This is a genomic window from Labilibaculum manganireducens (genome assembly GCF_002843385.1).
Lineage (GTDB): Bacteria > Bacteroidota > Bacteroidia > Bacteroidales > Marinifilaceae > Labilibaculum > Labilibaculum manganireducens.
The window spans coordinates 57,672-115,342 of the sequence record NZ_MVDE01000006.1 but is presented as its reverse complement, the minus strand read 5'-3'; the positions used below and the strand labels follow the sequence as shown (position 1 = coordinate 115,342).

Annotated in this window: 33 protein-coding genes (2 of these 33 cut by a window edge); 4 read left to right on the top strand and 29 right to left on the bottom strand. The window is 36.5% G+C overall.

The window, feature by feature from the left end:
* On the top strand, positions 1-2,496 hold the 3' portion of the coding sequence (locus BZG01_RS06060) for a fibronectin type III domain-containing protein (RefSeq protein ID WP_101308936.1). It extends 1,401 nt beyond the left edge of the window; 2,496 of the gene's 3,897 nt are visible here — the last part of the coding sequence; the start codon falls outside the window, past its left edge; its stop codon occupies positions 2,494-2,496.
* A 173-nt stretch (positions 2,497-2,669) separates the two neighbouring features.
* Entirely contained in the window at positions 2,670-3,068 is a 399-nt protein-coding gene (locus BZG01_RS06055; protein ID WP_101308935.1) for a DUF6146 family protein, read from the top strand.
* 78 nt (positions 3,069-3,146) lie between these two features.
* Here the strand turns inward: BZG01_RS06055 and BZG01_RS06050 are convergent, their stop codons facing one another.
* Positions 3,147-4,031, bottom strand: a complete 885-nt coding sequence (locus BZG01_RS06050) for a DUF3078 domain-containing protein (protein WP_101308934.1) — start codon at positions 4,029-4,031, stop codon at positions 3,147-3,149.
* A gap of 205 nt (positions 4,032-4,236) precedes the next feature.
* Between BZG01_RS06050 and mnmA the strand changes: the two genes are divergently transcribed.
* A complete protein-coding gene (gene mnmA / locus BZG01_RS06045; protein ID WP_101308933.1) occupies positions 4,237-5,409 on the top strand; it encodes a tRNA 2-thiouridine(34) synthase MnmA in 1,173 nt (390 codons plus the stop codon).
* Between the two features lie 208 nt (positions 5,410-5,617).
* Here the strand turns inward: mnmA and BZG01_RS06040 are convergent, their stop codons facing one another.
* From BZG01_RS06040 to BZG01_RS05990, 11 genes are all read right to left on the bottom strand, one after another.
* On the bottom strand, positions 5,618-5,881 hold the full coding sequence (locus BZG01_RS06040; protein WP_143470846.1) for a hypothetical protein: 264 nt from the start codon (positions 5,879-5,881) through the stop codon (positions 5,618-5,620).
* Positions 5,882-5,896: 15 nt separating this feature from the next.
* Positions 5,897-6,367, bottom strand: coding sequence for a hypothetical protein (locus tag BZG01_RS06035; protein ID WP_101308931.1), 471 nt, complete (start codon positions 6,365-6,367; stop codon positions 5,897-5,899).
* Between the two features lie 207 nt (positions 6,368-6,574).
* Positions 6,575-9,112, bottom strand: a complete 2,538-nt coding sequence (locus BZG01_RS06030; RefSeq protein WP_101308930.1) for a S8 family peptidase — start codon at positions 9,110-9,112, stop codon at positions 6,575-6,577.
* 23 nt (positions 9,113-9,135) lie between these two features.
* Positions 9,136-9,597, bottom strand: a complete 462-nt coding sequence (locus BZG01_RS06025) for a hypothetical protein (protein ID WP_101308929.1) — start codon at positions 9,595-9,597, stop codon at positions 9,136-9,138.
* 418 nt (positions 9,598-10,015) lie between these two features.
* Positions 10,016-10,681 (bottom strand): hypothetical protein, encoded by a 666-nt coding sequence (locus BZG01_RS06020; protein WP_101308928.1) that lies wholly within the window; start codon positions 10,679-10,681, stop codon positions 10,016-10,018.
* Between the two features lie 505 nt (positions 10,682-11,186).
* Positions 11,187-13,019, bottom strand: coding sequence for an LTA synthase family protein (locus BZG01_RS06015; RefSeq protein ID WP_101308927.1), 1,833 nt, complete (start codon positions 13,017-13,019; stop codon positions 11,187-11,189).
* Positions 13,020-13,059: 40 nt separating this feature from the next.
* On the bottom strand, positions 13,060-13,734 hold the full coding sequence (locus BZG01_RS06010) for a phosphatase PAP2 family protein (protein ID WP_101308926.1): 675 nt from the start codon (positions 13,732-13,734) through the stop codon (positions 13,060-13,062).
* Positions 13,735-13,753: 19 nt separating this feature from the next.
* Entirely contained in the window at positions 13,754-14,626 is an 873-nt protein-coding gene (locus BZG01_RS06005; protein WP_101308925.1) for a diacylglycerol/lipid kinase family protein, read from the bottom strand.
* A gap of 91 nt (positions 14,627-14,717) precedes the next feature.
* On the bottom strand, positions 14,718-15,440 hold the full coding sequence (locus BZG01_RS06000) for a nucleotidyltransferase family protein (RefSeq protein ID WP_218973021.1): 723 nt from the start codon (positions 15,438-15,440) through the stop codon (positions 14,718-14,720).
* Positions 15,441-15,625: 185 nt separating this feature from the next.
* Entirely contained in the window at positions 15,626-17,065 is a 1,440-nt protein-coding gene (locus BZG01_RS05995; protein ID WP_101308924.1) for a RapZ C-terminal domain-containing protein, read from the bottom strand.
* 107 nt (positions 17,066-17,172) lie between these two features.
* The gene (locus tag BZG01_RS05990) at positions 17,173-17,853 is read right to left on the bottom strand and encodes a DUF554 domain-containing protein (RefSeq protein ID WP_101308923.1); all 681 of its coding nucleotides are present in this window, start codon (positions 17,851-17,853) and stop codon (positions 17,173-17,175) included.
* A gap of 200 nt (positions 17,854-18,053) precedes the next feature.
* On the opposite strand from BZG01_RS05990, the gene BZG01_RS05985 reads away from it, so the two are divergent.
* Entirely contained in the window at positions 18,054-19,583 is a 1,530-nt protein-coding gene (locus tag BZG01_RS05985; RefSeq protein ID WP_180327236.1) for a M64 family metallopeptidase, read from the top strand.
* Positions 19,584-19,843: 260 nt separating this feature from the next.
* On the opposite strand, the gene BZG01_RS05980 is transcribed toward BZG01_RS05985, so the two are convergent.
* The 17 genes from BZG01_RS05980 to BZG01_RS05900 form a co-directional block, all read right to left on the bottom strand.
* The gene (locus tag BZG01_RS05980; protein WP_101308921.1) at positions 19,844-23,866 is read right to left on the bottom strand and encodes a hybrid sensor histidine kinase/response regulator transcription factor; all 4,023 of its coding nucleotides are present in this window, start codon (positions 23,864-23,866) and stop codon (positions 19,844-19,846) included.
* Between the two features lie 184 nt (positions 23,867-24,050).
* The gene (locus tag BZG01_RS05975; RefSeq protein ID WP_101308920.1) at positions 24,051-25,193 is read right to left on the bottom strand and encodes an acyltransferase family protein; all 1,143 of its coding nucleotides are present in this window, start codon (positions 25,191-25,193) and stop codon (positions 24,051-24,053) included.
* 1 nt (position 25,194) lies between these two features.
* The gene (locus tag BZG01_RS05970) at positions 25,195-27,429 is read right to left on the bottom strand and encodes an alpha-N-acetylglucosaminidase (RefSeq protein WP_101308919.1); all 2,235 of its coding nucleotides are present in this window, start codon (positions 27,427-27,429) and stop codon (positions 25,195-25,197) included.
* Positions 27,430-27,474: 45 nt separating this feature from the next.
* Complete coding sequence (locus tag BZG01_RS05965) at positions 27,475-29,757, bottom strand: GH92 family glycosyl hydrolase (RefSeq protein ID WP_218973020.1); 2,283 nt, start codon at positions 29,755-29,757, stop codon at positions 27,475-27,477.
* 114 nt (positions 29,758-29,871) lie between these two features.
* Positions 29,872-32,187, bottom strand: a complete 2,316-nt coding sequence (locus BZG01_RS05960; RefSeq protein ID WP_101308917.1) for a GH92 family glycosyl hydrolase — start codon at positions 32,185-32,187, stop codon at positions 29,872-29,874.
* Positions 32,188-32,288: 101 nt separating this feature from the next.
* Positions 32,289-33,869, bottom strand: coding sequence for a glycoside hydrolase family 28 protein (locus BZG01_RS05955; protein WP_101308916.1), 1,581 nt, complete (start codon positions 33,867-33,869; stop codon positions 32,289-32,291).
* Positions 33,870-34,238: 369 nt separating this feature from the next.
* Positions 34,239-35,870, bottom strand: a complete 1,632-nt coding sequence (locus BZG01_RS05950) for a RagB/SusD family nutrient uptake outer membrane protein (RefSeq protein WP_101308915.1) — start codon at positions 35,868-35,870, stop codon at positions 34,239-34,241.
* Positions 35,871-35,896: 26 nt separating this feature from the next.
* Complete coding sequence (locus BZG01_RS05945) at positions 35,897-38,962, bottom strand: SusC/RagA family TonB-linked outer membrane protein (RefSeq protein ID WP_218973019.1); 3,066 nt, start codon at positions 38,960-38,962, stop codon at positions 35,897-35,899.
* A gap of 917 nt (positions 38,963-39,879) precedes the next feature.
* Positions 39,880-41,718: a metallophosphoesterase family protein gene (locus tag BZG01_RS05940; protein ID WP_101308914.1), complete on the bottom strand. Its 1,839-nt coding sequence runs from the start codon at positions 41,716-41,718 to the stop codon at positions 39,880-39,882.
* 21 nt (positions 41,719-41,739) lie between these two features.
* A complete protein-coding gene (locus BZG01_RS05935) occupies positions 41,740-44,712 on the bottom strand; it encodes a glycosyl hydrolase 115 family protein (RefSeq protein WP_101308913.1) in 2,973 nt (990 codons plus the stop codon).
* Positions 44,713-45,032: 320 nt separating this feature from the next.
* Complete coding sequence (locus BZG01_RS05930; protein WP_101308912.1) at positions 45,033-46,382, bottom strand: BNR repeat-containing protein; 1,350 nt, start codon at positions 46,380-46,382, stop codon at positions 45,033-45,035.
* 104 nt (positions 46,383-46,486) lie between these two features.
* Positions 46,487-47,653 carry a glycoside hydrolase family 88/105 protein gene (locus BZG01_RS05925; RefSeq protein ID WP_101308911.1) on the bottom strand — a complete coding sequence of 389 codons (1,167 nt, stop codon included), beginning with the start codon at positions 47,651-47,653 and terminating at the stop codon, positions 46,487-46,489.
* Positions 47,654-47,881: 228 nt separating this feature from the next.
* Positions 47,882-51,007 (bottom strand): beta-galactosidase, LacZ type, encoded by a 3,126-nt coding sequence (gene lacZ, locus BZG01_RS05920; protein ID WP_101308910.1) that lies wholly within the window; start codon positions 51,005-51,007, stop codon positions 47,882-47,884.
* 254 nt (positions 51,008-51,261) lie between these two features.
* Complete coding sequence (locus BZG01_RS05915) at positions 51,262-52,137, bottom strand: discoidin domain-containing protein (RefSeq protein ID WP_101308909.1); 876 nt, start codon at positions 52,135-52,137, stop codon at positions 51,262-51,264.
* A 128-nt stretch (positions 52,138-52,265) separates the two neighbouring features.
* A complete protein-coding gene (locus tag BZG01_RS05910) occupies positions 52,266-53,948 on the bottom strand; it encodes a RagB/SusD family nutrient uptake outer membrane protein (protein ID WP_101308908.1) in 1,683 nt (560 codons plus the stop codon).
* A gap of 28 nt (positions 53,949-53,976) precedes the next feature.
* The gene (locus BZG01_RS05905) at positions 53,977-56,976 is read right to left on the bottom strand and encodes a SusC/RagA family TonB-linked outer membrane protein (protein ID WP_101308989.1); all 3,000 of its coding nucleotides are present in this window, start codon (positions 56,974-56,976) and stop codon (positions 53,977-53,979) included.
* A gap of 32 nt (positions 56,977-57,008) precedes the next feature.
* Positions 57,009-57,671, bottom strand: partial view of a RagB/SusD family nutrient uptake outer membrane protein gene (locus BZG01_RS05900; RefSeq protein ID WP_101308907.1) — the end only. 1,221 nt of this gene lie beyond the right edge of the window; the window shows 663 of its 1,884 coding nt (coding positions 1,222-1,884); its start codon lies off the right edge, out of view — the gene reads right to left on this strand; its stop codon occupies positions 57,009-57,011.

The window sequence follows — 57,671 nt, the reverse complement described above, 5'->3', positions numbered from 1 at the left end:
CCTGCCGAATTACGTGCCAAATTAGTGGACAACACTGACCCCATTGACGATTTAAATACTAGTTACGCCGGTAAACTTGGCAGTGGCAGACTAAATGCCTACAAGGCACTTACCGATGATAATTTACCATCTGTTCCTTCTGGTTTAGCCGCCTCGAACGTAACTCAAACCAGCTTTACTATTGGATGGAATGCCGTTAGTGGTGCTGTTAGTTACGATGTTCAAATAAGAGAACAAGGCGGTACATGGCAAACTATTAATACATCACAAATTACCTATGACTATTCCGGGGCTGTTGCCGAAACTACTTACGAATTTCAAGTAAGAGCGAACAATGACGCAGGATCAAGCGGTTATTCTGCAATTGCTTCTGTAGTAACCGAAGCTGCACCAACTGTACCCGTGGCTCCGGTAAATCTTACTGCAACTAATATTACCTATAATTCATTTACCATTAGCTGGGATCTTGTAACAGATGCAACAGATTACGATCTTGATGTAAGACCTGTTGGCGGAACGTGGACTACGGTAAATTTAAACAACCCAAATTACGATTATACCGGACTTAATCCAGAAACAACTTATGAATTTCAGGTGAGAGCAAATAATTCCATTGGTTCAAGTGTTAATTCAAATTTGGTATCTGCAACTACCCTTGCTGCACCAACTGCTCCAAATGTTCCAATGAATTTAACTGCCTCAGACATTTCATATAATTCATTCACCATTACATGGGATGTTACTGTTGGTGCTGTTGATTACGATTTAAATGTAAGACCTGCGGGTGGAACATGGAGTACAATAAACTTAAGTACAACAAGCTATAATTACTCAGGTCTGGATGCTGAAACAAACTACGAGTTTCAAGTGAGAGCAAACAATTCTGTTGGTTCCAGTGATTATTCAAACATAGAAACCGCAACTACTCTTGCTGCTCCTTCGGCACCAGCAACACCAATTAATTTGGCAGCTTCAAACATTACCTATGATTCTTTCACCATTACCTGGGATGTTACTGCTGAAGCTGTTGATTATGATTTAAATGTAAGACCTGCCGGCGGAACATGGAGTACGATAAATTTAAGCACAACCACTTACAATTATACCGGACTAAATGCTGAAACCAACTATGAGTTTCAGGTAAGAGCAAACAATTCGATTGGATCAAGTGATTATTCAGGTATTGAGAATGCAACTACTTTGGCTGCGCCAACTGCCCCCACAGCTCCGGAAAATGTGACTGCATCAAACATTACCTACAGCTCATTTACAATTAGTTGGGATGCAGTTACCGATGCTGATGATTACGATTTGGATATTCGTGAAACAGGTGGTACATGGTCAAGCTTCAATACAAGCTTAACCACATATAATTACACCTCTGCCCTGGCTTCAACCAGCTACGAATTTCGGATTCGATCGAATAATGAAATCGGCTCTGGTGATTATTCCAGTATTGAATCATTAACAACGGATCAGATTCCGGTACCGGAAATACCAACAGGATTAGTGGCATCGAATATTACGTCTAATTCCTTTAATTTAAGCTGGAACAGCATCGAATTTGCAGACAATTACGATCTTCAAATAAGAGAACAAGGTGGTAACTGGGAGCTTTTCACCACATCGGCAACAAGTTTCGACTATTCAAGCGCAATGGCCGAAACGACCTACGAATATCAGGTTCTTGCCAGTAACAGTTCCGGATCAAGTGCTTATACTTCAATACAATCATTAACTACACTTGCCGAATCAACCACGCCTGATTATTGCGAATCCTACGGGCAAGCTACCCGCTATGAATACATCGATTTGGTAGAACTGGCAAATATGAACAATCCATCAGGTGATGACGGCGGTTACGGTAACTATACCAATATGACTGCAAGTGTAAAGCCAGGAAACAGCTATACCCTAAATTTCTCTCTGGGATACAAATCGAGGTCTTATACTGCAAACTGGAGAATATATATTGATTTTAACCGTGATGGTGAGTTTACCAGTAATGAAATAGTAGTTTCAGGCTATACTGCCAGTGCAGGAATTTCATCTTCCAACATAACAATTCCTGCGAATGCCGCAATTGGAAAAACCAGGATGAGAGTTATGCTAAAACACAGAAGAGCTGCGAAATCCGGATGTGAAATATTCAGTCAGGGAGAAGTTGAGGATTATACCGTAGACATAAGCAACACGGCTCCTGCCCTGGCAACTAAATCTTCTGGTTTAGCCTTTGGCAATCTGCTAAGTGAAACTCCTCCTGTCGAAGAATTGAAGCTGTATCCAAATCCCGCTAAGGATTTTGTAACCCTTTACATTCAAGGCAATATTCAATCAAAAGTCAGAATAAGCTCCTTAACAGGAAAAACGATTCAAATTCTAAGTCTTGATCAGGAAAGCAATACAATTGATATTTCAAATTTACCTTCAGGAATGTATTTTATCTCTGTTGAAGATGGTGATGAAATTATCTCTAAAAAATTAATCAAACTATAAATCCACTTATATTTTCATTTTCGAGGACAGGTTTAAAAGCCTGTCCTTTTTTTTTACCCACAAAACAATGTAACAAATTAATTATCATACACGTAACAGCTATTACATCTTCTAAATAACTGACTCTCTCATTACTGTGATTTTATCTGTTTGATCTCTTAATTAGTTTCGTCATGAAAAAAATCATCTGTTTATTATTCATTCTTAGCATTGTTTATGGGTGTTCAACATATTCCGCATTCAAAACTCCTGTTCCTGTTCAGGATAACGAAAATGAAATTGCCGTAACGGATAGTGTAGAGTACGAATTACTTATTTTAGATACAGGATTTGAATCGTGGTTTGCAACCAGAAACATGATGGCAACTGCACATACAAATAACTATTACAAAAACTGGAATCAGATTTACGTTTTGGAATGGAATCAGCAATACATGCAAGGAAATCCTCGTATAGATAATTATATAGAGTATGATCCTTTGGAAGATTATGGTTTGGAAATTAATTACAAGCTGTACAATTACTTTCAGTTTGTAGAAGAAAAAACCGGCATATCATTAGTTCGCCGATAAGAAAAGCGGAAGAATCCAAATAATGATTCTTCCGCTTTTTACTCATTTAAGAAATGTACTCCCTAATAATAGTTCTGCTTAAAATTTGTAGGCCAATCCGATTCCAATAATTTCCTTGAACTGAATTTTTGGACCTTTGTTTACGCCATCCTTATTCACATATTCAACATCATCATCGTAAACCAAAGAAGTATTAACTGTTGCTGTTAAAAAATCATTCACCTTCATGTTAATCATCACATCCCATAAAACATCAACATTTCCAAAGTCTTGAGAATAATTTGTAAATAAACCCAAGGTACTCTTCAAATTTACATTTTCAACCAAATCCTTATTCAATGCCAACTTGGTAAACGCACCAAACTCTCCTCTGAATTTATCGCCCGGGTCAACACCAAAAGCCCCGGCAGCAGATAATTCATCATCATTAACAATTGTCATTTTACCAGTAACAGGAGAAATATAAGCCGAAAAAACATCACTTGGTTTGTAATCCATACCTAAAGAAAGAGTAATATATGCCGGAGCCAAAAAGTTGGATACTTTCACATCTGGTTCTCCTTCGGTATTCGAATAATTGTAGCCCTTTGCAAATTGAGTTTTAAAATCCAACAAGGCACTGTAATACCATTCACCGCCATTCTTATGACCGTATTTGGTTGTGAAATCAATTTTATCAATGCTTTTGCGCATACCTTGGTCGCCTTGCTTAACCATACCGTATTCAAGGTTTAATGTATTTTCCCAACTGTTCTTTCCTTTATTGTAATTTGAGAATAAGTTTAACTGAGCATTCGTTGAGATTGCATTATCTCCACCTCCTGACCAATTTGTTAGCGATGTTTGAGAAAATGTTAGTGATGCCATACCTCCCTTTTTCCAATATGAGGTATCTTGTTTTTCCTGTGCGGAAACAAATATAGCCATGCAAAGCAATAGCATTAAAACTCCTGATTTTTTCATTTTTTATAAATTTTTAATATTTCAATAGTCATGGATCATTTATTTAATCCAACTCAAAACTAAATCGAAGTTAATTCATTTTTACTTTCAAAAAAAATACATAACAAAATTTAGGTGTTAAATTACAGGCAATTCGTCAGGCACAATTGGCACTAAGCCAAAAATTGAATACTTTTACATCTTGAAAAACAAGGATTTATTAGTGATGAAGAAAAAAGTTGTTATCGGATTATCGGGTGGAGTGGATTCCAGTGTTGCTGCGCATTTATTAATTGAGCAGGGATATGAGGTGGAAGCACTTTTTATGCAGAACTGGAACGATACGGTTGGATTAAAATCCGAAGAATGCCCATTTGAGGAAGATGTACTGTTTGCTCAAATGGTAGCCAAAAAATTGGGAATCCCATTTCATTTTGTGGATTTAAGTGTAGAATACCGTGCAAAAGTTATCGATTACATGTTTTCGGAATATGAAAAGGGACGTACTCCCAATCCGGATGTACTTTGTAATCGTGAAATAAAATTTGATGTATTCCTGAAAAAAGCATTGGAGCTGGGAGCTGATTATGTGGCTACCGGACACTACTGCCAAAAGGAAACCATTATAAAGGATGGCAAAGAGATTCATCGGTTAATTGCCGGAGCTGATAACAATAAAGATCAGTCTTATTTCCTTTGCCAGTTATCGCAGGAACAGCTATCCAAAGCGATGTTTCCTATCGGACATATTATAAAACCTGAGGTTCGGGAAATTGCCCGTCGTGAAAAAATGGCCTCTGCCGAGAAAAAAGATTCTCAGGGCATTTGCTTTGTTGGGAAAGTTGACCTTCCGGTTTTTTTGCAGCAAAAGCTGAAAGCCATGAAGGGACAGATCATTGAAATTATGCCTGACAAAGCTGATGAGATCATCCCAAAATCAGATGCTTTGGCAGCTATTTCGGCACCATATCAGTTTAAACCTGAACACGGAACTGTTGTAGGGGAACACAATGGCGCCCATTTCTTTACTGTGGGACAGCGAAAAGGTTTAAATGTTGGCGGAAAGAAAGAGCCATTATTTGTGATTGGAACCGATGTGGTGAAAAATATTGTTTACGTAGGCATGGGGCACGGGCATCCGCTATTGGCAAGAAAAGCTCTGTTCATTCCTAAAAATGAAGTGCATTGGATTCGTGAAGATTTAAGGCCAACTGAGGAATGTGAAAGAAGATATGATATCAGAATTAGATACCGACAGCCTTTGCAAAAGGGAACAATCTACTTCAAACAAGAAGGTTTGTACATACTTTTTGATGAGCCACAACGCGCGGTTGTTTCAGGACAATTTGCTGCCTGGTACGATGAAGGGGAACTGATTGGTTCGGGAGTGATTGATTAAGGAATCAAGCTTATATATTTGTAAAGCCATTCATTTTGAGTGGCTTTTTTTCATTTCATAATATAGATAATAAGCATCTTCGAGATGCTATTCAACGGGGCATTTAGTTTGTGAGTGATTTAAAATTACTATTATAGGCACATCGTAAGGCCCATATAGCCACTGACAAACCTCATCAGATTCAAACAGGTGTTGATCCTTATCTTTATCATACTCTCTGTAAGTAAATTTCACCCTTAGGAAAACTTCCAGGAGCTTGAACTACATTTTCATATTCTACACCTTTATAAGTTAATGGATCACCTAAATCTGATTGATCTTTAATTTGAATCAGAGCTCCTTCTCCACATTCTAGAAAGGCAAAAACATTGCCCTCAATACAAGAATCTGAAGGTTCGCGGTCATCATCGCAACTATACAAAAACAGAGTTACAGTAATGACTATACTTAGTAATTTTACTATTGTTTTCATGATTTCCATTGATTATTATTTAATTGCAGATTTAATGATTACTTGTTTTGCATTGTTAAAATCTGAATAATTGAAATCTGTACTACATAAATTAAATTTTTTTTCTTCATTAGTCGCATAAGCATATGTTATCTTGATTTTAAATTCATAGCGAACTGCTTTAGGTAGATACGCAGAATTCCTATAATTTTGAAAATATGATTCAGGAATTTTATAGAGTGTATCTGATGGATTAAGTAATACCGAAGCTGGCATTTTATAACTAGGATCCGATAAATTATAGGTTACCAATGTATCTTGCAGATCTGTTGAAATAAATATATATCCAATTCTGTATTGATGATTAATTGTGCATGGATCAAACCCCACAATATACCCCTCGGCGTAGTTACTTTTCTCATCATCTTTTTCACACCCTACTCCAATAATCAAAAACAGGCAGAACAAAATGAGCAAGCATTTAAATTGGTTTACTTTTGTTTTCATAGTTTCAATTCATTAGTTACTAATCCTTATAATATACTGATGCTCACATCTTAAAATGGTTGTCTCTATTTTAATTAAATCTCTCAAGCAAGTACTTTCGCCATTCTGATTCTTATTAATATGCTCTGGAACCAGACAATACACATTAGTTATTGAAAAAACTGAGAGCCCCACCCCTGTAAGACTCTCAGCTATTAAAAGAGTAATTTACCGCTGCACTTTCAGTTGTTGTTTGTGCACTTTCCCGTTTACAATCACATGAAGAAAATAAGTTCCTTCCTCCAAATTGTTGGTTGGTATTTGTAGTTTTTTGCTTTTCGATTTCATTTGCTTTACCAAGCCTTTGCGTTCGTTCCAAATTTGAATTTCATACTCTCCTAACTCCTGTGTTTTTTCACCCATAGGAACACTTACCATTACAGGTGAAGACTTTTGATATTCAGAGATTTCGTCGCCCCCATAAAAGTTAAGTTCGGTATATTCATTAGCTGGGTTAGGAGATACAAGCATAAAAAATGGCTCTTCTACCTCAAAAAACAATCTATTTTCACTAGAACCACATTGATTTGTTTGTGTTGCATAAATAAACCCGACACCTCCCTCTCTCCTACCAGCTCTATAATGTGCTTTCATTGCATCACCATTCACATAATCAAGAGGGCCAGTAAAAGACCAATCAGAATTTTGAATTCCCTGTGAAAAATGATCCCCATTCGAGTAATTTACAATGGCAATACCTGGCATTCCAATATCTAAAATAGTTGTTCCAGATAAAGTAAAAGAGGGTGGCCCAACCCAAACATCTTTCCGTGGCAAAGTCACATTACCACAAGCACCGCTAATTGCAGCCTCAATCCAACCAGCGCCACTACTTGTTGAAGAATATGCTTTTGCCACAACCGTACTTCCGGTATTGCCCGATGGAAAACTAATATTCGAACTGGAAGTCCAGGTTACAGGTACTTCAGCTGATAAAGCATCCAAACCAAATGTAGAGCCTGAGGTGCATACCAAATTAGGCCCATCTATCAAAGTAGTTGAAATAGCTTCTGTTACTGCTCCACAAGCATTTAATCTACCAAATCCTAGTTCATTACTCCTACCATTAATGTAAGCATAGCCACCAACTTCATCTGAGGTTTCTGTTAATATTTCAAAAACCTCCTCTTGAGTAAGATTTGGATTTACAGATAATATTAAAGCTGCAACACCAGCAACCTGAGGGCAAGAATATGAAGTGCCACCAAATCTCCCCGTATATGATAGATTATTTAAACCTGTGCCTGGCAATATGGAACCAATTACAGGTAAATTTCCACCATCGCTACTTTTAACAGGATTATAACCGGCATTTCCTGGTGTATCAATAGACCAAGCTTCAAATGTTTCGGTTGCTATTTGATTTGAATAGGCTCTATGCGAAGGTGCAACAAGATCGATAACTTGATTGTTCTGGCTTGCAGGATTTGCGAGTGGGCTATAAAAGGATTTCTGATCAAATCTATCAGATGCTCCAACCGTCAGTACTCCTGTGACGTTTACATTGCTTGGGAAATGAACAAAGCCATCATTTTCAAAATTATTACCTCCCGAAAAGACAACAACGCACCCTAGATTATTCCGACCTTCGGTTGTTGCGGCAATTATTGCATCTCTTATTACGGGGTGCAAATTAGGATCGTCGGAATTGTATCCCCAACTATTCGATATGATATCCGCACCATTTTGACTTGCAAAACCTATGGCATCCGCTAACCCTTGGGGCGTAATACCAGAATTGTCTGCATTAAATATTCGAATAGGCATAATCCTGCAATTGGAAGCTATTCCTGCAATCCCCTCGTTATTATTTTGAGTCGCACCTATAATACCTGCACAAGCATTGCCATGATTGCTATTAAAGGTTGGCGATGGGTTATTCGGATCTCCATCAGCAAAATTACTCCCATTTAGACGGATTTGACGTGTATTAGGTAAATCTGGATGATCAGATGTTAAACCTTGATCTAATACTGCAATAACTATATTGTTATTCCCTTTGGTAATAGCCCATGCTTCAGGAGCATCAATATCTGAATCATTAGTTCCAGAATGTCCATCTGCAAATACTTGTCCCGTGTTGTTTAATGAAAACTGATTTATAAAATAGGGATCATTGGGAATTGTTTGGTGCAACTCCACATCACAAATAAAATTGGGATGACTGAAACGTGTCAATCCACTCTCATGATATTTATTCGCAATCTCCAGTCCATCTGCTCCATTTGGGACTTTTAACAATTGGTAAATTTTAGTTGTCTTTACTAATTCTACATTATATTCTTTATGTAGTTTATCAATTTCTTTTTGTGAAACACCTTTATTAAACCTTACAAGAATTTCATCGGTCACCCCCATTTCCAGACCCATATTAGTGGCATATACTGGATTAATAGTCTTTACATCTACTTGTTTTAGAATTTTATTTTTTATACTACTCATTTTAGATGGTTCAGAGATAATTACACAAGTACTTTCATCTTTCCATTTTATGTATTCGTCTCTAAGTCCTAAATAAGAACGTATTTGTTTTTTATCATGTTTTTTGTTTTGCTTATATCTTACAATAAGCTTATTATCAAGCTTGTTTAAATATATTTTTTCAGCATAGGCATAATAAAACTTTGATTGTTTCGACATCGAAAAACTCATCAAAACTAAAACGGTAATAAATAGAATAATACAAGCAGTATAATTATTTTTCATTGCATTAGGGATTAGATTAGTATTTATTTAATTGCAGATTTAATGATTACTTGAGTAAAATTAAAAGAAAGGATATCCGTTGTACATACATTAAAAATCATTTCATCCTCATTAGCAATAGAATATGTGAACTTAAGGGGATATTCGTACCGCAAAGATTTTGGAAAAAACAGAGTACTTCTATAATTATCAAAATATGCTTCAGGAATTTTATAAAGCGTATCTGATAAATTAAGTAATACCGACGCAGGCATTTTATAACTAAGATCTGATAAATTATAGGTCACCAATGTATCTTGCAGATCTGTTGAGATAAATATATATCCTATTCTGTAGTGATGATTAACGGTGCATGGATCGAACCCCACAATATACCCCTCAGTATAATTACTTTTCTCTTCATCTTTTTCACACCCTGCACCAATAATCAAGAACAGGCAGAACAAAATGAACAAACATTTAAATTGTGTTACTATTGTTTTCATGATTTCAATTTTTTAGTTAATATTCCTTTTTAATCTACTGATGCTCACTTGTTAGAATGGTTGTCTTGATTTTAATTAAAACTCTCAAGCAAGTACTTTTACCATTCAAATTTTATCAAACACCTTCCGCAAGCTTACAAAGCACATTTTTGTTTTGGAAAGTATGCTGTGTAAACTTACACAGTCTGTTTTCGTTTTGAAAAGTATGCCATGTTATCTTACACAGCCTGTTTTTATTTTTAGAAATAGGCTATGTTATCTTACATGGACTATTTTTCGTTTTAGAAATGAGCTATGTAATGTTGCACATGCTATTTTTGTTTTTGAAAACAGGCTGTGTAAGCTTGCAAGGAGTGTTTTGATTTTGGAAAGTATGCCATGTTATCTTACACAGCATACTTTTCTTTTTTTGGAGAGATTATGCTTCGGTAGGAAGCAATTCTGCCTCAATTTTTTTCTTCGAAACAGTTTGCGGGAACAAGCGGTTGGCGAAAGTTTTGCCAAACATCTTTATGGCATCCAGGTAATTGAATTCGTATTGCCTGCGCAAGTTTGCCTGGGTAACCTCTTCGTTGGCAACAGCCGTCCGCACTTTGGTTTTGGCTTGCTGCAAATCTGCCAATGAAGTTCGAACTTTGCCAATGCTTTCTTCCAATGGAGTAATTTGAGCAGACAGGCTGTGCTCTTGGCCCAACGATTTAATTCGCTCTTTTATTTCTTCGGCTGCATCGGCCTTTTTTAAGATAGAAAAGCGCAGAATAATGGAATATCCTCCATTGGGAAATAATAGCTTATGAACCGGAAGACCGGGATTTTCTCTGTCGTATTGCTTTGCCCCATCGGATATGGTTCTGATACGATCATCCAATCCGCCTTCGTTAAATATTAAGTCGTCGTAAGCATTATCCTGCAACAGCCTTTCCTTTTTGGTTGCCGTATTTTTCACTTCCAAGTCGGTAATTAAGGGATTAATGTTGGTCACAAATATTTCTGCACCTTTTGTTTGTTTGCATCTGCGGGTGTGACGAATGGAATAGTTAATGTGTACTTCGGATGACATAGCATCGTTTAATTTTCCTGCCATTGTTTTTTGATTTAAATTATGAATAAAATCTCACCAAGGTGAGTGAATTGTAATCCCAATCTCTTAATCCGATCCATCTCACGCCTCTTAACTCTTACAAATAATCTTTATCCTCCTTCCCCCCTACTTATCTACTAATTATTTTTATGATCAGCCATAAACTTAACACATCTTTATTTAACATGCAAATATGCAGATCAAATATTAATTCCAAATTATCCGCTTAAGAAAAATAAAAATCGATTCATCACCAATTAAAATACATTCAACACGCATCAACATTAGGAAGACAAGCTATATACAATACCAAATCCACATCAAAATTTATCTTGTAAAATAATTTCTTTAGATTTATTAATCACGTCATACCCTGACATGGCCGGCTTGTTTATAGTCAGAGCATGACAGGCTTAAGACTGTAAACAGATTTTTTGAAATTAAGCTGGTATAAGACACAAAAAAAACCGTTCGAATTGAACGGCTTTTTTGTTTGCTGTATGGCTTACTACCGAGCCCGAAAATCCTCATTCAGATACTGCAGTAAGGCTTTCCAGTTTTCTCTGTTATTGGCACTTTCACCTTCTTCATGAACGTATTTATTCGAAGTTAAATCGAATACACTTCTTTCCTTTTCGTCGATGTAACCAAAACCGTTGTTGTAATCAAAATAGGCATATCCTTTCTGATCTGCCGCCAGTAAATCTTTTCCAAAAATAAACTCATCGGCATTTATATCCAACTGAGACAAAAGAGTATTTGCCATATCCGGCTGACATCCAAACTTGTCAACAACAAGATTCTTTTGATTTAAAGCACCACCCAACCACAACATGGGGATCTGATACTTTATAAAATCACTTGGCACACTTTTATCAATATACCTGGTGCCATGATCGGCAACCAATATCAGTATTGTATTCTCCCAAGCTTCTGTTTTCTTAAAATCAGCAATGAATTTACCCAAACATCTATCGGTATAATTAACCGAATTTAAGAACCGCTCATCTTCGCTGTTTCCTTTAATCACCTTTTCCATAGGAACATCAAATGGCTCATGACTGCTTAAGGTGAAATATACTTTAAAGAATGGTTTCGTTTCCGATTTAATATCTTTTAGCAATCTTTCAAATACATATTCATCATGCACGCCCCATTTTGAATTGTATAAATCCTCCGAAAAATCGAACATGGTAACCAATCGATCAAAGCCGGTATTCATGAGATATGAATTTATATTCGCAAAACGAATATCGCCGCCATAATAGAATGCTGAAGAGTAATTTTGTTTCGTAAACTTCCGGCATAAACTTGGAATGCTTTGAGTTTTCTTGGTATAGGAAATAACGCTGCGCTGCGGCAAGGATGGATATCCGCTCAGTAATCCAACAATTCCGATTTTTGAACGATCGCCAATTGCATAAAAATTAGAAAACAAAACGCCTTCTTTGGTCAATTCATCGAAATTAGGCGTTGCTCCCTGATATCCTCCCAATGAACCAATTGCCTTACTGGTAAAACTCTCGAGCATCACCACAACAACATTAGGTTTCTTCGCTTTTATCACCTGCAGCCGATCAGAATTGGGATTGCATTTTAAGCCGGCAATCGCACTTTTCAACTGATCTTCTTTCAGGAACTTAAACTGTTTCCCATCTTTTCCAATCTTCTTTAATGAGTAAGAAAAGTTCCATACCGGATTTACTGCTGCATGATTCGCAAAAGTACTCTGAGAGAAATATACAAATCCTACATTCATAGGAGCAATACCAAAACCTCCCCTTATCGGGATAATCATACCGGCGGTAATGAATAATAGAACGGGAATCCATTTGTAGTTGATCGGTTTGATCTTTTCAAGCTTTACAATTACAAACTTCCTTAAACAGATGTATGAGGCTGTTGATGTAAGAATGAATAGAACAAACAGCAGTAAATGGGTTGAAAGCGTGGTTGAAGCCATCGCTTCTTTTGGAGTTTTCAGATAACTTAACACTGTTGCATCCAAATGAAAGCCCCAATTGCGGTACAACTCCAAATTAGGAATCAAAATCATGATGAAAATAAGACCAACTACCGAATAGATAACAGTAAACAGACCTTTTAATTTTTTCGCCGGCAACCAGAATGTTACAGTCAAAATCAGTCCGCTCAAAAGAAGAATATATCCCATTAAGGATAAGTCGTGACGTGCACCTGAAACGAAAGCCTTTGCTATTTCGAAAAAAGACTGCCCCTCCAGCAAATCCCATTGATACAATACAAACAGCAATCGGAAAACAAAGAAAAACGCCAGCCAAAACAATCCGGCTGACAGTAAATAAAACAATCTGTTTTTCATGAAATCATTCAATTAATCAATTTAAAAATATGCTTATCGGTTATTTTAGGATATAAAAAACCGACAAAAGCATTACTATAATTTGCAGACTGCCTAACAGTGCAATTTGATGAATTCCCGCAATAGGATGAGTTTGCTGCTCCGGTTTGCAAATTAAACTTGGCTTAGAGTATTTTTGCAGTAATGAATACACAAAACAGGCTGATAAAGTTCCTATTAATGCGCCAACAATTATATCTCCGGGATAATGAACCCCCAAATAAATTCGCGAATAGGATACCAAAACTGCCCAGAAAATTACAAATACACTTGTTACCCGATTCTTAAACAACAAGGAAACAAACACCGCCAAGCCAAATGAATTTGATGCATGCGATGATGCAAAACCATATTTTCCGCCCGTATATCCTTTTACAATATGCACTAAATGACTAAATGACGGATCTCTGGAAGGTCTGAATCGTTTAAAAACAGGTTTAAACACTCCCGAAGCAATTTGATCACTTAAAACAATTACCAGAAGTATGCTTAGGATGATTAAAGTTCCTTTTCTCCAGCCAAATGTGTTGATTACAGCAGCAACTATCACAAAATAGAATACAAACCAAATTACTTTCCCCGATGTCAACATCATGAATGTATCCCAAAAAGGATTGTGCCGGCCATTGAAAAACAACAGCAATTCTTTGTCTAAACTAAGCAACCAATCTAACATGCTTCTTTATTTTATAGTGTTACATTTTCATTTTCACCACTTCAATCTGCTTCAAAATTTCAATACTTAAAGTCTCTTCCAATTTTTTAGGCTCGCCATCTACATGATAAGTTTCAGAATTTGAATCAATTACCAAACTACTGGCTTTTACAAACTGCACATATTTTGAGTTCTTCAACTTTCCTAAAAACAAACGAACTACGAAGTTTGGCACTACATAAAAAGGAATTTTTTTTATCAAAACCAAATCGAACAAGCCGTCGTTGCAGACAGCCTTTGGAGCAATCAAAGCATTGTTCCCGAATTGCCGGGTATTTGCAATGTTGATCATATGATATTTACCCTCAATAACAGAACCATTAACATTGACTTTGGCTTGTATGGGTTTGTATTTTAAAAGCGCTTGAATGGTGCAATACACATAGGTCTTTAGTCCTCGTGCCGGCATCTTTTCAAATTCGGTTGCCACATAACTATCAAAGCCTAAACCTGCCATATTGCCGCATAGTTCATTGTTTATCTTTATGACATCAACTTTTTCAGTTCCACCTTTTAAAATCTGATCCAGTAATTTTTTAATATCGCCATCAAAACCTAACTCGCGGGCGAAACCATTGCCTGAGCCATTAGGTAAAACAGCTAATTTTAGCGTGGAATATTTAATCAAATATTTCAGTGTCGTATTTATGGTACCATCGCCTCCACAAATAATAAGTACTTTGTATTTTTCCGCTTTAGCGGTCAAAAAAACATCAAATTCCTCCAAAGAATTACTGACAAAATAATCAACTTTAGGAGCAAGTTCTTTAAATTTCTCAAGGATTTTACCCGAATTGGTACCGGAGTGAGGATTGATAACAAAAATGATATCCTGTAAGTTTATTTTTTCCATATAAATTATTGGTGCACGGCTCTAGTATCTTCTGTTAAGAAGTGATATCGATATTCCGGTTTTTATTAAATTGAGCCCAAAAATAAACAAATTATTTCAGATGATCTTCTGCCCAAGCCAAATCTTCAGGTTTACCAAGGTCTGTCCAGATTTTTGAGCTGTCTTTAAAAGCCAGAATCTTTTCATTCTTTGCCAAGCGTAAATACAAATCGATAATGGAAAATTTACCTTTCTCTGTAATTAAGGGAAATAGTTTCGGACTAATTAAATGAATTCCGCTAAAAGCCATTGGTTCAGATTCATTCATCTCTTCTCTGGCAACTTTAACCTCACCGGTTTTACAGTTCTTCCAACCTGTTAACTGATTATCTTTACTGAAATACAAGTATCTGCTGCTGGTTCTTTCGCGCATAACCATACTTACCAATGCCCCGGTCAGTTTATGAAAATTGATTAATTCAGATAAATCCAAGGAAGAAAAAACATCTACATTATAGATTAAAACGGGTGCGTCAGTAATAAATAAATCAGCGGCTTTCTTTAATCCACCTCCTGTATCCAGTAGTTCTTCCCGTTCGTCTGAAATACGAATATCAGCACCAAAATTGTTATTCTTTTGAAGAAAATCCTCAATCATATCTGCATAATGATGCACGTTAATAACGATACGATCAACCTTAAGTTCAATTAATTTTAATATTGCTCTTTCCAAAAGAGGTGCTCCTGCCAACTCAACCAATGCTTTTGGTTTCGAATCGGTATAAGGTTTTAGGCGGGTTCCCAAACCTGCCGCAAAAATCATTGCATTCAACATCTTTTCAATTATCAGTGAACAGTTATCAGATTACCGGATTGTATTAATCCTTTTTCTTCTTGGAATCGCACAAGCTCTTGGCTTTTTTAGCCACCCGATTGCATTTTTTGCAAACAAAATTTTCCGAATTACATACTTTTTCTGCGTATTCCTTCGGTGATAATTTACAACGTTTATTGCCCATATTAACTTCCTTCTATTTCCCGTTCAATGTGCCTTAAACTGATATTCACATCAAACTTTTCCCGTAAATGCTTTGCCAAACTCTCTGCCGAAAAAACGGAACGATGTCTTCCTCCGGTACAGCCAAAGTTCACCTGTAAATTGGCAAAATTTCGACTGATGTATTTATCAACACTCATGTCGACAATACTATATACTGAACCTAAGAACTCATCCATTTCGCTGCGCTCCTTGAAAAAGTCAATTACCGGCTGATCTTTTCCTGTCATCTCAACATATTCCTGATATCTTCCCGGATTATGAATGGCTCTGCAATCGAAAACAAAACCTCCGCCATTGGTTGTTTTGTCTAATGGAATTCCTCTTCGGTACGAAAAACTATTTATTTCAACATGAAGTTTTGGTTTTTCTTCCTTACCTACGCTTTTCAAAAAATCTGAAGAAACAACAGCTTTTAGTGCTTTCACCAATTCAGGCAATTCAACAGGAATACTCATTCGTCCCAATATGGTTTCCAAATTTTTTAATGCGAATGGAATCGATTTTAAGAAATGATCTTTTCTTTCGTAAAAACCTCTAAATCCATAAGCTCCCATTGCCTGCATGATGCGAACCAATACATATCCCTGAAAAAAGGAAGTGAAAGCTTTTGGATCTACTGTCTGTACTTTTTGAATCTCCTTTAGATAAAAGGCTAACAGTTCATCCCGAACATCCTGTGGAAGATCTGCCTTAGCATCGTATAGCAAAGAAGCCAAATCGTATTGCAGGGCTCCTCTTCTTCCTCCCTGATAATCGATAAACCAAGGCTCACCATTTACCAGCATGATATTTCTTGACTGAAAATCCCGATACAAAAAATAATCACGGGGAGCATCCAACAAGTAATCCGAGAATTTTTGAAAATCGTTCTCGAGCAACTGCTCATCGAATGGAATTTTAGCCAATTTTAAAAAGTAATATTTAAAATAGTGCAAATCCCAAATCATAGATTGCTTATCGAAACTATCCCGAGGATAACAAACACTATAATCCAATCCATTTTCTCCTTCGAGTTGAAAACGTATCAGTTGAGAAATTATCTTTTTATAAATCTGCACCAAATCGTTGGCAAAACCTTCTCCTACTCTTAAATGCAGAATATAATCGAACAGAGTTGTATTGCCTAAATCCTGTAAAAGATAGATGTCCTGTTCGTTATTTTCACCGTAAATTTCCGGAACCGAAAGACCTTTTTCTGCAAAAAACCTACTAAAACCAAGAAAAGCAGTATTCTCTTTTTTATCGGCATTAAAAGCTCCCAATGCCGTTCTCTTTTCTCCTATTAACCGAATGTATTCGCGATAAGAACCTGATTGAGGTAAAATTTCCGTTTCAATTACTCTGTCATCAGCCCATTCTTCAAATAACTGAATTAGAGCAGTTTTTATTTCTTCTTTCAAATCGTATGTATTTTGATTGCCTAAAGCATTTCTTCTGATTACAAATCTACGAAAAGATCTTATACCGACTGATATGTGCAGTTCTTCTAATCTTTCAAAAACCTATTCTAAGTTAAAAAGATATAGCACAGCAGTACTTCCACAAACAAAGCGGGAAGCATATTTAAAACCTTTATTTTTTTTATTTCTAAAATACTAATCCCTAATCCGATGATTAAAACGCCGCCAACTCCGGCCATTTCTGTGATTATGGCTTCCGGTATTACTTCTCCAAACAAGGCCGCCAACAGGGTTAATCCTCCCTGATAAATCAGCAAAGGAATTACCGAAAATATAACTCCAACTCCCATAACTGCTGCTAAAGCCACAGCCGAAAATCCATCCATCATCGATTTGGTTAACAGCAGAGTAGGCTCCTTGCCCATTCCCTCTTCCATGCTTCCCAATATTGTCATTGCACCCAAACAGAACAGCATAAATGATGTTACAAATCCGGTTGAAAATTTATCATCCTTACTCCCGATTTTCTTTTTTAATAACTCGCTCAAATTTTCAACCCGATCCTCTAAACGTAAAAACTCACCAATTAATGATCCAACCACCAAACTAAACACCATCAGCAACAGCTCGTTGGCTTTTAGAGCCATACTTACACCAAGATACAGTGTAAAAATCCCAATGGCCTGAAAAACAATTTTAAACATTCGATCGGGAATCCTGGTCCGAAACAAAAGTCCCAAACTTCCCCCTATCAATATGGCAATTACATTAACCAGTGTTCCTATCATAAAATGATTTTATTTTTGAAAAACTAAATTTAAAAGAAAAACAGGAAAGTCAACGGTCTGAAACAAAAAAACTATACAGAATAAACGATACAGGAATAGGATTCTTTCATTCCTGTTCAGATATGACAATATGCATATTTCCGAAAACAGAAAATCACTATCTTGTTGCATCTTATAAAACTATAAAAGAACAAAATATTATGAAACGTCCATGCCAAAGTGATTTTGACACACAGGAGGATGATTATTCCAACATGGTAAGTTCTCCCGAAACAAGTTCGGAACAAGCTATATGGCAACTAAAAAACAAATTTATACACATGAAAAAGATTTTTGTATTTACCCTTATGCTAATTGGTATCTCCTTTTCATCAATGGCTCAATATGCTGATTATTTTACGAGTGCTGCTATGCGCCTGGATTATAATCATGTAGGAAATTCAGGAGAAGAACACTTCGCTTTCGATCAGATGGTAAATGATGGTGAGTGGCCTGGCAGTAAAACCATGCTAATCGACGAACTAAATCTGGGGAAATATTGTTTCGAAGTAAAAGATTCTAAAACAGGAAATTTACTTTACTCCCGAGGATTTGCAAGCATCTACGGCGAATGGGAAACTACACCCGAGGCAAAAACCGAATGGGGAAGTTTTCAGGAATCCCTTCGTTTTCCATGGCCGAAAAATGAAGTGGATATCACTGTATTTAAACGCAATATTAATAATGGTTTTGATCCTGTATGGACCTATAAAGTAAATCTAAAGCATTACCGTTCTTTTTCCAGCCCAGTAAAAAATCACTATAATACGATTGATATTGTTGTGAATGGTAAGCCTGAAAATCAAGTTGACATTGTAGTTTTGGGAGAAGGATACGCCAAGAAAGATATGGGTAAATTTAAAAAGGACGCACAACGTTTTGCGGAAGTTCTTTTAAGTACAGAGCCTTATGCTTCCTTTAAGGATAAATTTTCGATCAGAGCTGTGGAAACACCATCTCCCGATTCAGGAGTAAATCATCCTCATCAGGATATTCATAAACGTTCGGCACTTTCGGTTACTTACGGGGCTTTCGATTCGGAACGATACGCTTTAGGTTTCGACAACAAAACAATTCGCAATGCGGCGGCTGCAGTTCCTTACGAATTTACAGCTATTTTAATGAATGATTCTATTTATGGCGGTGGCGGTATCTACAACTTGTATATCACAGCTGCTGTTGACAATGCTTTTCAGGAATATTTATTTGTACATGAATTCGGACACCATTTTGCTGATTTGGCTGACGAATACTACACATCTGCAACAGCTTACGAAATGGATGCCAAGCATTTGGAACCTTGGGAATTAAATGTAACTGCGAATGCAAATCCTGAAACTATAAAATGGAAGGATATTGTAACACCAGACACTCCAATACCAACTCCCTGGGAAAAGGAGAAGTACGATGAACACAGTATTGCTGTTCAGAAAAAGAGAGTTGAGCTAAGAAAAGCAAAGGTTGATGAAAAAATAATGGAAGATTTCTTTATGAAACAAAGATCGTGGGATGATGAGCTTTTAGCAAATATGAAATACAGCGGTAAAGTTGGTGCTTTTGAAGGAGCTCAATACAAGTCAACAGGCTTATACCGAAGCGCTCCCAACTGTATCATGTTTACCCGTCACGATAAATTTTGTCCGGCTTGTCAACGGGCTATTAAGCTGATTATCGATCAGAACACGAAGTAGTACCAAATTAACATCAAAACATGCCTTATAAAATGTTTCTTTTCAGCTATATCTTCGTTAAAAAAGATGCATCGTAACGTGGCTATGCTTTACTTTTTTGCCTCGATACAGCTAAAAATTAATTCATTTTAATTAAAGTCTATTTTGAAATTAAATTGGTATAAAACAAAAACACAGATAAATAACAAAAGCGATTCATACTTAAATATGAATCGCTTTTATTTTGAAATATATAATAAGAAATATTCCAAGACAGAGAATTATTGCAGCAAATTACTTGGAGGAAATCCAAATTGCTTTTTAAAGCAACGGCTAAAATATAAGGGATCGTTAAAACCAACAAGTGTAGCTACTTCAGATACATTATGACGCTTCGATTTAAGTAAGTATGCTGATTTTTTAAGTCGAATTGTTCTTATGAATTCATTAGGAGCCAAATCTGTAAGTTCCTTTACTTTACGATACAATTTAGAGGAGCTCATTCCCATCTCCAAACACAAAAGACTTGCCGTTAATTCGGGTTCACTCATCTTGTTTTCGATAAAACCAGTAAGTTTCGTCATAAATTCTTCGTCAATTGGTGAGTGAGTGAGTACATTAACATCACTGTCAACATCTTCCGAAAACTTTCCTTTCAGTTCAGCTCTGGCTTTTACAATGTTATCAATTCGACTCTTTAATAAAGAAGGGTCAAAAGGTTTCACCAAGTACCCGTCAGCACCAAGTTTGTAACCTTTAATTTTATTTTCGTTACCGGATAATGCAGTTAACAATATTACCGGGATATGACTAATCGACTCATCATTCTTCAATTCTTCACAGAACTGAAAACCATCCATCACCGGCATCATCACATCTGCAACACAAAGTATTGGTTTCATCTGACGACATACCCTCAATCCTTCTTCCCCATTTTCAGCTTCGTAAACTTTATAATAATCAGATAAATACTCAGCAATAAAATTCCTTAATTCCTTATTGTCCTCAATAACCAATATTTTTTCTTTCAGCTCTGTTGACTGAATTACTTTTTTAACTTCCGGCATTATTACCTCTTGATTACCTATTGGTTTTGATTCATAATCAAACACCTCCTGATCTTCATAAAACTCTCGGTCAATTGGTATTGCTACAGCAAAAACACTTCCTTTATCTGGAAAACTCTGAACTTCAATAGTGGCTTTGTGCAACTGCACCAAAGATTGCACCAAAGACAATCCGATTCCTGAACCCGTATTTTCTTCCCGACTATGCTCAACCTGATAAAAGCGTGAAAATATCTTCTTCTGACTCTCCAAGGGGATTCCGATACCGTCGTCACTTACTTCCAAAACCAAAATTCTTGGATTCGTTTCTTTCAAACCTACAAACAGATCCACATTACCATATTTCCCTGTAAATTTTATGGCATTGGACAAAAGATTGTACAGAATCTTGTCGTACTTATCCCGGTCAATCCAACCTGCAATCTTCTCATATTCACAAATTAAATTGAGATTTATTTTCTTATCCTTTGCAAATCCTTCGAACGAATTAAAAGTATTTCGGGTGTACAAAAGAATATCAGTTTTTGAAACCTTCAATTTCAGCTCTCCGGTTTGCGCTTTTCTAAAATCCAATAGCTGGTTAACTAAATACAGTAATCTGTTCGAATTACGCAATATCAGGTTCACTCTGCTTTTCTGATAATCAGTTCCTCCTCCCTCTTCTTCCAATTGCTTTGCAGGTCCGATAATTAAGGATATTGGAGTTCTTAACTCGTGCGATATATTGGTAAAGAACCGAAGTTTTTCATTGTTTAATTTCTCATCCCGTTCCCGTTTTACTTTCTCCAACAACAACTCTTGCTTTAAAAGACGACGATTTTTGAGTTGTTTTTGAACCTGATAAACAACAAAAGACAGGATAACAAGAAAAAGAAGTATTGCTTTGTAAGTCAGCCAAAATGGAGGATAAATAACGACCTGATAAGAAGACACATTACTCCAGTAACCACTGCTGTTACCAGCTCTTATCTTAAAAACGTATTCCTGAGGATACAAATTGGTATATTGAATATTTCTGGAATTATTACTTACGGTAACCCATTCCTTATCGAAACCTTCCAACATGTATTGGTATTTATTCAATCGAACATTAACGTAGGAGGGCGAGGAAAATGAAAATGAGAAGTTACGGTTGTCATAATCCAATTCTATTCTCCTCGAATAATTAATATCCTGATCCAATACAATTTGGCCATTAATGGTATCACCTGGGGAAATTTCCTTATTATTAACCTTAACCTCAGTAATAAATGGAGGATCCGAAATTAAATTATCACTTAATTCATTGGTTGAAAAGTAAATGATTCCATTTTTTCCCGTTAAATAAACAAGAGAATCATTGAACAACAAAAATCCTTTATTGCTAAAAATATCCAACCTGTTGCCACTCCCTACATGATAAATATTCAACTTATTTGTTGCGGGATTAAATCGACCTACCCTATCGTTGTTAAAATTCAGCCACAATTCTCCATTTTCACCCAATTTAATGTCTGTAATCCAATTATTGTGCAGTTCTTCCGGTGAAACAACCGGCACAAAATCATTTAGTAAAGGATCGTAGTAATTTAATCCCACAGTAGTGACAACCCAAATCTTCCCTTTGTTATCAATGCTGATGTCACGAACATCGCTAATCGATAATCCCTTTGATTCTTCTTCACTATGAACATAAGTAACCGCCTCGTTTTTTATCGGATCATACCGAATAACTCCAGTTCCTGTAGCTAACCAAATAATTCCTCCTGTATTGGAAACAGCATTATATATTTCAATATTATCCAATAAGTCCTTACACTTTAAATCAACAGTAGAATTTTTCGGATTCAATAAAACAGCCCCGTCACCATGCGAACCGACAAACAATTTGCCATTCTTTAACATGCAAAATGCCATTACCGGCACCTCATCAAATCCAACATCAATTAACTTTACTGATTTTGTAATGTAATTGTAAACCAATATATCGCCACTCCACAATCCACAATAAAATATTTTACCATCGGAAGAATAAATACTGGATATTTCCTTGTACTTATCTTGGAGTATCGAAAATTCCCTGTTTTTGTCCAAAAATAAACCATTATCATGAGTTGATACAATCAGTTGATCATCATACGTTTGAGCAAAACCACTTATTCTTGGAATTTTATCCCCTATAAACAGTGAAATATCCTTACTTGTTTTAAATTGATTTTTAAACGGATCATACTTGTCCAAGCCATTTTCCGTACCGATCCATAGTATGCCTGAATTGTCAAAAAACAAAGCCGATACTAAATTGTCAACTAAAGATGTTTCTTCGGACCATACAGAATAATGCCATTGAAATTTCCCCTTAGCAATATCTTCCAAATGATCGCAAACAATCAATCCTCCAAGTGTTCCCAACCAATATCGACCATTTGGAGCACGTGTCACACAATTAAAATAGGGTCCCAAAATATCGCGAACCGAATTGTCGGGTATTTGCAGAACAACAAATTTATCTTCGTATTTATCTAAAATATACAGGCCTTCTCTAGTTCCTACAAAAAGATCCGACTTGTCATCTTGATAAATAAAATTAACATATGGATTGATTTCATTTGAATCTGCGAAAGGTAAGTTATAGGTTTTAATGTTTGAAATTGTCCCTGTGCTGTTTAGAGATATTTTTGCCAGCCCTTTATGATCACTACCAATCCAAATGCTGCCATTTTCATCCTTAAAAATTGATTTAATGTAATCAAAACCAAAATTTTCTACTTTAGAAAATGATTCTGATTTTGGATCATAAATACAAAGCCCCTGAGTTTTTGTTCCTACCCAAACCCGTTTGTATTTATCTATATAAATTGATCTTATCTCTGAATCGCAGATGCTATGCGGATTATTCTTTTCTGGTAAAAAAGTCTTAAACTGATGAGTTTTAAAATTATATTGGGTAAGTCCATTCCTAGTACCAATCCACATTTGGTCTGACTCATAGTCAATCTCCATTGCAGTTATATCATTATTCCTGATACTATTTCCTGCTCTGGAATTACTTAAATAGGATGTGAATTTATATCCATCAAAACTATTAACTCCTCCAAAAGTTCCCAACCATAAAAGTCCCGTTTTATCCTGAACAATGTGCCTTATTGAATTGTGAGAAAGTCCATCCTCATTACTGAAATGCTCGAGATTAATATCCTCGGCATAAACCGATGAAGAAATTAAAATACAGATGAATACTATGAACCGACCACGCATTTAAAAAGTAAAAAATGAAATTAATAATAACAATATAGCTTCCAATATAACAATTAGAATAGTAAATACTGAAACCAGATCGTTAAATATAAGAGAGAAGGCATTAAATCTGTTTTCAAAACACCTAAATAATAAGCATTTACAAATTAGCAATCTACTAAGTAAATAGAGAAATGTAAACTATTTATATTTTGATATAAATACGTTTTCTGTTAAGCCACCATCCTAAGTACCAACAAAGAAACATGAATGCCAATGCCGTAATAAATGCACCAAATGGTCCTGGAAACACCATCTGAAAAATTCGTTCGCTTACCCACTCAAAAAGATCCAAACCAGAAGTAGTTCGGATTTGACGTAAAATAATATAGAACACCTCGGAAAACACATAAATAAACAAAGGGTTTTTCCCGAAAACATCGAAAAAATGAACACCAAACTTCACTTTTTTCATCTCGATAGCATAAATTAAAACAGCCATTACAGATAAGTCCAGGCCAATGGTGTAAAGTGCGAACGAACTTGTCCAAAGCTTTTTTGAAATTGGGAAAACTAAATCCCACCATAAAGCCAACGAAGCAATCAAGAATCCAGCAATAAGCAATTTGCTTATTCCTTCGTAGGTTTTTCCCTTTTGTTGAATAAATACCCCCGCAATATATCCTGCAATCACATTAACAATAGACGGTATGGTGCTTAAAAGTCCTTCCGGATCGAATGGAATACTATCCCGCTTGTAAATATGTCCTTCTCCCAATATTGATAAATCGAAACGAGTTACTGCATTTGTTGCCATTGCCAATTCACCACCCGCTTCGCCAAACAAGTAAAGAATTCCCCAATATGCCAACAAAATAATACCCGACAAAATAAGAGCTGCTCTCTGAGAAAAATAGTAGAAGATAAGAGATGCGAAAAAATAGCATAAAGCAATGCGTTGCAAAACTCCCATTATGCGAGTTTGACTAATTGGTTTTAATCCCCAGGAACCATCTATGCCTTGTTGAAAAAATGGAAACCAATACATTAAATATCCAATCAGAAAAATAAGAACTGTACGCCTGAGTATTTTTTTCCACACAAAACCTGATGATGCCAATTTTAGTTTTCCCATCGAAAAGCTCATTGCATTGCCCATGGCAAACAAAAAAGAAGGGAACACTAAATCGGCAAGGGTAAATCCAAACCAATTGGCATGAACCAAATATGGATATAATTTTGCACCTGTACCAGGCGTATTTACAACAATCATTAAACAGATCGTTAGTCCTCTGAAAACATCAAGGGATAAAAAACGATTCGGTTTCTGATTTACTATTTCTTCCATCTTAGTAATTGTATTTTATTTCAGGTAAACGTTTAGTTAAAGGAATAATTCGCTTGTTATATTTCTCAAATAACTCTTTAGCAATTGCAGTTGAGCTTCCTTGTGGAACTATCGGGTAATCTTTTCTGGAATTTACCCATTCCCATTCCCACGTTTTAATTTCATCATCAAAGGCTTGTTGATCGAAATGTCCCCAGTTGCTATACACATCCTTAAAAAAGTACTCCCAACGAGGTTTGTAAAAATCTGTAAATACGCTACTCCACTGCCTATTGGCATATTCATGAAGTCTGTTGCCAGCATCGCCCCAAAGTGTAATTAAATCGCGAGCATTTTGCTCGTACACTGCTTTTTCGCTTTCTGAATTTCCCCAACTTCGCGCATCAGCAATCCAAGGTCCCAGTAAAAAATCCTGACGAGTAGCTAACAAACGATCCATATCCTCTATCAATTCGATAAATTCTAAACTGTATTTTTCGAAAGCCACCCGATCGTCGTTTTGATAAGCCCTAGCAAATTCCTGTTGAAGTGGTAGTGCATAATTTGCCAAAACCTGACGTGTGAGATCTACCAAATCATACTGAAACCCATCATAAGTATCGCATTCAGGGATCGATTTAATGAATAAATCCCATGCAGGCAATAAATCTTCAGGCGCATAATTTAGCTTGGTTCTGGCCCATCTCCGATATCCTTCAAAAGTAGGTCTGGCTACAATAACAGACTCTGCTCCATCCCTAATTTCTTTCCCATTATATACCGTTTTCACCAAAATAGACCATGCCTCTATTAAGTTCTCTGTTTGTTTGCCATACCGATTCCTGATGTACTTTTTCAGCCAATTATTCAAATCAATAGGTGTATCTCTCCAGGTATTATCAGTCATCAACTCATAAAGAACTGGATTTTGCTCTATTCCTTCCATGGTCAATCCTATTCCAGCCATTTTTCCGGCATTAGAATCTGCTAAAGCTTTTGCCGGTTCTGCTGCAACAGTTTCAATGCGTCCGAACATACTGATGTTACCTCCAAAATTATGAAGCATGTTCCATATCCATTGTTTTCCATAGAAAGATTCAGTTCTTTTCCATACAGGTTCTATTTCCGTCGCCAGATCCAGAATAATCATTCTATCATCTGGAACAGCATCCAGTAAACCTTTTATCTGAGGAGCTTTCCAAAATTCACGATGACTGTAAAATAACCATCCCTGCATCACCCAAATAGCTTCTGGATCAGCAGATTTCATTCCTTCAAAAACCTTACTGCTTAAAGCTGACAAGTATTCCGGATCGTTAGATGGCGGCTCATTTTCGTTAAAGGTATCGGCAGAATACAAATGATCTGTTCCGTAAATACGGGATTGTGTTTCCAAAAATTTCTTTCCAATCTCGGCAAACAAAGGATCGTTTGCATCCAATATGTAGGTATCTTCAAAATCATTTCCCCAATTGGTTTGTTTCAAATTAGCTTTCGGGAAAAACTTCTTGAAGGAAGCTGGAACATGTCCTGTAAAAGCAGGTAAAACAGGTTTCATTCCCAATTCACGCTCACGTTTTAAAATCTTTTTTTGCAAATCCCGGTGGCTTTCCTTCCAACTCATTGGCAGCGGTCCGCCCCAAGCATCCAGATTCCCCATCCAAAACCATGAAAAATAAGAGGGGCCGCTAAAAAATGAGTCTAAATCCTCATCGGAAAAACCATAAGACCTATAAACCTCATCCCAAATATATTCCTGACCTGTAATTGCCAAAGGCATATTAATTCCATGTAAAGCCATCCAATCAATTTCCTTTTCCCATCGCTCCCAATCCCACCAGCTCATGCTGTAATTGAAGGTGCAGTAATTCAGATAATAGCGATATTCGTAGGGTGTTTTCTTATGCACCAATCCAGGTACTTTTGGCAATTGCTTAGGAAGCTTAAGGTTGGTTCCATTCCATGTTATTTGGCAATGAGCATATTCTTTCAGATAATAATACAAAGCAGAGGCTATTGATCCGCCGTTGTTGCCTCTCAAAACTATTTTATCATCTTTTGATTCTATTTCGAACCAATCGGTATCAAGAGTAGAATCAAGCTCAACAATAAAATTTGAAGCATAATCAGGTAAAATCCGTTCAATAATTGCTTCTTCCGGAGATGATTTTCCATCACTTATATCTTTATACTTACACCCTGCCAAACTTGAAACCAGTATCAGGCACATCAAAAGAGATTTTGAAATTTTTCCCATAATATAATTGTTACTAAAATCTAATTATTAAAAACACCTATTGATTTAATGGTTCGATTTTGAAGGTGGTAACAAGCTTGTCCCCCATGTTTTTGATGGCTTAGTATCCATTTCCAAAACAAGAGTTCCTCCGGCAGTGATATCGCTGTGCTCAATCCATGCCTTAGTAAATGGTTTCCCATTCAAACTTGCCGATTTAATGTATTTGTTTCTATCAGACATATTTTTTGCCACAATGGAAAAATCTTTCCCGTTTTCCTGATGAATTACAGTTTGTTTAAAGTAAGGTGTATTGATCAGATAATAGGATTGCCCTGCGTTAGGATACAAACCCATCATATGAAAAGCCAGCCATGACGACATAGCACCGGAATCATCGTTGCCTGGAATGCCACTTCGTGTACTGTTGTAATGTGTATCAATAATTCTATGAATCTGATCATTGCTTAAGTCAGGTCTGCCAATCCAATGATACAAGTTTGGGCTCAAAAATGAAGGTTCATTGGCTACATTGTAATATTCCCGGTCGAAAAAAGTATCCAGCCTTTTTCTAAAAGCTTCTCTGCCACCCGATTTTTCAATCAACATAGCTACATCATGAGGAATTGATAAGGAGTATTCCCATGAACTGGCTTCATAGAAAAAGCCACACCACCAACACACACAATTTGGCCAATCCTGAGCAAGAGGTGTATAGGGAATATAATCAACTCTGCCATTGTTCGCATTGCATTGAATGCTGTCAACCCAATTTCCTTTGGCATCTTTTGGCATTATGAATCCGTGTGATCCATTGTCTTCAATGTCCCGCCATAAATTTTGCCAGTTATCAGACTGTTTTATGAATCGCTGATACTCTCCCTTTCGCTTTATTCCTTTTGCTACTACTGCCAAACAATAATCGTTGTATGCATATTCCAAGGTTCTATTTCCTGCCCTTACAAATCTGTTTGATACATAGCCCAAACGGTTGTAGTCTGTTAAGCCTCCCCGTCCTTCTTTTTCTTCATTTCCTCCAGGTGCAAAATCAGCATCTTTAAGCATTGCCTTTAATGCTAATTTATAGTTGATTCCCTGTAAACCTTTTGTGAAAGCATCTGCAATTACAACTTCTCCATTCGATCCTCCTTGTGTTCGACCATTGCAATTGCCACTTCGTGCATCCGGCATATAGCCGTCGTGCTTATAAATCTGAAGCATGGCATTTACAATATCTACTTCACGTGATGGAGAAATTAAGGTAATGAGTGGGCTTGAGGAACGATAAGTATCCCATATGGCATAAAAGTCATCGTAATAAGGTGTATTGTTTTCCCACAAAGGATTTTCACCAGTTCGGTCAACAGGCATTAACATGGTATGATAAAGAGCCGTGTAAAACATGGTTTTCTGATCGTCTGTTGCATTTTTATCAATCTCAATTCTTTTTAAGAGATCTTCCCATCGAGCTTCTGTTTCTGCTAATGTTTTATCAAAATCCCAATGAGGGATTTCTTTATTTATATTATCGCGCGCTTTTAAAGTACTGACAAATGAGATGCCTATTTTCATTCGAACCGAACTTTCTTTAAGATCATCAAAAAACATCATGGCTCCGGTTTTTTCTCCTGAATCAATTTGAAGTTTCTCGTTTGGGAATAGTTTATTATTCTTCCAGGTTGAAAAACGGCTGAAAGGTTGTTCGAAAACAGCCGAAAAATAAACTGTGTAGGCACTTCCATTGTTCCATCCACCACGAATACGTGAATATCCCCGAATTTCAACATCTGAAACTACTTCTATCTCCGAACTCACAAATTGCTGTGCTTCCCGATCATCAGGGATAGGCGTTTCGCCTAAAAATTGTCCCAAATCAATTTTAACGGCCTTTTTACTTTCAGCCTCGAATGAAAATTGATAAAAAGCCACTTTAGGTGACGTGGTTATTTCTGTCTGAATATTCCATTTATGAAGCTGTACACTATAATACCCCAGTTCCACAATTTCGTCGGTGCGCAATGATTCCTGAGTAATTGACTCAAAATCCCCGGAAAAAGGCATGACTGAAATATTACCATATTTTGCTCCACCGCCGGTTCCACTTACATGAGTCTGACTGAATCCATAAACAGGTCGATCCAAATCCGGTGAGTAACCACTGTTTGCAGCTTTTTTATTATCGGGACCTGGTTTTATCATTCCATAAGGACAAGAAGGTCCAATGAAAACATTTCCCAATCCTTCCACTCCTATTTTCGGATCGACAAACTTGTATTTTTGAGCTGTCAATAATGATGTTTGAATCAATAGTACAACTACAAGGAACAGGGTATTTCTCAACAAGCTCATTAGCATGAATATTAAATAGATAATTTCATCTTTTTATTTTATAAAACAGATACTTTATTGATTATATCTGCATGTCTTTCCATTTTAATTAGTTCTACTAATTCTGAATTATTCCTAATCAGAATATTTTTCCTGAAGCATTGAAAATGGCCGGTCATTTATACCAGTACCCCATTCCATATTGGGTTTTGAACCCATTTTAAAATCAAGAACACCACCTTTACGAATATCGAAATGATTGAGATAAGTTTTTGACGTTTCAACACCATTAAACTTAACTCTTTGAATGTAATTTTTCCCGGAAGAAGCGCCTGGAGCATTTAACACCAACTCTTTTCCATTCTCAAATGCAATAGTTATTTTATCGAAATGAGGACCTGAAATAACATATTCGGGTACCGAAGGACACACAGGATAGAATCCCATTGCTGCAAAAACATACCATGCCGACATTTGTCCGGCATCGTCGTTTCCACTCAAACCTCCAACACCTGTACTGTATTCAGTATTCATAATTTTTGTCACCAACTGTTGAGTTTTCCAAGGCTGTCCTGAATAATTATATAAAAATGATATTTGATGACTTGGTTCGTTGCCATGCCAATATTGTCCTGCGCTAAAAAAGAGATCTAAATTGTTATTAAATGCTTGCCGTCCTCCCATCAGATTCATTAGTCCTGCCACATCATGGGGTACATACCATGTGTATTGATATGGCGTTCCTTCAGTTATATATCCTTGGCGAATATATTTATCGAAATCTTTAACAAAGCTTCCATCAGCATATTTTCCGCGAACACAGGAATCATTGGTACTGTATACATTTTTATAATTTGAAGCCCGTTGATGCAGTATTTTTGCGTGATTAAGATCTCCTTTCTTACCCGCAATCTGTCCCAATGCAAAATCGTCGTAAGCGTACTCCAATGTTCGGGAAACCTGCTCATTATTATGAAACGATTCAAATACCATATCCTCCAAAGGAATGTATCCATATTTTAAATAAGATTTTAGAGCACGACGACCTTTACCTCCTTCGTACTCTTCATCTGTTTTTGGGGAAGTAAATGCATTCTGCAATAAATATGAATATTGCTCTTCCGAAAGATCAATCACTCCCTTCATATAAGCATCAGATAGTGCAGCGATAACATGATCACCTATCATAGCAGATGTGTAACTGTTCCAGCAGGGAAAAATAGGAAGCCAACCTCCTTGTTCTGCCTTTTGCAAAAGGCTATTCATCATATCGGCATTTGTTTTTGGAATCAACAAACTAAACAAAGGGTGGGATGCACGGTAAGTATCCCATATGGAAAAATCAACAAAATAATCTCTGTCTCCTGAATTCATGATCTGCTTTCCCCCAGCAAAACTAACGTATGAGCCATCACAATCGTTAAATATTCTTGGTTGCAAGAAACTATGATACATAGCGGTATAAAACTTCACTTTGTCATCTTCGTTTGTTCCTTCAACTGTTATTTTCGAAAGAATATTTTCCCATTCATCGCGAAGCTTACTTTTTACTTCTTTAAAATCAAGTTTTCCTGTTTCTACTTCTAAATTTTTGCGGGCCTGTTCTATACTTGTAAATGATGTTCCAACTCTTGCATAAATCTTCTCGTTTTTTTGAACTTGGAAAGAAACATACGCACCCAAATCTTTTAAATCAGAAACCTGTGTTTCCATTTCAAACAATTCTGATCCCTGATAAACACCGTAACGTTCAAAATCACCGCTAAACTGAACAACAAAATACCCACTGAATCCGGCCTCTTCTCCCAATCCCTGATAAATTCGATGCACTGGATTATAACCAATTATTTCGTTGGATTCGGGAAGTACACGCACGAATCCTTGTCCCTCATCACTATTCGGATTTACAACAATATGGGCTTCCCCTTCTTTTTCGAATAGAAATTGAAATAATCCGGAACGCTTTGTGGCTGTAACCTCAGCTTCAATATCATAATCGTCTAAATGAACCTGATAAGAATAAGGTGTTGATTTTTCGTTATCGTGAGAAAATTTAGAGCCCCGAACTGTTGGCAGACATTTTAAATCACCCGAAATTGGCATAATCGTCATACTTCCATAATCCTGAACACAAGAACCACTTAACCAATGACTTCCCCTGAATCCCTGAAAAATGGAATCTGTATAATAGTACGGAGCCTGACACTTGGTTTCACTTGCACGGGTTTGCGGTGTCCAATTAGTCATTCCGAAAGGAACTGTAACATAAGGAACTACCTGCGAGTTATTCTCCAAACCATGACCATGTTCTATTGCACTAATTGTTGCAGCTGGAGCTGTACCGATTAATGGATTTACAAATTTCACAAATTTTGTTTCATTTTGCGGAGTTTGGCAACCAATCAGCAACAGGCCTAACAAGAGTGACTTTACGGATAATTTTTTATTCATTTACTATTTATTTGAACGGCATTAAGACATCGGTAGATGCTATAAAATCAAACCGTTACTATTCTAATCAATCGTTTAGTTTATTGATGGATTCTTTAATTTCACAGCTTCCTAATCAACAATTTGGCATCATTATCGGCACTTAGACCCTTTGTCTCTTTTAGGATAATCTGCTTTTTATCTGCTTTCTGCAGATTAATATTTTTAATTTCAATATCGTCTGCCTGATCGAAAACCATGGCTGGACGATAATCTTCTTCATTCAGGTTCATTCTTATATTTTTGAAAATGATTCCCTTTGCATGACGAACATAAAATCCCCAGGCTGGTAATTCTCCAAACATGGAAAACTCCGGATACCCTTTTATTTCTTCAGGAACTTGATTTAACCGGCTAAGTGGTACATAAGCCATTCCTTTTGAAGCTTTACCCGGACATGTAATTTCAACATTCTCAATCAGCACATCTTCCACACAAAATCCTGGGATACCTGTAATGGATGACGGAAGAGGATTGTGAAAGAAATTAACAGCAGGTCCACGCATATCGTAATTGATATCGGGTCGTTCAAAAGGAACTTGAACTTTAATGTCATGAATATGTATGTTCTTTATTGAGCCAGGAATTTCACCATCGCGATGTCCTAAGCGAATAAAAATAGCGTTCCCTGTATTTACAGCATCAATATTAGATACTTCAATGTTTTCTATTGCTCCCCCATCTACAGATTCTATAGCAATTGCCGATCGGAAAGTATCGTATATTTTAATATTTTCTATTTTCACATTTTTGAAACCACCATAGGATGCAGTTCCAAATTTTATTGCACTGGCACTACTTCGAACCGTGCAGTTGGCAATATAAATACTGTCATTACAAAAATCCGGATAATAGGATTTCAAGCAAATGCCATCATCAGCAGAGTTGATATTGCAATTTGTTATTTGAACATTTCGGCAATCGGTAATGTCAATTCCGTCGTTATTCCAGTAAGCACGATTTACAAGCTGCAAACCATCAAGACTTAAATTCCTGCATAATTCAAACGAAAGTCCCCAACAAGATGCATTACTTAATTGTAAATCAGATATTGCGACATTATTACACATTGAAAACCGAAACAATTTTGGGCGGGCCGTTTCGTTCGGTCGCATTCTTCGGTAATTGTATTTAGGATCAACAATTACACCGGCATGATGCAGGCTATCGATATTCAAGGCTAAAGCTCTGCCTTGTCCATCTATTTTTCCTTTTCCTGAAATGGTAAAATTATTGGCTTTAAAAGCGATCAGCAATGCTATTTGCGAGTTATCATCTTTTTTTTGTGATTCTGGTCTTCCAAGCATTTCAACCTGAGGATAATCCATAGGATTGGTACTTCCCAATAAAATGGCTCCTTCTTCCAAATGAATATTCACATTTGATTTCATGACTAAACTTCCTGATAAAAAATTACCCGCGGGAAAAACGATTGTTCCTCCTCCTTTTTTGTTGACTTTTTCAATTAAGGATTGAATTGCATTTGTGTTTAAAGTCTCCCCATCACTAATTGCTCCAAACTCAGTTACAAAATATTCCTTATCCTTTCCTTTTGCCGATGATTCAAAACAAGTAACCAAAGCAAATAACAAGAGTATAGTAATCAACAAGTTTTTCAATATATGATGTAATTTAGTCTCCATAATTCTTAAATCTACTCCTTAAGTTTCTGTTCGTAATCTCACCGAATTCTGTAATTATATTTCCTGACTTTTTTCAACGGGTTAACATCTGCAAAACATTTCACTTTTTGAGCAAATAGTACAAATAGAGAAGTCTCAAAATTACAAGCAAATCATTCTCTACTTATGGACAAATCATGACGAAACATGGAATTTAGGGTCAATCGGGTATTTCTCCGGTCTCTATGCTATTGTGAAGTAAAAACGGACAGGCACAAACAGCCTGCCCGTTTTAATCTTTCTCCAATATATTCGGTTTTTACACTAGCCTAAGTAAAACCATATAAGTTGGACAGTTTCCCTAAAAAAGAAAACAATACAAGTCTGGAATTAATATCCAGGGTTTTGAGTTATACTTCCTGCTGTAATATCAATTTCGTTTTGAGGAATTGGTCTTAAAAGATGTTTTTCAGCCAGAGCATTATTTAAAGCAGCATGCGGATTATGCAATAGTGTTCTTTCAATTAACTTTCCAGTTCTCTTTAAATCCATCCATCTATTTGCTTCACCTGCTAATTCTCTTGCTCTTTCGTCAAGAATAAAGTCTAAATCTACATCACCTTCTGCTACTGATTCTGTTAAACCTGCTCTTGATCTTAAAGTAGTTAAAAGATTGGCTGCAATATCAGCGTTTCCTGATTCTAAACGAGCTTCTGCAGCAATTAAATAAGCTTCACCAGATCTCATAATCACCATATCTCTTTCTCCTTGTGAGGATTGATCCGGCTGTGCAAAAGGTACTTTTGGATCATCAAACTTTACAAACTGCGGATAGTGAACAGGTGTAACACCATCATTTGTAAAATAAGTGCCCGGATTGATTACTGCGTATGGTACCGCATCAATTTCTGCTTGTGTCCATGCTGTTTTAGGGAAAAATATTGCTAAATCTCCTGCCGGAACATTAACATTTGCTCCATTAACAGTTCCTACATAATCTTCAGTTGCATAAATTTCTCTGGTATACGTTGCCTCAGCTCTTTCATCAGCATCATCAAAAAGACTATAAAAGAACGGAGTTGGCATAGGATCTAAACCTTTAACTGTTCTTGTCAATCCAGGATAATCAAAAAACCTGAATTTGTACATCATGTGTTTTGAGTTACCCCAACCTCTACTTACGGAATTGTTTCCAAATAGATAAGAAAAAATAACTTCAGAGTTTCGTTGATTGTCAATACTCACCAAACTTGCAAACGAAGATACTAAAGGGTGATTAGCAATAACAGTTTCAGCTAAAGCTGCTGCATCAGTAAAATCGGTACTGGAAGCAAACGATTTATAACCTCTGGTCAACAAAACTTTCGACATAAAATGTCTTACAGCATCCTTAGTTATTCTACCGTAAGCGCCTGCAGTAGTAGGAACTCCATCTAAAGCATCCTGAAGATCTTGTACAATTTGTGTGTAAACCTGCTCCTCACCAGCACGCGTATAATCTGTACTCGCACTAGTAACTTGATTAAGCACCAATGGCACTCCTCCATAGTTCTCAACCAAATTGAAGTATGACAGAGCTCTAAAAAATTTAGCTTCTGCTATTCCAATTGTTTTTTTATTTGCATCAATATTATCAATAACATCTGCATTATCTACAACTACATTAGCAGCAGATATAACACTGTATTGATTTCCCCAATATACACCAACTGCCCAATTCAAGGAATTAAAATCTACATAATCATTAAGATCACTCGTTCCGGTAATGGCTGAGCCTCTGGTTACAATATCAGTTCCTAAATCTTCAAGTGCATAATACAAATCTGAAGTATAGTGGGTTGTTGTTTCTCTTGCCCGTTCGTATACAGTAGCTACTAATTGATCAAAAGTTTCGGGATATGCGGAGGCAACCTCCACACTTAATGAGGTATTATTCTCTTCCTCAAGATAGCTATCACAACTCGAAGTGAAAACTCCTATTGTGAGTAGTGCTAGAATTACTTTATGATTAAATTTTCTCATTTTCTTACGTTTAATTTAATAAATAGTTAAAAGCTCAAATTAACCCCTGCCATAATTGTACGTGACATAAATGCAGCCCCCCATTGATTTCTTCCGGCGTTTTCAGGATCCCATCCATCATAATCTGTAAAGACGAAAGGATTTTGCACCGTAGCATAAACTCTTAGACTATTTACCTTAATTTTTTCCAGTAGATCAGAAGGAAGCCTGTAACCGAAAGTGATGTATCCAACTTTGGTAAAAGAAACATCCTTGTATTGTATAGCCGAGCCATAAATACCAGCATTACCTGGTTGATTGTAGCTGTTTGATTGGTTTTCCGGTGTCCAATAATTTACCTTATATCCGTTAAACGTTCTGTTTGGTTGGTCTTGCCAGCCCCAAGCATAGTTAGAATGAAAATTACTTTTGTACATGTTCCCCTGACTAGTGTTTATAGCAAAAGAGAAATCAAAGTTTTTATAGTTCATTGTACTTGTAATACCGCCGGTCCACTTAGGTGTAACCTGACCAATCACCTTTCTATCATGATCAGCATCGATTTTACCATCCTTATTAACGTCCGTTACTCTTACCTGACCAGGAAGTTGACCATAAACAGCAGCCTCATCTGCTTCATCCGATTGCCAAATGCCGGCAAATTCATAATCATATATTGAACCAATTGACTCTCCTACTCTATGGATAAGGTTCGTTCCGTTGATACCGAAAGTAATATCTTTACCGCCATACAATTTGTCAAGTGTGTTTTTATTGGAAGCAAAATTGAAGTTTGTAGTCCAGGTAAAATCACCATTATCAACATTCACAGTATTTAATGAAATTTCAATCCCTTTATTTGTTGACTCTCCAATGTTTTCAAATATTCTGGAATAACCTGTAACTGCCGGTAAATCTTTTCCAAAAATAATATTGGTGTTTTTTCTATTGTATACATCAATAGAACCACTAATTTTATTATTTAAAAATCCAAAATCAAAACCCACATTCACTTCTGTTGTTTCTTCCCAGGTAAGATCAGAATTCGCCAAGTTAGTAATGTAAAGAGCTGGTGTAGAGACATCACCCAAATTTGTGGCGCTTGATCCTAAGAACGATTGTGAACTTAGCGGTGTTAATCCTCCACCTTGACCATTATTACCGGTTTTACCATAGCTCAATCTAAGTTTTGCATTTGACAGCAACTCTTGATTTTGCATGAAATTCTCATCCATCATCTTCCAGGCAAATGCTGCTGACGGGAAAAATGCCCATTTATTACCTTCCGCTAATATTGAGGCTCCATCATAACGTCCTGTAAACGTGAACAGGTACTTATCCATCAATGAATAATTTAATCTTCCTGTGTATGACTCTAAAGTTTGCTTAACAAAACTGCTTGATACATCTCTAATATCAGTACCTGCACCAAGATTATAGAAAGAATATGCATCGGTAGTGAAATTTCTAACCTCATTATAATATCCTTCCGAACGCTCTAAAAATCTTGACATTACGCCTGTTACATCAAAAGCATGTATGCCTTCACTAAACTTGTAGTTAAAAATATTATCCCATGAATAAGAGAAATAATTAGAATTGTTTACCTGAGCCCTTCTGTTTGATGCATTCCCACTTACACTCTTTGAGTATAGTCCCCGATATTCTCCATATCTCGTATACTTCATATTAGGTGAAAATTTAGAAGTGATCGTCATTCCGTCTAAAGGCTTAATCGTTACAGCAAGATCACCTATGTATTGTAAGAATTTCGTTTCTCTGGTAATGTTTTTTGTATCGAATAACGGATTGGTTATTTGAGTTTCTTTTTGTGTTGGAAAAAACCGTAAAGATCCATCTTCATTATAAGGACGACCAATAGGCTTTAATCTGTAAGCACTCCTAAATGCTTCCCAGCTTCCCGTGTTTTGAATGGCTGTGGTAATATAATTGCTTACACTTACATTTAACCATTTAGCAAGATCACTTTTTAAACTTCCGCGAATATTGTATCGGGTATAATCTTCACCTTCTACGTTGCCATTATCTTTAGTATAAGCCAAACCTGCCGAATAAACAGTCGTTTCATTTCCCCCGCTTAATCCAAGTGTGTGGTTGGTTTGAAAACCAGTTTTAATTAAAAGGTCTACCCAATCTGTACTTACTCCTTCAGCTATGTTTTGTTGCTCTTCCGCATCAAAAAATTCAGTAATGTCAACATCACTTGCTCTGTAACTTAAGTTTCCAGAAGCAAACTGATTACCCACAGCAACATCTTTAATAAAGTCAACATATTCGGCGCCATTAAAAACTGATGGCAGATTGTAAGCTTGCTTTACGCCAAAATAGTTACTGTAATCAACTTTTAGCTTGCCGCTTTTACCACGTTTGGTTCCTATTAAAACTACCCCGTTACTTCCTCTGGATCCATATACCGCAGTAGCCGAAGCATCCTTAAGAATATCCATTCTGCTGATATCTGAAGGATTCAAGAAAGAAATATCATCCACAAAAATTCCATCAACAATAAAAAGCGGGTTTTGTCCTGGAGTAAAACCTCCGTTCGAAGATGTCTCATTGGTATTAATAGTACTCGCACCACGAATACGAATGTTATAACCGCCAGCACCAGGTTTGTTGTCGGTACGTTGAATAACTACACCTGCAGACTGCCCTTGCATTGCTGAAACAGCATCCACTTTATTTGCCTGTGCCAATTCCTTAGCACCAACTGAAGTAACAGAACCTGTTAAATCACTTTTCTTTACCGTACCATAACCAATAGCCACAACCTCGTCCAACCCAATGGTTGAAGCTGCTAATTTTACTTGATACGAAGTAGTTTTTCCATCTAAAGTAATCTCCTGTGTTTCATATCCAACAAAAGAAAACATTAATGTCTCCGTTCCTGTAGGAGCAGTGATCTGAAAATTACCATCAATATCAGTTACAGTACCTGTTGTGGTACCTTTCACTATAACAGATACACCTGGCATTGTTACATTCTGGTCATCAACAACCACACCAGACACAGATAACGTTTGCGCCCATGAGTTCGATGACAAGCCTATCAGTAAGGCTAACATCAAAAATTTTAAATTTAATTTCTTCATAGATTTTTTGGTTTATTAAATAAATCTTGGTCACGAATGTAACCCGAAACCGTTTTCGTAACATGGATGAATTATTCAAATGCATGGATAATTATTACATGTTACGCAATGCCCTTTAAACACAGGAGATTCTAAAGATCACACTTTCAACATTAAGATAGAATTACTATCAAAATCCAGCATATTTAAATTGTAACTTCACTAATTATATGTCCTTTTGTATAATTATCAAAACTTCAAACCTAATATTTCTTTTTACTGGAAGTTATTATCCGGCTTTTTTAAACTCTGCCTTTTTCAGTTCGTCTTTAATTCATATTCTTGGACGAAAGGCCATTTTCATATGATTATAATTTTAAGTTTTTGTCATATAGCCTGTCCCGAACTTGTTTCGGGAGAACTTACCATGCTGAAATAATCATCTCCCTGTGTGTCAAAATCGCTTTGGCATGGACGTTTCATATGATTATAATTTTAAACTTTTGCCATATAGCCTGTCCCGAACTTGTTTCGGGAGAACTTACCATGCTGAAATAATCATCCCCCTGTGTGTCAAAATATCCTTGTCATGGACGTTTCATATTTGAAATCTTGCGTGCATGGTTTTGAGTTCTTTGCTGTTAATTTGAAGTAAAAATGTAACCTGTTCGCCCGACTTTATACTCTATGCTTATATCCTGATGATTTTAATCAAATAACCGCACTAATTGTTGAAACAATACTGACAAACTATATTTTTGATGTACATCATACTTACATTTAATGTACATCATAATTATATTTGATGTACATCAAAAAAAATTTTAATGTAGATTAAACTTTCAATCAATAAAGACAAAGCATACAAATAAAGCTGTACAGAAGATCCATACAGCTTTATGTTTTTCAAATAAGAAAACTAAGTATTCCAAACAAACTTATTCAACCAAATCAACAAGCTCTGCATTCTTCAAGTCAATTTGGAAATGATCGGCTGGTGCTCCATTTAAAAAGTGATGGAAAATTTCAGCAAATTCATAAAAATCGTTCTGCACCTTATTAGTTAATGAATTTGAGTCTTTCTGATTTTGCAATAGAGATTCAATAATTATCTGATATTGTTTGATTCTATCCAAGCCAATATCCTTTATGGCCAATTTATCGGCACTTCGAAGCCGGTAAAAATCAAATATCATATCAAAACCAGTCCAATTTTCGAATAAACTTGAATCTACTGCAGTTGAGTTTGTATAATTTAATAATTCTTTGCCTGTTGCATTCAATAAAAAATCTCTGAATTCAGCAGGCCAATCCTTCTTCAGAAACCGCAAACGAACCAACTCTTTTAAATGCCAATTGGTAAATTCATGATAGGTGGTTGCCGATAAAATATCCTTATTCCAGATATCCTTAGTTCCCGACTTTTTTAGATATGAATATTCTTGCTCGTAAATTGGAAAAAGCTCTTTGAAACGAGGAACTGAATCGATCACAACCGTTTCAACCTCCATTAAATTTTTATTTTTCACAGTGAGAATCTTATAAGCAGGTATGTAAGCTGCCAAAGATGGAATTTGAACATTTACCAAACCGGTTCCATTCTCATATTTTCTGATTCCAGTATCGTTAATGTGCATATGTCCACCAAAATGCAGCTTGATGCCAGCCTCAGCAAAAGTTCTTGCCACATCTTCGTCAGGTACACGATGCAATTGCATTTTCCCTTCACCCATCAAATTTTTAATGTGCGGCGAAGCATCATCGTTAAAATCAATCATTGGATAATGACTAAAAACGATTAGTGTTTTCCCCAATCGGTCAGCCTCAGAAGATACCTTTTTCACCCACTTGATCAAATGTTTTTTATGCGTTAATACATTTGAGTACCCAGCACTGGCTCCTTCGTAGTTGTCGGCATTTAGTGAATCAGTTTCAGCATTATTGTTGGGAACATAAACATTGGCATCTATGGCTAAAAACCACACTCCTCTTACCGGTTCCACCAAATAACTAACATCAGGAATACTTGTATTAAAGGGAGGTATTGAATAGTTTCTGTTATTTAATGATGACTGCTTAAAGGCTTTATCAAAAGCATAATCATTATGGGTATAAGATGTAAAAGGAGTTTCCCAATATAAATCTTCCTTTTTTGGGAAAAAACCAAAATCACCCAATGTTGTAATAACCTCCTCGTAACCCATTCGGCAAATATCTTTCGTAACCACTACCGGGTTTTCTTCCGAAGATAAAGGAACATACAAACTGTCGGCACTCATAATAACCTGTGGTTTTCCGCCTGCGCCCAAAAAATCTTTTTTGCCCGCATCCATTGCAAAAGGACGAACTGGATCGTGATTACCCGTAGTTGCAATAAATTTAATTCCGTATTTATCGGAATAACTGTCCAGAATTTTCTTTAATCCGCGTACATTAAAAGGCTGTCCGTCATCACTAAAATCACCCGGAAGAACAACGAACTTTATCTTCCTTTTTACCACATCATCCAAGGCCGCCAGAAAAGCGAAATAATTCTCGTTAAAAATTCGGGTAGAATTCAGTTGAGCTTTCATGGTTCGGGCAATAACGAATTTTCCGTTTGCCGGATTTACGACTCCTTTGTAATCGCAATCCTGAAATTCTCCGTAAATATCATTCAAATGAACATCAGCCATAAAGGCTATTTGTATTGATTCGTTGGTCTGTAGCTTTTCTTCACACGCGTTACTGCCAATTAGTAATATGGCAAGTAACAGGCATTGTAAAATCTTTGTCATGAGTAAAATCTATTTCCTAATTTACAATTTCGATTCCTGAGGAAAAGCGTATGATTTTTTCCAACCACCCAAGTCGATTAAAATCTGATCAATCATCACTCCGGCATCAACCATCCAAACTTTTAGTGTGTGCTTTCCTGCTTTATTGATAATTTGCTGCGCCGATTTAACCACTGCATTTTTCAGTACATTTTCTTTCCACTGATTGCTTCGTCCCAAAGTCTGAAAATCGACAATTACAGGTTCTGCGTTATCGATGGATACGGCACAGCGCACTCCTTTCCCTTCATGTACTGCATGAGTGGGAACAGCCTGAACCAATACTTCTGCTTCTCCAAAGTTAAACGTATAAAAATCATATTCAAGCAACGGACTATTCTTTACAATTGCCTGAAGATCCTCAATTGATTCAGATCTATTGGGTAAAGCTGAAACAACCGATCCGGTATAACCTAGACCTTCATGCACCTGCCACTGAGCTTGAGTACCGGAAACTTTCCGATTAAAATTTTCTGCATGAATAGAAACAAATCCTTTATCCTCAACAAAACCTTTAAAATGTTCCAACTCTGCAAATTTTGGATTGAAAACGGAAATTCCAATGCTGAATGTTGTATCTGCTGAAATGAAATTGATCGCTGAATTCACTTTATAACCTGGAGGAATTAATTGGTAATCGTGCCCAAGAGGGGCTTCTTTTTTATTCTCTCCAGCAGGAACTTTATCCCAATCGATACTGACCCAAAGTCGTTGTTCTGGTTTACCCGATTTCGTACTCATTTCTCCTTCCAATTGCGAAACATGGATCCAAGCGGCTTTCGGCTCAGCCTTCCAACTAATTTCACCCTCTCCTTTTAAAAACACATCAACAAAATAAGAATTGTGTGTATAAGCATTAAAAACGGGAAGCACATCAGCATAAGAGTTGATTATCTTATTATTTACCTCCATTTGGTAGCTTTCCAATGCCAAACCCAATTCAGCTTTCTGACCGCCTATAGAAGCAGTAACCGTTGGCTTGGAAAAAACCGGTAATTGACGGGGAGCCATGCTCATAATGTGATTCCACTTGCCATTTTGCAACTGCTTATTGAAATAATTTGTTTCTTTTTGAATGCGCTGAAAAGCTTCCAACGATTTTTGTCCAAAATATTCAGCACTAATTCGGCCTTGCTGCGCTGTAAATTGATTCTTGTATGAATACAACCATTTAAAATTCAAATTAGCAGCTCCCATAACCGGATAATAAACCAATTCATAAAATGCATCTTTTCTATTTTCTGCTATGTTATCATTTATCTTATCTGCAGTAGTAAGCAATTTTTGATATTCATTAATTCGTGTCGAAACCTCATCTCCGTAATTAATTTGTGTTAGCTCAGTTTGTCCTTGTTTGGTAACCGGCTCAACCTGACTCCAAGCCATAAACTCAGGACGGCGCTGAAAAGCCAGTCGATAATACTCATACATTAAATTAGTTACTGCAGAAGCTTGCTTTGATCCAAATTCACGAGCAGCCCAATTTTGCATATGATTCTTTACTCCTTTGCTTTTATCAAAAGAACTCATGTCCCAGGCCATATCCAAAAACAGTTCAATATTATACTCGTGTGGTTTAATATCACCACAATTCAAAATCCACAAATTACGCGACTGAAATTCATAGGCTTTACTCATCTCCTCCCACATTAAAACCGGATTGGTCGAGTTTAGCCACAAATAGTCATGCGGACGTCCCCAATAGGAAGTGTGATAATATATTCCCGCGCCTCCGGAACGCTTTTGCTCTTCGCCATTGCTCAGCTGACGAATGTATCCATAATTGTCATCAGTCCACACCAGAGAAATATCCTCAGGCACCTGCATCCCATTCTGATAACAGGTCAACACCTCTTTGTATGGAATAAAAATCTGCGGAAGCTCTGAGGCCTTTTTACCAGTCTGTTGTTCCAGAATCCCGCGTTGATCGGTGATTACATTCTCCAGCAATTTCACCTGCGAATCGGTATCCTCTTGGCCAACAATCATCGGAGAATCGTGTTTGCCACGCATTCCCATTGTATAAATGCCTTCAAAATCGGCACTCTCTTTTGTTCTTGTCTGAAATAATTTTTTGATTGTCTCTGAATTGTTATCGTATCGCCATTCTCCCATAGTTTCACTGTTCCATTCTGCATTAATATTGCACAACATGGGTTCACAATGCGAAGTTCCTACAACAATTGCATAATCGTCGGCTATTTGTTTGTTTTTAGGATAGTAATAAAACGGCTTGGTGCAGGAATGCATAGCCGGCCAAACAGTATTGGCACGCAAGCGCAATAAAAGCTCAAATACTTTTGCATAAGTTTTGGAGCCAATATCTCCAGTTTCAGGCTCAAAATTCAAGGCTGCCCATCGCTGTAATCCCCAATCCTCATCGTTTAAAAATATTCCACGGTACTTTACCGATGGAGAACCATACACTTTATCATCAACAGAAATAACTGCATTTTCTTTTTTATCGGGAGTAACATCCGCCCACCATTCCCATGGAGAAACTCCAATCATTCGCGAAATTTCCAGCAAGCCGTAAGCTGTTGCCCTGCGATCAGATCCAACAATCACCAAAGCCTTTTCAACTCCTTTTACAGGATTTTCAAGAATCTGAATGGAATAAGTTTCCCATTGTCCCTTAATTTTAGAAACATCCAATTTCTTCGCTGCAATCAGTTGATCAATTAAACGACTATTACCAATTGTACCTGCAATTATACATGTGCTTTTTACATCAGAAGTAACTTGAATAGGTTTTCCGGTTACTTTAAAAATATCATCAGCAAGTATTTTCGCTGCAATTTCAACAACTTTTGCATCCCTTTTATCTATTGAAATACCTGTAACTTCATTGTTTACAACAATAGTGAAATCATTTTTATTTTGTGCTTCAACAATAGAAACGCAAAGCATTGCGGTAATTATAATTAATACTGATCTAAACCGGTTTCTGAACATTATTACTTTGTTTTAATTCTTTTGATATTGCTGCACTTTCCTGTTTGCAGATAAATAATCACTACAGTTCCTTCTCAAAATATAAAACTACAAGCTAAGAATGACAATGAGATAAACAAAACCATCACAGATATGGATAAATTATTCATCATTCCCTAAATAGGGCTAAAAACATCAATTTTATGAGTTCCCTTGAAAAAAAAATCCCTGAAAAGACAAATAAATGTTTTTTCAGGGATTTGTAATATTTCTTGAGCAATATTAGCTTTGCTTGCCTGCAATTCATTAAAATGAATGAAACAATGCTTTTTTTAACTTATTTACTTTCTAAGGTTTACCGGCACAGTATCACATTCTGAATATCTGTCAATTTTCTTTACTTCCAGAACATTCACCATCTGAGGTTCATAATCAGCCTTTCCTTCTCCATCAATCTGCTCCACCTTTTGTACAAAAAGATTAATTATTCCTTTATTTTTCCACAATTCCGTATCGAACGACGGCTCCCATAAACCTACACTTTCATCGGTTAAATCAACCACTTTCCAATTTCCTTGTTCAGATGTATTCCCAATCGCCATTGATACCTTTGCCTCTCTTTCTTCATCTCTAAAAATCAGATAAAAGGTGGATGTTTTATGCTTTGTTTTTGCTAAAATCTGAGGTCGGGAAATAGGAATACGTTTGGTTCCGGCTCCCTTTAATGAAAACGGCGTTTTCCTGAAGTTTAGGTTGATTGTATTCCATTTACCATTACTACAGTTAACTATATGGTATTGTGGAACATCAGAATTCTGCTCACGCCAATAACCTGCGATAACCGGCTGTCCGCGTTCATCTGTTGTCATTGATGTTTGATTTATCAGCTCGCTGTTTTGAGGTATGTGTGAGGCATATTCAGCAGTTTGTGCTGTTATCGGAAGCCTATATTTTTCACCTTTTGAATTTTCCCAGCTTGTTCCTCCATCTTTGGATCGTGCATAGCACAAATCATGATTGGAAGCTACATCAGGAGATTCTCGCCATACCCAGGAAACATGAATAACACCTTGCTGATCGACACAAGATTGCCAGTAAGCATTTCGCTGTCCCTCTCCGTCAATAAGGTTACTTTGCATTTGAATCCATGTTTTAGTTTTACGATCATAGGAGTTCATCGCTAAATTCCCTTTTCCGGATTGTCCGTCACGAAACATGAATATGAGATTGCCATTTGGCATTCTAAAAAATTGTGGATAAGTTACATTCGTTTCATTACTGCCAGTCATTTCTATTTTAGGGCCTAACTGTAACGAATAAGCTTGTATGCTTTTGGCATATCGTAAAGGATTCCCATGATGATCCCAGGAAACATGAAGATAACCATCACCGTCCAGCATAATACTAATGCAATTATGCGCATCGTTTACATTCCCTTTGTAAGAGGTAGTATAGGTTGTAAATTGATCCGATTTACTATTTCTCTTCCCCAATTCTAAAAATCCTTCAGGATTATAGTAAGCTATAAACTGTACCCCGTTCTGAGTAACCAACGAATTCTGCCGAAATACAACTGCATTGACCGAATTTTTAGACCACCCCTTCGAAACCGGAATTAATTTCTGGGCACAAACATTATAGCTTGTAAATAAAAGAAAAACACTTAATAAGGGTATATAATAACGAAACATTTAATAAGGTTTATTTGTCATTTTCAATAAAAGTGAAAAATGCAATTTACATTAAAAATCCCTGCCTATATAGATAAATCATAATAGGCAGGGCATTATTTGTATTAATTTTCGATATAAGTTACCAATTCTGAAGCTGCTAAAAGAAATGCACCAACTCCAAAATTTGATGTTGAATTTTCATCAACCTGCTGACCTGGAATCGCTCTTTCACCAATTGGCTGAACATATCCTACCGTTCCATCATCCTGCAAAGCAACCGTGGTTAAATAAGTCCAGGATTTAGCAGCAACTGTGCTATATTCCTCTTTAGAAAGAATTCCATTGTTCATCCCCCATAAAAAGCCATATGTAAAAAATGCTGTTCCACTGGTTTCCGGACCAGGCGCATGCTCTGCATCTAAAATGCTGCGGGTCCAATAACCTTCCTGCTGTTGAGAATCTTTTAAAGTTGATGCCATCTTTTTATAAATATCAATAAATTCAGCTTTATGTACGTAGCTATTAGGCATATCTTGAATTATTTTTGCCAATCCGGCAAATACCCATCCATCGCCTCTTGCCCAAAAATCTTTTAATCCATTAACAGATTTGTGTTTTGGGTATACATATTTTGCATCTCTAAAAAATAATCCGGTTTCTTCATCGTACATAATGCTTTGCGCATATTTAAAGTATTCATATAACTTTTCCAGATAAAGTTCATTATTGGTCACTTTATAAAGTTTAGTCATAACAGGCATTACCATATACAAACCATCGGCCCACCACCAATAATCGTTATTTTCTGTGCTCATTTCATATTCCATTACTTCGATGGCACGAGCTATTTTCAAAGAATCCTTTTCCTCAGAAAGATTATATAAGTCGATATAGGTTTGAAAACAAATTTGCCAATCGCCAAACAACACAAACTCATGTGATTCTCCATATGTATATTTCCAATTCGCCTTATCATCTGATTTTGCGCCTTTCCACTCATTCTTATTCGCCCAAGCCTCCGAATAAGCTTTATATTTCTCAATTCCTGTAAGCTTATAAGCAGCAATATTGCCAGTATGGTAAGCTGCATTGTCCCAAAAAGCACATCCAGATTCTTGATGGGTCAATTGCCAATGATCGTTTACCTTTTTAACAATCGAAACGACATCATTTTTTTTAATTTCAGATAAAGTTGCTGCATTATCCTTACTCTTTGAACCTGTGGCAGAACAAGCAACAAACAATGCTGCAAGTCCTATCAGTAAAATGTTCTTACTCTTAAATTTCATATGTTTATTATTTTAAACTTTTGCCATATAGCCTGTCCCGAACTTGTTTCGGGAGAACTTACCATGCTGAAATAATCATCCCCCTGTGTGTCAGAATATCCTTGTCATGGACGTTTCATAATACTTCTAAATGAATTATTCCAGATAATACAATTATCTTCTACAAAAATTTCTATTTAAAGTTGTCTCCCATATCTGCTTGCAAATATGGGAGATAGAACAATAGGTTTAATTCGCCTTTTCTACGGCACTAATTGTATAACTATAGCTATACGTATTATCCAATAATAAATATGGTTTATGCGGATAACGTCCCCAACTATCATCACCTCCTAATCCCCGTTGTTTAAAATCAACATTCAGATAAACCTGATGACGGGGTGTAACATCACTTGGATGTCTTTGTTTTTTAGTTAAACCTGAATCAAGGTCTTCTACCGGGTTATGAGACACTTTCACGCTTAAGGGCTGTAATCCCTCAATTTTTAAACCTATTCCATCTGTATTGGTTAAAGTTAACCAACGTACATCTGTTTTATTTCCATTCTCCTGAGGTCTGATATAATCAACTTGCTGATCAGCCACCGAACTTGAATAAATTCCTAAAAAGCTGGATGTCTTTCTATCTGAATAATTTTCCCAGGGACCTCTGCCATAGTAACTAAACTGATCAAACTGATTGTCTAATTTTAACTGCATACCAAAGCGGGGAATCTCTGGAAGCCCCTCTCTGCCTTCAACCCAATTAACATCTACTTTGATTTTGCCATCTGCATAAACGGTATAAGTTAATTGATATGGGCTTGCAACGTCGTTTAACCACAAGTCAGATTCAACCGTAACAAAATGATCCGTTTGAGTTACTTTTACATCTTTTACGGTTCTGTTTTGTCCTGCATTTCGCCATATATTTAATTTCGAAGGCATTCCATTTCCAAAATCATTATCGGTTGGAGCTCTCCAAAAATCAGGTTCAACACTTCCATTCAACAAATTTGTTTCTTTGTATTGATATCCTGACAATAAACCACTCCATTTATCGATAGTAATCTTACTATTTGAAGCTGATATCACAATCCGGTTGTTTTTGTCCTCGTAAGAGATATCTCCCGTTACTGCATGCTCTTTTTCGAAATAATCATTGTCTTTAAAAACAAATTGTTCCCTTGCAATCTCAAATCCAACAGGAATTAAAGCTTCTGCTTTTGCAGTAAAAGCATAAATATCCAATGTATATTCTACTCCTTTCGAAGAAGTTATTTTAGGAAGCTTTAATTTAATCTCTTTTGATTCCCCGGCATTTAATGAGACTTTAAACGGAGCTTCTGCACTAATTTTACCATTCTTTTTTAACACCCACTTAAAAGCATATTCTTTTAAATTTCGAGTTAGAAATCGATTCTGAATGGTTACGATACCATTTTCAATATCCTGATTAAAAAATAATATGTCCTGATATACTTTTTTAACTTCCTCTAAACCTGGATGTGGTATTCTATCAGGAGAAACAAGACCGTTGGCACAGAAATTTTCATCATTTGTATATTTGTAACCTCCAATATCTCCACCATAAGCCCAGTAATCTCTGCCTGAATCATCTACAGCATGCAATCCCTGATCTACCCAATCCCAGATGAAACCACCCTGCATTTGTTTGCTTGAAGTAATAATATCAAAATACTCCTGAAAGTTCCCGTTACTATTCCCCATTGCGTGTGAATATTCACACATAATATAAGGTCGGGTTACATCAGTACGCTCAGCATATTTTTTCATACTTTCCATGCCTGGATACATTGGGCAAACAATATCTGTATTCCGATTCTGCCCGGCCTGCTCAAACTGAACCAGACGGGTTGGATCCGCCTTTTTCAACCAATCGTAAATATCATAAAAGACAGGGCCGTTTCCGCATTCATTCCCCATGCTCCAAATAATTACCGATGGATGGTTTTTATCACGTTGAAATAAACGTTCCACTCTGTCTTTATGTGCGGGTGCCCACTCTGGTGAGTATGCCGGATGTACATCTTTATTGAACCAACTTTGCCATTCTGCACCCATCGCATGACTCTCTATATTCGCCTCATCAACTAAAAAGAGTCCATACTCGTCGCATAATTTATACCATAACGGGCTTTGAGGATAATGACTCATACGCACCGCGTTAACGTTATGCTGTTTCATGAGTTTGATATCTTTCAACATCGTTTCTTTATCAACAACATGCCCATTGTATGCATTGTGTTCGTGCAAATTAACTCCACGCACCAAAACGGGCTTTCCGTTAATCATTAACTGAGCATCTTTTATCTCTACATTTCTAAAACCAACTTTACACGATGCAGCTTCAATTAACTTTCCATCTCGATCCGATAATGTAATTAAAAGTGTGTATAAATTTGGCGTTTCATTGCTCCATTGCAACGGTTTATCTACTTTATCTTTAATATGAATTTGTTGTTCACTCTCACTTTTCAGTTCCACTGAAGAACTGATCGATAGAATTTGTTTGCCTGCGTTATTAATCAAATTAACATTTACACGAACCAACTTTGTTTCGGAAAGCTTATTGACAAGATCAATATCTACATCCAGTACTCCATTTTTATAATTTGCATCCAAACCTGCTTTTGCAAAAAAGTCTGCAATACGAATTTGATCCGGACTATACATGTAAATACCCCGGTCGAAGCCGGATAACCTCCAAAAATCCTGATCTTCCAAATAAGATCCATCACTCCATCGATAAGCCTCTATGGCTATGTTGTTTTCACCTTTTCGAACGTATTTTGTGATATCAAACTCGGTAGGACTTTTGGTATTTTGACTGTATCCAACCTTTTGTCCGTTTACCCACACATACATAGCCGCGGCTCCACTCTCAAAATGAATATACACTCTGCGGTTTTTCCATCTTTCCGGTAATGTGAAATTTCGCTTATAGCTTCCAACCGGATTGTGACTGTGATCGATAAACGGAGGATTCTTAGGAAATGGATAAGTAATATTGGTGTAAATTGGCGTACCGTACCCATTTAACTCCCAATTTCCCGGTACAGGCATCTCCCCCCAATCCGAAGTATCATATTCTTCTGTATAAAAGTCCTTTGGTTTGTCTTCTGGTTTGTACACCCAGTTAAATTTCCAAATTCCATTTAAAGACAAATACCAATCTGATTTTTGACAATCATCAGCAATAGCAGCCTCTTTGCTTTGATAAGGCAAAAAAGTTGCTCTGGCGGCTTCCTTATTAATGCCAAAAACCTGTGGATTTTCCCAATCATTAATTTGTCCTGTTGCCAATTGAACCTGTATCAATCCTAACAGGAATATTAAAACATATTTCTTCATTATTATTTTATTAAATCTTCAAAACACACCTAAACATCTTTCCGCACCTAACTCATTCTCGTTTTTTAGGAAAGAGCAAAACCATCAATATATACATATTTTTTTTAACAAAACATTACTTAAGATTCTTTCTTTTCACCAACAGAATCCATAATCAGTTTAAAACAGTGAATTCAAAAAACAATCCAACGTTCCATATAAAAAGCCTACTGCTATAAATTAATATAGCAGTAGGCTGATAATACAAATTTTAACTACAACTCAGGATCGTATGTATCAATATCGACATCATACAATACAAATTCCGCTAAATTAAAATAATTTCTATTATCGAAAGTTTCTAAACAATTAAATCTAAAATGAGAGAACGTACGACCAGGTCTAAAAATTTCGGAAGTATAATCAGCACCTCCTGCAGAAGGTAATCCTGAAGAAATAGTTTTAACAGTTTCCCAGTTAACTCCGTCATTACTAATTTGTATCTCTACTATTTTTGGCGCCTGCTGAGACCATTCCCTGTTCACCAAATAAAACTGAAAATCGTCAATAGGTTCATTCAGATCAATCTGAATGTACTGTGGCATTGGTATCTGCGGAGAACTCCATCGAGTATGAAAAAAAGAACTTGAATTGCCGTCAATTAAATTGGCAATAGGCCCTTCTTTTGGCTCTTGGTTATTCGTACTCAACTGAGATGCTTCCAACTCTATTTTAGTAGCTGTAATGGTTTCTGTTGCTGGAGCAATACCAGATTTAGCCATTACATTTATTTTGCCACTTCCTTGTCCGTTTTTATTAAACGCCTGAAATGCAAATTCATAATCTCCATATTTAGCTCTTGTATTATCAATTAATATCGAATCAGCATAAACAGATATCACTTCAAATACCTTTTTCTCAGTTAAATGATCATAATAACTCATCTGAAGATAATAATAATTGGAATCCAAAGGAACATCCCATTTTAACAAAATTTGCCCCGGCAATGCCTCCGAAGTAACAGACTCAACATTAGTTGGAAGATCATTTCCATCCACTGTATCTTCAAAAACCTCAAATTTCTTGTCACAACTGCTAAAAAAAACAGCTGCAAGCAATATTGTTGCATATATAAACGATTGTTGTTTCATATAATTATAATTTGTTTTAGTTGCTATATGGAACTTACCATGCTGGAATAATCATCCCTCTGTGTGTAAAAATCACCTTGGCTTGGACGTTTCATATTGATACTAGTTTATAATTTTTATACTTAGCACTACCATCCTGTATTTTGAGTTAGATTTGGATTCTTCCTAATTTCAGAATCTGGAATAGGAAAAAGGTACATCTTGTTATCCCAAGATCTTTCTTTCTCAAATCTGCTGTATTTAAAAGATTCATCCTCTTTTTGTTCTATCTTCATACAGGTAACACTTTTTAAAACTTCTCCCTCTTTCCATCGTCTTACATCCCAAAACCGATGTCCTTCAAAGGCTAATTCAACCATGCGCTCATTTTTATATTTAGCTTCAAACTCAACATTTGTTAAACCTGCAGACAAAGAAGGCATGTTCACATCTGATCGATGTCGGATTACATTTACTGCATCAACAGCAGAAATATCAAAATCAGCACTTGTTGCATCCGGAGATCCCAAATAATGATAAACAGCTTCGGCATAATTTAAGTAAAATTCACCCAAACGATATGTAATCCATGAATGACGCTTGCTCGTCACATGATTTGAACGCAAATCTACAGAAGCATCTATATATTTTTTTAAATAATAGCCTGTAGTTGAAGCGCCTGAAATAGGTGAACCATTTGCTCCTCCTTCAAAAATCTGCAATTCAGAATTGTTGTAAGTAGGCCAGCCAGTATCTCCATTTTTAGCAACAGTCATATTAAAACGCGGATCTCTCCCTTCATAGGGCTTATTAGAATTGTATCCACTACCATCTTCATTCCATAATAATCCGGTAGATTTCATTTCATAAGCATCCACTAAAGTTTGAGTAGGACAATTACCTGAATTTCCCCCTTCAACTCCAATAGGAAAGTTATGAGACTCCAAAGAATTTAATGAACCTACCCTGCGAACGAATATCATTTCTGAATTTTTATAATTATCTGTTCCCCATAAATCAGAGTATTTGCCCAATACAATACCATACTGTGAACAAGAATCTATTACGGCCTTATTCGCCAAAGCGGCCTTATACCATAAAGATGACTCATTGCTCGTATTGAAAAGTGAACTTGCTTGATAAAGAAGCGTACGAGCTTTCAATGCCAATACTGCGGCTCTACTAACACGACCAGTCTCAGTGTAAGATAAGTCCTCATATGTAACAGGTAAATTATTCACAATCCTGTCGCACTCAGCAACAATAAAATCAAATATTTCTGACTTATCGGTGCGAAAAACTGAATTAGCTTCATCTTCCGTTAGCACTTTTGTTACCAAAGGAACATCACCATATTGTCTCACAAGATTAAAATAAAAATAAGCTCTCAAAAAACGCACTTCATATTGGTAACGCTCATAACGTTCCATTTGCTCATTATAATCTTCATTGTATTTAAAGTCAGAAAACGTTTGACCCTCTGAAGCATCCAGATAAAAATTGACGGCACGAATAGCTTCGTAACTCTTATTCCATATATTTGATTTAGCATTACTGGCACTCCACGCACCATTATAAAAATCATGAATATCAGAAGAAGTCCACACATAATCTGCCTCATCGGAGGCCGAGGATAACATAGCGCCTCCATAATTTCCAAAATCATAATCGAGATAATTATAAATATTGGAAACAAAGCTCATGGTACGACTGAAGCTTGAAAACACTTGCTCTTCATTTAAACTAACAAATTCGTCATAGTTCATTTCGTCATCACACGCATTAAACGTTATGAGAAAACCTAAAGCAATTAATATATATTTAATTTTCATAATTCGAAAAAATTTAAATAATGAATTATTAAAACCCAATGGCTAAACCTACATTTATTGAACGAGTCATCGGGTATGCCACTCCTACAGATTCAGGGTCTGACAAATTGATATTATCAATGCAGAGCAAATCAATACCACGGACATAAAATTTAGCTGATTTCAGTCTCAGTTTTGAAAGATAGGTTTCAGCCAATTTATAGTAAATTTCACAGTTTCTTAGTTTTAGAAAAGATGCATCTGCGAGCCATACTGAGTTAGTTTGAAAGTTGTTGTCATTGCTTTCTGTTGTCAGGCGAGGATACTTTGCGGATGGATTTTCCGGTGTCCAGCGATTATTATAATAATGCTCTGAAATAGTCGTATTATCAACCAATGGCCTATACACACTTTGTGTATTCAATATTGCTGTATATCGCTCTACCCCTTGAAAAGTAGCACTAAGACCTAAACCTTTCCATTCAAAACCCAAATCGAAAGAATAATAAATTTCAGGAACGCTTGTATTATAGCCCATCGCCACATTATCGTAGTCATTAATTACGCCATCATTATTTTGATCTTTAAACTTAATATCCCCGGGTTTTACTTCATTAAATTGTTGAGCCGGACTATTAGCAATATCTGCCTGATCGACAAAGAATCCTATAGCCTGAAGTCCAAAAATCTGATCGACAGATTTTCCTGTCTGTCTCAGATATTCATAGGCTTTTGGCTCCTCAAGCATTTCCTTTACTTTATTTTTAGCTAAAGTAAATTTACCGCCCAAAGATATTTTAAAATCACCCAATTGTTTATTATAATTTAATCCGGTTTCCAGTCCCCAACTATCAACAATACCAGCATTTGTATAAGGCGATGATATTCCCAGAACAGCAGAATTTGCACCTCCGGCCGATACCCAAATATCCTTTCTTTTTTCAAAGTAAGCATCAGCTGTAATAACCACACCGTTTAATATTCCGGCATCCAGACCTAAATTATATTTTATCGCTTTTTCACGACTGGTGTTCGTTGAAGCTAAACGTCCTTCCCACATACCACCATAATCTGAATAACTTCCTCCTAAAGGATATGAGCCACCGCTGCCAAAAGTTTGCTTCCAGTAATCTTCAGTTGGAATATAATCGGTATTTATAACACCCCAGGAAGCTCTTAATTTAAGAAAATCAACAGGCTTTACATTTTTCATAAAATTCTCATTTGAGATAATCCATGCTGCAGAAACTGTTGGTGAAAATCCCCATTTTTCGCCGGGAGCCAATTTATTAGAACCTGAAGTTGCCAAAGTAAGATCAGCCACATAACGATTGTTGTAAACGTAATGTATGTATCCCGCAACATTTTGACGATAATAAGTATGGTTTTGACTATTTTTCACATGATGCTCATACGAATACATTAAAGACGAAAAAAACTTATTTTTTCCTGATTCCTTTTGGTAATCTACATTTGCAAACAAGTTTGAATGACGATCCTGCCAATCTAATTTGCTCCCAAACTCAATACCACTATCGGCTCCTGCAGAATAAGTAGAAATATCAGATGGTTTACCGTCTACCCAACTGGCGACATTCTCGCTGGCATAGGCATAATTTTTAGTGTGTCCTTCCCAATAAGCCGCAACATTATCATATCCTGCACGCAACGAAGCACTTAAACCCTCTGTAATTGAATTAAGATCCTGCGTTAATTTTACATCGGCATATAACGAACGAGTGTGTCCTTTAGAGTATCCACGAGCTTGAGTTAATGCAACAGGGTTCATATTTTCTCCCCAAGTTTCACTTCCGCCCCATATTCCATCACTTGTTTTTATTGGAAAAGCTGCAGATGGAGTTGTATATAACTTGGATATTAAATTATCAGATCCCAGCCCGGGACGTGAAAATTCATTTAACACTCCCATGAGATTAACCTGAACAGTGGTTGTTGAACTTACATCAATATCTAAATTGGTTCGAATATTACCTTTTGAATACTTCATTTGAGTGGAATATCCATCGTTTACATCAGAATTATCAATAAACCCCTGATTTCCCTGCAAGTTAAGCATAGTAAAATAGCGTACTTTTTTACCACCTCCACGAAAATTCACATTATACATATTTGAACAACCGTTCTCGCGAAACACTTCGTCCATCCAATCAATATTCGGATACAAATTTGGATATTCTCCACTTTTAAAAGCGCCAAGTTCATTTTCAGAATACCGAGCTGATTTACCATCGTTGCTCAATGCTTCATTTACGGCACTTGCATATGTATATGAGTCTGCAAACTTTGGCAGGCGTGACTGCCAGTTAAAGGCATGATCATAACTAACATTTATTTCGCTGGTCTGGTATTTACCTCGCAAAGTGGTAATTGAAAGGACTCCATTAATACCTTTATAGCCATACAATGCAACAGCTGCAGCATCACGCAATACCGATACCGATTCAACCTCCTCGGGTACAACGTATTGAATATCTCGCTCTATTCCATCAACCACAACTAAAATACCATTATTTGATAAGGTCTGTAAGCCCCTGATTGACAGAGTAGCTCCTGTATCCCAAACAGCTCCGCTATTTTGCATCGCTGTTAGTCCCAGTGCATTACCATATAATGCATTGGAAACACTAAACGCAGAACGCTTATTTACTTGCTCATGAGTGGTTAACGAAACAGCTCCAGTAGACTCCCCAATTGTTTGATGAATTCCATACCCCAATTCTACTGCTTCAGAGAAAAAATCCATCTGTATTGTTATAGATTCCCCTTTTTTAGCAGAAACCTTTTTAAAGTCATTTTTTGAGGTTTGAACAACCAAAGCAGCTGAATCGGGAGCAAAAATACTAAACTCACCATTAGCATTTGTATATACTTTATTTTCCGGATTACTTTCGATGGAAACAACAGCTCCTGAAACTGGATTTCCATTCCGATCAATAATTTTTCCTGTTGTGTCTCCTGTTTGCGACCATCCTTTCATAGTCAAAAACACAAACAAGGTCAGTATGATATATCTATATTGTATTCGCATAATCATCTTTTTTAATGTGCAGTTTTGATTTATCACCATCCTGGATTTTGTGTTAACCCATAATCTTTATTCACTTCTACGGGAGGAAAAGCTGACAAGTACCATTTTGGAGAAAAACTTGTCCACCAAGATCGGGTTGCATTTGTTAGTTCAAAAACTTCATAGGTAAACTCGCTTGGACGATCGCCTCTTGTAGCTGCATTTTTATCAGACCATGAATCTTCTATTCCGTCAGCTCTATAAATTCTTAAACCATGAAGTTGCTTGGAAAAAAGATCCGCCCTTTTATTACGGGTCATATCAAAAAGACGCACATCTTCTAAACCTAATTCACAAGCCCGTTCTCTAAGAATTTCTTCCATTAGCACATTTTCGCTAAACATATTCTTATCAGGATTTGATTCTACCAATCCTTTTAGTCCAACCCGGGCTCTAACTTCATCCACTTTAGCAATCGCTTCCGCAAAATTTCCGGTTTTCATTAACGCTTCCGCATATGTTAGATATAATTCCGATAAACGTAGGTATGGCCAAAGAGTTGGCTCATTTAAGTTATCTGAAAAATCAAGTACGTATTTGAAATTTGCATAACCGGTAGCATATTGTCCGGTTTCTTGCGCCGGATTTTGCTGAGCTTCACGACCACCTACCCACAATTCTGCTTGACGTCCTTGATATTTAGCCCCATTGACCAA

Excerpts from the sequence above, each read along its gene's own strand:
- BZG01_RS05915 (WP_101308909.1), bottom strand. The coding sequence starts at position 52,137 with ATGAAACAACAATCGTTTATATATGCAACAATATTGCTTGCAGCTGTT.
- BZG01_RS06030 (WP_101308930.1), bottom strand. The coding sequence starts at position 9,112 with ATGAAAAATAATTATACTGCTTGTATTATTCTATTTATTACCGTTTTA.
- BZG01_RS05990 (WP_101308923.1), bottom strand. The coding sequence starts at position 17,853 with ATGATAGGAACACTGGTTAATGTAATTGCCATATTGATAGGGGGAAGT.
- BZG01_RS05925 (WP_101308911.1), bottom strand. The coding sequence starts at position 47,653 with ATGAAATTTAAGAGTAAGAACATTTTACTGATAGGACTTGCAGCATTG.
- mnmA (WP_101308933.1), top strand. The coding sequence starts at position 4,237 with ATGAAGAAAAAAGTTGTTATCGGATTATCGGGTGGAGTGGATTCCAGT.
- BZG01_RS05960 (WP_101308917.1), bottom strand. The coding sequence starts at position 32,187 with ATGAATAAAAAATTATCCGTAAAGTCACTCTTGTTAGGCCTGTTGCTG.
- BZG01_RS06020 (WP_101308928.1), bottom strand. The coding sequence starts at position 10,681 with ATGGCAGGAAAATTAAACGATGCTATGTCATCCGAAGTACACATTAAC.
- BZG01_RS05980 (WP_101308921.1), bottom strand. The coding sequence starts at position 23,866 with ATGCGTGGTCGGTTCATAGTATTCATCTGTATTTTAATTTCTTCATCG.
- BZG01_RS06050 (WP_101308934.1), bottom strand. The coding sequence starts at position 4,031 with ATGAAAAAATCAGGAGTTTTAATGCTATTGCTTTGCATGGCTATATTT.
- BZG01_RS05940 (WP_101308914.1), bottom strand. The coding sequence starts at position 41,718 with ATGACAAAGATTTTACAATGCCTGTTACTTGCCATATTACTAATTGGC.
- BZG01_RS05985 (WP_180327236.1), top strand. The coding sequence starts at position 18,054 with ATGAAACGTCCATGCCAAAGTGATTTTGACACACAGGAGGATGATTAT.
- BZG01_RS06005 (WP_101308925.1), bottom strand. The coding sequence starts at position 14,626 with ATGGAAAAAATAAACTTACAGGATATCATTTTTGTTATCAATCCTCAC.
- BZG01_RS05930 (WP_101308912.1), bottom strand. The coding sequence starts at position 46,382 with ATGTTTCGTTATTATATACCCTTATTAAGTGTTTTTCTTTTATTTACA.
- BZG01_RS06015 (WP_101308927.1), bottom strand. The coding sequence starts at position 13,019 with ATGAAAAACAGATTGTTTTATTTACTGTCAGCCGGATTGTTTTGGCTG.
- BZG01_RS06025 (WP_101308929.1), bottom strand. The coding sequence starts at position 9,597 with ATGAAAACAATAGTAACACAATTTAAATGTTTGTTCATTTTGTTCTGC.
- BZG01_RS05905 (WP_101308989.1), bottom strand. The coding sequence starts at position 56,976 with ATGCGAATACAATATAGATATATCATACTGACCTTGTTTGTGTTTTTG.
- BZG01_RS05965 (WP_218973020.1), bottom strand. The coding sequence starts at position 29,757 with ATGAGCTTGTTGAGAAATACCCTGTTCCTTGTAGTTGTACTATTGATT.
- BZG01_RS05970 (WP_101308919.1), bottom strand. The coding sequence starts at position 27,429 with ATGGGAAAAATTTCAAAATCTCTTTTGATGTGCCTGATACTGGTTTCA.
- BZG01_RS06010 (WP_101308926.1), bottom strand. The coding sequence starts at position 13,734 with ATGTTAGATTGGTTGCTTAGTTTAGACAAAGAATTGCTGTTGTTTTTC.
- BZG01_RS06055 (WP_101308935.1), top strand. The coding sequence starts at position 2,670 with ATGAAAAAAATCATCTGTTTATTATTCATTCTTAGCATTGTTTATGGG.
- BZG01_RS06035 (WP_101308931.1), bottom strand. The coding sequence starts at position 6,367 with ATGAAAACAAAAGTAAACCAATTTAAATGCTTGCTCATTTTGTTCTGC.
- BZG01_RS05955 (WP_101308916.1), bottom strand. The coding sequence starts at position 33,869 with ATGGAGACTAAATTACATCATATATTGAAAAACTTGTTGATTACTATA.
- BZG01_RS05975 (WP_101308920.1), bottom strand. The coding sequence starts at position 25,193 with ATGGAAGAAATAGTAAATCAGAAACCGAATCGTTTTTTATCCCTTGAT.
- BZG01_RS05935 (WP_101308913.1), bottom strand. The coding sequence starts at position 44,712 with ATGTTCAGAAACCGGTTTAGATCAGTATTAATTATAATTACCGCAATG.
- BZG01_RS05945 (WP_218973019.1), bottom strand. The coding sequence starts at position 38,962 with ATGAAGAAATTAAATTTAAAATTTTTGATGTTAGCCTTACTGATAGGC.
- lacZ (WP_101308910.1), bottom strand. The coding sequence starts at position 51,007 with ATGAAGAAATATGTTTTAATATTCCTGTTAGGATTGATACAGGTTCAA.
- BZG01_RS06000 (WP_218973021.1), bottom strand. The coding sequence starts at position 15,440 with ATGTTGAATGCAATGATTTTTGCGGCAGGTTTGGGAACCCGCCTAAAA.
- BZG01_RS05910 (WP_101308908.1), bottom strand. The coding sequence starts at position 53,948 with ATGAAAATTAAATATATATTAATTGCTTTAGGTTTTCTCATAACGTTT.
- BZG01_RS06040 (WP_143470846.1), bottom strand. The coding sequence starts at position 5,881 with ATGAAAACAATAGTAAAATTACTAAGTATAGTCATTACTGTAACTCTG.
- BZG01_RS05950 (WP_101308915.1), bottom strand. The coding sequence starts at position 35,870 with ATGAGAAAATTTAATCATAAAGTAATTCTAGCACTACTCACAATAGGA.